Here is a 57,462-nt window from a genome sequence, read left to right as displayed (position 1 = left end):
CGGGGGCCGACCGGCAGGATTGGGGCCATCTGGACCGGCTGATGCGGCAACCGGTGGATCTGGATGCGTTGATCGCCCGCGTGCGCGACCCGGTGACAGCGGCAGAGGTCTATGGTGCCGCCTTCCTGGCCATTGATGTCGATACCCCGGCCGAACGCGCCTTTCTGGCCATGCTGGCTGCCCGGCTGGGTCTGGATGAATGGACGGCGCGGGATATCGAATCGCGGCTGATGGAATAGGGGGCGTCTGCGCCCCCCCTCACCCACGCGTCAGCAGCCTTTCCGCCAGTTCCAGATCGGCGGCCTTGTCCACATCCACGGCAGCCATGCCGAAGGGCATGTCCACCATGGCCGCCCTGGCCCCCGCCAGCTTGCCCAGCCGGGCCAGGGCGGCCGTGATGGTCAGGCGGCCCAGCAGGAAGCGCAGGATGGACCAGGGGCCCAGCAGGCGGATCATGCGCAGCGGGTTCTTGCGCTGCGCCTCCACCTGCCGCCACAGCCGGGCGATGCCGGCAGCATTGGGCGTGCGGAAGGCGAACATGTTGCAGCCGGAAAAGGCCCCGTCGGCAAAGCGCAGATATGTCCGCTGCGTATCCGGCACCGCCGCCATCACCGCCCGATCCCGGGCCAGGGCGGCACAGACATCGCTGCCGGCCGGCAGATGTGTCAGGAAATGCTCCACCCATTCCGGGCGCAGCAGCGCATGGTCTGCCGTGGTGACGAACAGCGGCGTGCCCAGCGCATCCAGGGCGGCGGCAACGCTGCGGCTGGGGCTGCCCTCTGCCGGCAACAGGCGCAGGCGGCCGCTGGCCAGCAGCAGCGCCAGTTCCGTATCGGCCTGCACCAGATCGGGCCGTTCGATCGCGACATGGATGGTGCCGATGCTGGGGCTGGCCAGCAGCGCCCGCACCACCCGCAGCAGCATGGGCACGCCGGCCACCGGCACGAACGCCTTGTGGCTGACCCCGCCCAGCTTGGCCACCGGGTCTTCCGGCCCGCGGGAGCCGGCCAGCACCAGGGTCGTCACACCGGAAAAATCACCCATCACAAATCCTTGCCGAACAGCCGGTAGGTCTTGTAACGGCTGGTACCCAGCGCCTCGATGATGCGGCGCATCGGCATGTTATCTTCCAGAATCCAGGACAGCTCGATCTGGCGATAGCCCAGCTTCAACGCCTCCCGCCGCATCCCGTCAATGATCAGGAAGGGCAGCACCGGGGCCAGCCCGGTGGCAAGACCGCGCTTCACCCCCATCAGGGGCACGCGCGCCGTCTTCACCCCCTTTACTTTCAGGCGCCAGAGCAGCTTAGCCCAGCCAAACGGCAGCAGCTTGCCGCCCAGATCGACAATCGCCTCATTCAGGTTGGGCAGGCAGACGCCGAAGGCCACCGGCTCCCCGTTCAACTCGGCAATCCAGACCAGACGCGGGTTGATGATCGGCTTCAGCGATTTCGCCATATGGGCGATTTCCGCCTCGTTCAGCGGCACAAAGCCCCAATTGCCGGCCCAGGCACCGTTGAACACGCTGGTGATGGCACGCAGGTCGGCATCATAGCGCTTCATATCCAACATGCGCACGCTCAACCCGGCCGGCAGCGGCCGGTCGATCAGCGCGCGCACCGAACGCGGCATGTCATGCTGGATATCATAGAGATAGGCGAAGACATCCTTCGCCTTGGCATAGCCCGCCTGCTCCACCAGCCCCGGCAGATAGTCCCGGTCATGGCCCATCATCAACATGGGCGGCGTGTCATGCCCGGCAACCAGCATCCCGGTTTCTTCATTGACCGACAGGTTGAAGGGGCCGACGACACGGGTGATGCCGTGGCCCTTCAACCATTCCTCCGCCGCATTCAGCAGGGTGCGCACCAGGGCCGGATCATTCTCCGCCGCCAGCAGGCCGAAATTGCCGGTGCCGTTGCGATGCAATTCCAACGCCGAACGATCCACCTGGGCGGAGATGCGGCCCACCAGCCGATCACCCTGCCAGGCCAGGAAGAACCGCACATCGGCATGGTCGAAGAAGGGGTTCAGCTTGGGCGACAGCGATTCCTTCCGCTCCAGCAGCAGCGGGGGAATCCAGTTGGGATCACCCTGATGCAACCGATAGGGCAGCTGGATGAACTGATCCATGCCGGCGGCGTCGGTCACCGGCTGGATGCGGAAGGCGGGGGCGTTCAAGATGCGGCCTTTGCGGTATTGTTGTCGCTGCCGGCCGGCGGGCGCGGCGGCCGGTCACGCGGGGGGGCACCGGTGGCTTCCATCACCCATGGGTACCGCGCCGCCTCTTCCAGATCATAGCCCAGGTTGAACACGGTCGGGCTGCGCGGCTTTTCCTTGGCATGGGCGTAATAGCTGCCGAACAGCATATCCGGGCCATAGGCGATGATGCCGTAATTGCCATCCTCGTTATGGAAATGGTGATAGAGGTGCAACTGCTTGATCCGCGCCACCCAGGCCCAGCGGGGCTTGTAGTTCAGGTGCTGGATGCAGTGAAAAAACTCGTAGATGCAGGTGGTGACCAGCCCGGTCGCCAAGGCCGCCGCCGCACCCGCCTTGCCATCAATGGCCCAGCCGAATGGCACCGTCACCAGGGCGATGGTGGGCAGGGTATTGGCCAGACTGCCGAACAGCACTTCCAGCTTATGCGGATCCTGGTGATGGTCGAAATGGATGCGTTTCCACAAAGGGGCGGACCATTTCATCCGGTAGAGCCAGCGCCCATGCAGGATGTAGCGATGAATGCCGTACCAGGCCATCGGATAGATCAGGGAGGCGACGAAGACCGTCGCCACCAGCCGCCAGCCGCTTTCAAACCAGATCAGCGCCAGCACAGCACTGATCAGCGCCAGCGCCGCATAGACCTGGATGGCTGGGTATGTCGAATAGGCGATCGCCAGATCGCGCAGATTCATTTTTCCAAGGTCGTAGCTGCGGCCACGCCAGGCATCGCCCCACATGCCTCGCATCCTTTCCAAAAAAGCACGGGCTGGCTGCCGGTGGCCCCAACCCCTTGTCAATGTTGCGTTAAACTATGCGCCACCTTTGCCGGCTTTCAAGTCCGGCAAGATGCCGCGTCTACCCTTCCACATGCACCATGATGGCCCCACCGATAGCTGTGAACAACAGCACCGGCGACCAGACGGCGATCCAGGGCGGCATGGCCCCGGCTTGGCCCATGGAACTGAGAATGCCCGACGACAGCAGGAAGGCCAGACCAATCACCACCCCCAGCGCCAGACTGCCCATCGCCCCGCCGCGCCGGCGCAGGCCATGGGCCACCGGTGCCGCCAGCAGCAGCATGACAAGGGAGCCCAGCGGCCCGGCATATGTCGCGTGCAGGCGGGTGGCGTAATAGGCCTGACTCTGGCTGCCAGCCCAGGCGCCATGCAGGATGCGCAGCAGCCGGTTGACGGAGATGCTCTGCGTCGGGGCCTTCAGCTCAATCAGATTGGCGGGCGTCAGCGGCGGCGTCCATTCCAGGGCCGGCAGCTGGTCCACCACCAGCGGGGTGCCGACACGGGTGCGGGACACGCCGGAAAGCTGCCATTTGCCATCCTGCCAGACGCCGCTTTTGGCCTGCAGGATCAGCGTGGCCTTACCACGACTATCGCGCTCCACATATTCCAGCCCTTTCAGGCTTTGCCCGTCATCGCCAATATCCTTCACCCCGACCACAGCATTGCCCAGCCGGAACCAGAGCGGTTCCGGCTTTGCCGCCTCATCCCCCTCCGGGTCTTGGGTGGAGGCCCACCAGGTGACGAAGGCGCGTTCCGAACGCGGGGCAATCTGGTCGGTCAGCAGGAAATGCAGCCCCGCCACCACCAGGGCCGCCGGCATCAGCGCCCCCATGATCTGATAGGGCGTCATGCCCACCGACCGCATGGCGACGAATTCATTGGTGGCGGCAAAGCTCCACAGCGTGGAGAGGGAGCCGATCAGCACCGCCAGCGGCACCACCCGTTCCACGATCATCGGCATCCGCAGCACCGTATAGCGGATCAGATCGCCCGCCCCGCCACCCCGCTGCAAAACGGTGCTGGCGGCATCCAGCAGATCCAGCAATTGCAGCAGGGCTGAGAGTGCGAACAGCACCGACAGCACGCGGACCAGGAAGGTGCGGGTCAGATAGCGTGTGATGGTATTGGTCATTTGCCCGCCCCCTTGCCGGCATTCCGGCGCGGCAACAGCCGCCGCAGCCAGCCCAGCACGGTATCGATGCCATCGAACAGGGCGGCGAACGGATTGACGCCCGGATGGATCTGCGCCTGCCGGAACAGCCAGGCGCACAAAGCGGCGAACAGCGCAAAAGGCAGCCAGATGGCCGGCACCGCCGGCACCCGGCCGACATCGGCCAGACTTTCACCCAACTGAATGGAATGATGATAGAGAATCAGGATGAAGGTGGCCAGCGCGATCCCCTGCCCGCGCCGGGCGCGCTTGGCCGCCATGCCCATCGGCACGGCCAGCAGCGGCAACAGCGGCAGCGACAGGGCGCGGGCGATGCGGGCATGGAATTCCGCCTCGATCTTGCTGCGCGGCAGGATGGAATGCGGATCATGCATTTCCCGCCACAGCTCCGGCAGGGTCAGTTCCCGCTCGCTGTCACCCCGGGCGCGGAACGGCGCCGTGATCAGCTGGAACGGGCGGTCCAGCGTCAGCACCCCGAAATCCAGCACCTGTTGACGGCCATCCGGCAGGGTGCGCACCTGCACCCCATCCTTCAGGGTCAGCAATACCCGCTCCCGATCCTCTGTCGCCGCTAAGGCACCGGAGGCGGCCGTTGTCACCCAGGTTTCGCCATTGTCACGGTTCTGGTGGACGAAGACCTGCCGTAACTGGCGGCCGGTTTTATCGACGATATCGGCGCTGATCGTCACCCCATCGCCGGCATCCACAAAGGTGGCTTCCGGCACGGTGGCATCCCAGGCGGCATTGACCACCATGTGATAAAGCGTGCTGTAGCCATAGCGGCCGTAGGGCTGCAGAAACCCGAACAGCAGGACGGAGAACACCATCAGCCCCGCCCCCAGCCACAGAAAGGCGCGCGCAATGCGCGGCACCGACAGGCCGGTGGATTGCAAGGCATCCAGCTCGTTATCTTCCCCCATGCGGGCGACGATGATGAAGATGGAGATGAAAAAGGCCGCCGGCAGCGCCAGCCCCAGATAATGCGGGATCAGGTTGGCCGCCATGCGGATGACCAGATCGAACGGCCCGCCATGGGTGGCCAGCAGATCAAACAGCCGCAGCAGCCGTTCCATCAGCAGGGCAATCAGCACCACCACCAGCGACGCCGCCAGCGGCTTCAGCGTCTGGCTGAGGATATAGCGGTCGATCACCCTGGTGCTGACAATGGCGGTGCGTTCGCCGCGCGTGAAACCTGTTTCCACCTTACACCACCTTGACCCTGCGCATGGCTTTGGCAGCCCGCAGCCATTCCAACGCCTGGAATGGCAGGGGAGATTTCACTGAACCGACAGGGAAGGCGTTCATCATGTTCATTATCGCGCGGCCGGGCCTGACTTTTCCAAAGCGCGCACCATAGAGCCAAATGCAGGGGGAGGCAAACCGGCAGCCGCCTCCGGTCACGCCCAGGGCAGCAATAATGTATAATCGGTGACCGGGCACATGGCGCCGGCCCCGTCATAGCCCCTTGTCTCCACCTGCACCCGCCAGCCGCCGCCGTCTGTGTCCACCGTCACAAGGTTCCATTGGGCGGCAGGATAACGGCCATGCCGGATGGCGGAGGCGGACGGCACGGTCAGGCTGGGGATCAGCCCGCTCGGCCCTTTCAGCATGGCAAGACTGGCGCGGTGGGCATGGCCATGCAGCAGCATTTCCGCCCCCGTGCGGGCCAGCAGGCGGCGCAAGGGCGCCGCATCGCTCAACCCCTTGCGCCGACGCACGACGCCAAGTGCCACCGGGTGATGCACCATCACCACCCGGAACAGCCGCTCCCGCCCCAGATCGGCCAGCATGTCGCCCAATGCCTCCACCTGCGCCGGCCCCAGCCGGCCGGTGGCCAGCAAGGGGGCCGTCGGCACACCGGAATTCAACCCGATGAAGGCCACCGGCCCGCGTCGGCGCAGGGCCGGGAACAGCCCGTCCGGCAGGGGTGCATCCGGGGCCAGCGGCCGGTCGCCTTGCATATAATCGCGCCACAGGCCCAGCCCCTGGGCAAAGGGTACGGACACCATCGCATCATGATTGCCGGGAATATAGCTGACCTGCTGCGGCGGGCCGACACGGGCCAGCCAGTCCCGCCCGCGCTGGAACTCCCCCGGCCAGGAGATATTGGCGATATCGCCGGTACAGGCGATATGGTCGGGGGCCGCCGCCTGGATATCCGCCACCAGACAATCCAGCACCGCCGGCTGATGCACATGGCGTTTCTTGCGCTGCCAGGAGAGATAGCTCAGCAGCTGCTTGGTGAAAAAGCCCCGCCCGCTGAGCCGGTTAGGCGCCAGCGGCAGGTGCGGATCGGAAAAATGGGCGAAGCGGAAGGCCGACATGGGCGGCACCCTACGACGTTCCAACCCCTGCGGCAAAGCCCCCATAGGCAAATGCGCCGCCAACCTGTATGAAGACGGCCAAAATCAGCATCGCATCACATGGTATTCCCTCCCGTGACCACTGACCGCACGCATACACCCGGCAAGTGCCGGATGCCGACCCTTTGCCAGAACCAGCGGAACGGCGATGGCCGTTTCCCGCTTTCTGCCTGACCGGAAAGGGCTTGCGCGCTCGTCATGTCTCGTCTGGGTTTAATCCGTAATCCGAAAAGCCAGCGCAACAAGCAGGGGGGCGGCGACACCCGCGCCCAGGCCGCAGCCTTGCTGGGATTCTACTTCGCCGAGCCGGCCACCCCGGCGGAGTTGCGCGACACGCTGGCCGATTTCGCCCATGACGGCGTCGATACGATCTGTGTCGATGGCGGGGACGGTACCGTGCGGGAGGTGCTGACCGCCCTGCCTGCCGCCTTCGGTGACCGGCCGCCCCGGCTGGCCATCATGGCGTCGGGCAAAACCAACCTGATTGCCGCTGATGTCGGCACACCGGGCCACGGCTTGAAGGCACTGGAACGGCTGGTGGGTGCCGCCCAGGCCAACCGGCTGGGTGAAAAACTGACCCGCCGGCCGATCCTGTCCATCATCTGGCCGGATAGCGAGCATGAACCGGTGCGCGGCATGTTCATGGGTGGCGGTGCCTTCACCCGTGGCACGGAACTGGCCAATTCGCACATCCACCGCGCCGGCTTCACCCAGGGGCCGGCGGTGGCGATCGCCATGGCCGGGGTGCTGGGCCGGGCGCTGATCGGCAATGACCAGCATGGCTGGCTGGCCGGGGAAGCGATGGGCATCACCATCGATGGGCATCCCGCGCCGGATGGTAACCGCTTCCTGTTCCTGGCCACCACCCTGGAACGGCTGATCCTGGGGCTTTGGCCGTTCTGGGACCATGGGGCGGCGCCGTTGCGCTATCTGGATATCGCGGCCAACCCGCCCCGCCTGCTGCGCGCCCTGCCGGCCCTGGTCAAGGGCAAGCCCCGCCCCTGGATGCTGGACAGCGGTGCCTATCGCAGCGGTGGCGCGGAGGTGCTTGACCTTGCCCTGCCCCGCCCCTTCATCATGGATGGGGAAACCTATCCGGCCGGCCGCATCCGGCTGTCGGCGGAAGATGTGGTGGATTTCGTGATCCCGTCATGACGGACCGGCTGCTGAACCTGATCGGGCAGGAAAGTGAAGGGCCACCCCCTGCCCCGGCGCAGGCCGTGGTGGCCGCCCTGTTGGCCCAAGGCGGCAACAATGTCGCCGCCATCCTGTTCTATGGCTCCAACCTGCGCAGCGGCGATGTGGAGGGGGTGCTGGATTTCTATGTGCTGGTGGACAGCCTGACCGTCTGGCACCGATCGCGCCCGCTGGCCCTGGCCACCCGCCTGTTGCCGCCCACGGTGGAATTCTGGGAGGTGCCCTGGCAGGGCCATGTGCTGCGGGCCAAGGTGGCCGTGCTGCGCGCTGACCAGTTCGCCAGCGCTACCCGGCCCGCCAGCCTGGACACCACCATCTGGGCCCGTTTTGCCCAACCGGTGATTCTGGCCCATGCGCGCGATGCCGCCGCCCGCCACGCCACCCTGTCGGCCCTGGCCGGTGCCGTGGCGACGGCCGCCCACTGGGCCGTGCGGCTGGGGCCGGAAAGCGGCACCGCGCGCCAGTTCTGGGAAGCTTTGTTCCGCGCCACCTATGCCGCCGAATTGCGGGTGGAGAAGGGCGAACGCGGCGTCAGCCTGGTGGAACATGCCGAAGCCCGCTATGCCGCCCTGCTGTCCCCGGCTCTGACCCTGGGCGGCATTGGCTTTCAGGTGGAAGGCGACGCGATCACCCCCAGCCTGAGCGCGGGGGAGCGGCAGAAGGGCCGCGCCGCCTGGGGCCGGCGGCGCTTTGCCGGCAAGCTGTTGAATATTGCCCGGCTGGTGAAGGCGGCCTTCACCTTCAAGGGCGGGGTCGATTACATCGTCTGGAAAATCCATCGCCATTCCGGCGTGCGGCTGGAACTGACGCCATGGCAGCGGCGCCACCCGATCCTATCCGCCCCGCTGATCCTCTATCGGTTGCGGCGACTGGGGGCCATCCGCTGATGCCGGGCAACCCGACGCTGGCCCACTATGAAGAATATGCGGCGCGGTACGATGCCAGCTTCGCCGATCATGATACCAGCGACGCCATCAGCCGGCTGCTGATGGCCCTGACCCAGCCAGCGCCCACAGTGCTGGAGCTTGGCTGCGGCAATGGCCGCGACCTGTTGGCACTGCAACAGGCCGGTGCTGTCGCGGAAGGGGTGGAGGGTACGGTTGCCATGGCCGACATCGCCGCCCAGCGCACCGGCCTTCCCATCCACAGCTTCGATCTGCTGTCCCCCCGCAACCCACCCTGGCAGGGGCGGCGGTTCCAGGCGCTCTACGCCCATCACGTGCTGTTCCACATCCCCAGCCCCGCCCTGCCCTTCCTGTTATGGCGGGGTCGTGACTGGTTGGTGCCGGAAGGACTGTTCTATTTCTGCGATGCCACCGGCGACGGGTTGGAAGGCACCATGCCCGACGGCCGCCATGTCGCCCTGCGCCGCCCGCAGACCCTGCACCGGCTGATGCGGGAGGCCGGATTCGCGCTGGTGGAGGAATGGCGCCGGCCGCTGGGCGCGCCCCGGCGACAACAGGGGTGGCTGGCCGGGATCTGGCAGAAAACAATGGAAGCGGCCTAGGGTCCGCACTGGAACAGTGTTTCCGGAACGGGCCAAACCATATGAACGCACGTTTTGACAGAACCACCCATCCGCTTCAGGTTCTGTTTCTACAATGTCAGCACCGCATAGCACAGGCCCCCAGCCACAGCGACAATCATCACCAGCTTAACCAAACGGGCCAGCCGTTTCCCCAAGGGGGCGGGATTGTCATTGGCGGCAGCCGGCGCCCGCCAGAGAAAGACGGGTGCTGCGAACATGGATTGGGCATTACGGGCGGCCCACAGGGGGCCGCCCGCTTTATGCTGACTATTCAGCCGCTCAGCCACGCTCGTTCAGCGGGACGAAATCCCGCGTCGTGTGACCGGTATAGAGCTGACGCGGACGACCGATCTTCTGGGTCGGATCCTCGATCATTTCCTTCCACTGGCTGATCCAGCCGACGGTGCGGGCCAGCGCGAACAGCACGGTGAACATGCTGGTCGGGAAGCCGATCGCCTTCAGGATGATGCCCGAATAGAAGTCCACGTTCGGGTACAGCTTCTTCTCGATGAAGTACTCGTCGGACAGGGCAATACGCTCCAGCTCCACGGCAATATCCAGCAGCGGATCGTCCTTGATGCCCAGTTCGGCTAGAACTTCCTTACAGGTCTGCTGCATCACCTTGGCGCGCGGGTCGTAGTTCTTATAAACCCGGTGGCCAAAGCCCATCAGACGGAAATTGTCGTTCTTGTCCTTGGCACGCTTGATGAATTCCGGAATGCGATCAACAGACTTGATCTCTTCCAGCATCTTCAGCACGGCCTCATTCGCACCACCATGGGCGGGGCCCCACAGGGAGGCGATACCGGCGGCGATGCAGGCGAACGGGTTTGCACCCGACGAACCAGCCAGACGGACGGTGGAGGTCGAGGCGTTCTGCTCGTGATCGGCGTGCAGGATGAAGATCTTGTCCATCGCCTTGGCGATGACCGGGTTGACCTTGTACTGCTCGCACGGAACCGCGAAGGTCATGTGCAGGAAGTTCTCGGCAAAGCCCAGATCGTTGCGCGGATAGACGAAGGGCTGACCGACCGAATATTTATAGGCCATGGCAGCAATGGTCGGCACCTTGGCGATCAGCCGGTGCGACGCGATGATGCGCTGGGTCGGGTCATTGATGTCGGTGCTGTCGTGATAGAAGGCCGACAGGGCGCCGACGACGCCGCACATGATGGCCATCGGGTGGGCATCGCGGCGGAAGCCACGGAAGAAGTTCGCCAACTGCTCATGCACCATGGTGTGGCGCGTGATGGTCTGTTCGAACTTGGCCTTCTGCTCAGGCTTCGGCAGCTCGCCATTCAGCAGCAGGTAGCAGACTTCCAGGAAGTCGCTCTTTTCCGCCAACTGCTCGATCGGGTAGCCCCGGTGCAGCAGCACACCTTCATCGCCATCGATGTAGGTGATCGCCGATTCGCAAGAGCCGGTGGAGGTGAAACCCGGATCGTAGGTGAAGCAGCCGGTGGCCGCATAGAGCTTGCGGATGTCGATAACATCCGGCCCCGTCGCGCCGTGCAGGATGGGCAAGGTCACTTGCTTGCCGTTCCGGTTGTCGATCAGGGTCACCGTATCGGCGGTTCCATCGCCCGCCGTCTGGGGAGTCTGGCTCATATCGGCACGTCCTCAAGGTGTTCTTGGGTGGGGCGGCTGCCCCGGGGTTCTTTTTAGGTGGCGGAGTGTAGTTGCGCAGCGCAGCAAGCGCAACGCAACTGCATCAAATTATCCACCCCTGGCGACATCTTCCAGCCGCACCAAGGTCTCGGCGCGACCAAGAATTTCCGCCACCTCGAAAATCGGCGGCGAAACGGTAGAACCGGTCAGGGCGGCACGCAGGGGCTGGGCCAGTTTGCCCAGCTTCAGACCGGTGCGCTCCGCATGGTCACGCACGATCTGTTCCAGTGCGGCACCGCTCCAATCGGGCGACGCGGCGAACGCTTCTGCCAGCGCCGCCAACTGCGACCGTGCCTCGGTCGTCAGCAGGGCCGCTGCCTTGTCATCCAGGGCAAGCGGCCGGTTGGCAAACAGATAGAGTGAACCTTCGGCCAATTCCAGTAGGGTTTTCACGCGCGGTTTGAAACCGGGCACGGAACGCAGCAGCCGCTCCTTCTCCGCGTCCGTCAAAGCCCGACCGATCTTGGCTTCGATGAAAGGGGTGGTCAGGGCCACCAAGCGCGCATCATCCGCCTCCCGGATATAATGCGCGTTCAGGTTCTCCATCTTGGCGAAGTCCAGCCGGGAGGGGGAGCGGCCGATCCCTTCCAGGGTGAACCATTCGATGGCCTGTTCGGTGGGGATGATTTCCGCATCGCCATGGCCCCAGCCCAGACGCAACAGGTAATTGCGCATGGTTTCCGGCAGGAAGCCCATGTCGCGGTAGGCCTCAATCCCCAACGCCCCATGGCGCTTGGAGAGCTTGGCGCCGTCCGGCCCGTGGATCAGCGGGATATGGGCAAATTCCGGGGCCGCCCAGCCCATGGCGTTATAGATCTGGAGTTGGCGGAAAGTGTTGGTCAGATGGTCGTCCCCACGCACGACATGGGTGACGCCCATGTCATGATCGTCCACCACCACGGCCAGCAGGTAAGTCGGCGTGCCGTCGGAGCGCAGCAGGATCAGGTCATCCAACTGGCTGTTCTGCACCCGCACTTCGCCCTGCACATGGTCATTCACCACCGTCTCCCCCTCACGCGGGGCCTTCAGGCGGATGGCGGGGGCGATGCCGGCGGGGGCTTCCGACGGGTCGCGGTCGCGCCAGCGACCGTCATAACGCGGCTGCTGGCCGGCGGCCTTCTGCGCCTCCCGCATCGCGTCCAGTTCTTCCGGCGTGCAGTAGCAGCGATAGGCGGTGCCGTTGGCCAGCATTTCCGCCACCACTTCGGCGTGACGGTCCTTGCGCTCGAACTGGCTGACCGCCTCGCCGTCCCATTCCAGGCCCAGCCATTTCAGCCCATCCAGGATGGCATCGACGGCCGCCTGGGTGGAGCGGGCGCGGTCGGTATCCTCGATCCGCAGCAGGAAGGTGCCCTGATGGTGCTTGGCAAAAAGCCAGTTGAACAGGGCCGTGCGGCCACCGCCAATATGCAGAAAACCGGTGGGGGATGGTGCGAAACGGGTGACAATTTTCATGATTAATACAATCTTCTGCGGGTAAACCAATCCGTTGCCGGCAGATGTAGCACAGCAGCGGGCCTTATGCACCGTGACGGTCATCACCAATGCGGCAAAGCACGCACATAAGAATAGCGGGGCCCCGGACCTGGACGGGAGAGGGCTTGGCACCCTGGGCGCTGGTCCGGCTTTTTGGGCGTGCGTTGCTGGCCGAACAGGGCCAGTGGCTGCTGTGGATACCGGTTACCCTGGCGCTGGGGATCGGTGCCTATTTCGCCTTGCCGCTGGAACCGCCCTTATGGTTGGCGGGTGTGCTGGCGGCGGCAACGTTGATAATCAGCTTGGCCATGATGCCGCGTTGGATCGTTGGGGGGCGGCTGGTTGCCCTGGTGCTGCTGGTGCCGGCATTGGGGATTTTGGCTGGCACCGTGCGGACGCAGATGATGGCGGCCCCCATGTTGGCGGCGACATATGGCCCCACGGTGATAACGGGCCGGGTGGTGGCGCTGCAAAAACAGGAACATAACCAGCGCCTGCATCTGGCAGACCCCTGGATTGCCGGGGTGCCATCCACTGACATGCCCCAACGCATCAGCGTGCTGTTGCGACCAGACGATCTGTTGCCCCCGCTGGGGGAAAAGCTGCGTATCTGGGGGCGGGCTTCCGGCCCTGGCGGGCCGATTGAGCCGGGCGCTTTCGACTTTCGCCGCTTCTCATATTTCCAGGGCATTGGCGGCAGCGCTGTGGCCTATGTCAAGGTCGAGCGGCAAGGGCAGGCAACCTCGGCGGGGGGCGAGGAATGGCACCTGCGGCTGGAGCGGTTGCGCCAATCCATCGCGGAGAAGGTGGGGGCGCGGCTAGACGGCGGTGCCGCTGGTCTGACCACGGCGCTGTTGAACGGCGATTCCAGCGGCATTCCCGATGATGATCTGGTGGCCATGCGGGTATCGGGGCTACAGCACCTGATCTCCATTTCCGGTCTGCATGTCGGGCTGGTGGCAGGGTTGGTGTTTCTGCTGGTGCGTGGGGGGCTGGCGCTGTGGCCTGCCGTGGCACTGCGCCACCCGATCAAGAAATATGCCGCTGTGATGGCCTTGGGCGCCGCCTTTTTCTACATGCTGATGGTGGGCTCGCCGGTGCCGACCCAGCGGTCGGTGCTGATGACCGGGATCATGTTGTTGGCGGTGCTGGCCGACCGCAACCCCTTTTCCCTGCGCGTCATCGCAGGGGCGGCGGTAGCGGTGCTGCTGGTGCAGCCTGAAAGCCTGACCGGCCCCAGCTTTCAAATGTCGTTCGCCGCCGTGGCTGCCCTGATCATGGTTTATGATGCCCTGACCCCTTGGCTCGCCAGGCGGCGGCGGGAAGGCGGCGGCGGCTGGCTGGGCAAGGGGCTGGCCTATGCTGGTGGCTTGATCCTCACATCCCTGGTGGCCAGTCTGGCGACGACGCCCTACGCCATCTATAATTTCCAGACGGTGGCGAATTACGGGCTGCTGTCCAACATGATCGCCGTGCCGCTCACCAGTTTCTGGGTAATGCCCTGGGGGCTGCTGGCCTGCCTGCTGATGCCGTTTGGGTTGGAAGGTTGGGCCATCAGTGCCATGGGCTGGGGCGTGGAGGGGATTTTATGGACGGCCCGTCTGGTGGCGGGCCTGCCCGGTGCAACGGTCACCCTGCCGGTCATGCCACTCTGGGGGCTGGTGGCCTTCACCCTGGGTGGGTTGTGGCTGGGCATCTGGCAGGGGCGGGTGCGCTGGTTGGGCCTATTCGGTATCTTGCTGATGCCGATCAGCTTTTTCTTCTACACCTCACCCGATATTCGGGTGGATGCGGATGCCGGGGTGATTGGCATCCGCACCGCCGATGGTGGGTTGCTGGTTTCCAGTCGCCAAAGGGCGCGGTTTGACAGTGATGAATGGGCCGTGCGCGACGGGCTGACCGACCCACCCCGGCGCTGGCCCAAGCGCGGCAGCCCGAAGGATGGCCTGACCTGTGCCGATAGCGTCTGTCTTTACCGCACTAAGGGGCAGGTTCTGGCGCTTATCAGCGATGGAGAGGGGGGTGTCACTTGCCCTTCGGTGGCACTTGATGCCGTGATCAGCCTGCGGCAGGGCTTGGCATGTCCTGCCCCCTTGATGATCGAACGGGATGTGATCCTGCAGCGTGGTGCCCATGCATTGTGGCTTTCCCCGTCCGGGATCACCGTTGAAACGACAAGGCCGCACCCGGGGGCGCGGCCTTGGCAGTGATCAACGACGTGCTGGCTCAATATCCTGGCGGACGCTTGGCCGTCTGCACCTTCTTGGGCAGGGTCAGCTCAGATTTCTGCTGGGCATAGGCGATGGCAATACGGGCACCGATGGCGGCATTGTTCAACAACAAGGCGCGGTTGGCGGTCAGGCTCGCACCGTCGGTCAATTCCTCCATCCGTTTCAGCAGGAAGGGGGTCAGCGCCTTGCCGCGCACACCCTGGGCGTCTGCCTCGCCGACCGCGCGCTGGATGGCGGCTTCCACGGCTTCCGCATCCAGGGCGGCGGCATCGGGGATCGGCACCCCCACCACCACGCCGCCACCCAGACCCAACAGCCATTTGGCGCGCAGCACGCGCGCCACCTCCTCCGGCGTGTCGCAGCGGCCATCCACCGGCAAAGGCAGGCTGGCGGTATAGAAGGCGGGGAACCGGTCGGTGCCATAGCCGATCACCGGCACGCCCTTGGTTTCCAGATATTCCAGCGTGCGCGGCAGGTCCAGAATGGCCTTGGCCCCGGCGCAGATAACGGCCACATCGGTGCCGGCCAGTTCTTCCAGATCGGCGGAGATATCCAGCGTGGTTTCCATGCCACGATGCACACCGCCAATGCCGCCGGTGGCGAACACGGCGATGCCGGCCAGATGGGCAGCGATCATGGTGGAGGCCACGGTGGTGGCGCCATCGGCATGTTGGGCCAATGCCAGGGGCAGGTCACGCCGGCTGACCTTGCGCACACCCGGCTGGGCCAACCGCTCCAGATCATCGTCGTTCAGGCCGACGCGGATGCGACCGTCCAACACGGCGATGGTGGCGGGGATCGCCCCTTCGGCCCTGACCGCAGCCTCGATGGCGCGGGCGGTCTCCACATTGGCCGGATAGGGTAGGCCATGGCTGATCACGGTCGATTCCAGCGCCACCACGGCCCGGCCCTGCTTCAACGCCTGGGCGACCTCGGGATGGATGGAAAGGAAGTCCTGCATCTGTCTCTCCTGCTTTGCGGCGGAGAATGCCCCCGCGCTGGGCGGCAAGCAAACGCGGAACGGAGGCTGCAAGGCTGCTTCCCGCTTGCCGCAACCCAGCTCTGCGGTTAGCACTGAAGCTTGATGCCGGCGGCAAGACCGGACCGGAAAAGCGGACAAGGAAGGCAGTATGGCAAACCAACCTATCGGACAGTCTTCGGGTGGCATTCTGGGCGTGATTGAGCGGGTGGGCAACCGCCTGCCGGACCCGGTCAGCCTGTTCCTGATCGCCATCATCATCCTGATCGCCCTGTCGGCCGCCATGGCCGGCATGGGCGTATTGGCCATCCATCCAGCGACGGGCAAGGAGGTGACGGCGGTCAGCCTGCTGTCGGCAGAAAATATCCGCCGGCTGTTCACCGACATGCCGACCATTTTCGCCAGCTTCCCGCCGCTGGCCATGGTGCTGCTGGTGATGATGGGGGTGGGTGTGGCGGAAAAGACCGGGCTGATCGGTGCCTCCCTGGGGGCACTGGTCCGGGCCATGCCGAAAAGCCTGCTGACCTTCACCGTGATTTTCGCCGGTGTGCAATCCAGCCTGGCCACCGATGCCGGCTATGTCGTGCTGATCCCGCTCGCCGGGCTGATGTTCCACAGCGTCGGGCGGCATCCGGTGGCCGGCATCGCGGCAGCCTTTGCCGGCGTGTCGGCGGGTTTCTCCTCCAACATTCTGATCACCGGGCTGGACCCGCTGCTGGCCGGCATCACCCAGGCGGCGGCCCGGCTGGTCGATCCGGCCTATGAGGTGCCGGTGACCGCCAACTGGTATCTGATGATGGCCTTCGTGCCACTGTTCAGCATCGTCGGCACTATCGTATTGGATCGGCTGGTGGAACCGCGCCTGCTGGCCACTGCCCCTGTGCCCGCCGGCCATGTGGTGACGGTGGAAACGGTGACGGAGGCACAACAGGCCGCGGAAAGGCGGGGCCTGCGCTTTGCCGGCGGGGCGCTGCTGCTGTGCATCCTGGCCATGCTGGCCGCCGTGCTGCCGGAAGGGGCCATCTTCCGTGATGCCAAGGGCACGGTGGAACCGTTCCTGAAAGGGCTGGTGGCGATGCTGTTCGCCATTTTCCTGATTGTCGGCATCGCCTATGGCATCGGCGCCCGCATCATCCGCAATGATAAGGATGTGGTGCGGATGATGGGCCAATCCATGGCCGACATGGGCGGCTATATCGTGCTGGCCTTCTGCTGTGCCGTCTTCATTGCCCTGTTCGGCTGGTCCAATCTGGGGGTGATTCTGGCCATCGAAGGGGCGGAGATGCTGAAATCCGCCGGCATTGTCGGCCTGCCGCTGATGCTGGCGCTGATCCTGGTGTCGGCCATGATCAATATCCTGATCGGCAGTGCGTCCGCCAAATGGGCCATTCTGGGGCCGGTTTTGGTGCCGATGCTGATGCTGGTCGGCGTCAGCCCGGAGGCCACACAGGCCGCCTATCGCGTGGGAGACAGTTTCACCAACCCGATCACGCCGCTGATGCCTTATTTCCCGCTGATCCTGATCATGTGTCAGCGCTATGTGCCGGGTTTTGGCATTGGTTCGCTGATCGCCACCATGTTGCCGCTGGCGCTGTGGATGGGCTTTGCCGCTATCACCCTGTTCTCTGGCTGGATGATCCTGGATTTGCCGTTGGGGCCAGGTTCCGCCATCCATATGCCAGCCGGTTGAACCGGGGCGGCTGGCGGAAATTGTGACAGAGCCTATATCAAGGACATGACCATGCCAGCCGCATCCCCGCCACCACCCGACAGTTGGGTGCGCCCCTGCCCGCCGGAACAGGGTGGGGGCCTGTGGGTGGAACCAGGCGGGTTCCATGTCGATCCCACCCGTGCCGTCACCCGCGCCGTCATCACCCATGGCCATTCCGACCATGCAAGGCCCGGCCATGCCCAAGTGCTGGCCACGGCACCCACGCTGGATATCATGCGCGCCCGGCTGGGGGCGAGTGCGGGCGGCAGCCTGCAAACCCTCCCCTATCACCAGCCGCTGCGCATCCAGGATGTCACCGTCACCCTGGTGCCGGCCGGCCATGTGCTGGGCAGTGCCCAGGTGGTGCTGGAATATCAGGGTAGCCGGGTGGTGGTCTCCGGTGATTACAAGCGTCGGCATGATCCCACCTGTGCCCCGTTTGAGCCGGTGGCTTGTGATGCCTTCATCACGGAGGCCACCTTTGGCCTGCCGGTCTTCCGCCACCCGCCGGCAGCGGCGGAGATTGCGCGGCTGCTCCATGCCGGGCAGGTGTTCCCGGAACGCTCGCTGGTGGTGGGTTGCTACGCCCTGGGCAAGTGTCAGCGGCTGATCGCCCATCTGCGGGAGGCGGGCTATGACAAGCCCCTCTATCTCCATGGTGCCCATCTGCCGCTTTGTGAGCTGTATCAGCGCCATGGCGTCGATCTGGGCGAGTTGCGCCCCGCCACGGTGACGGGGAAGGAAGAGATGCAGGGTGCCATCGTGCTGGCCCCGCCATCGGCCCTGATGGATAAATGGGCCCGCCGCCTGCCCGATCCCTTGATCGCCTATGCGTCGGGCTGGATGCGGGTACGGGCGCGCGCCCGTCAGCATGGGGTGGAAATGCCGCTGGTCATCTCCGACCATGCCGATTGGGATGAACTCTGCGAGACCCTGCAGGATGTGGCCGCCCCGGAAGTTTGGGTGACCCATGGCGCGGAGGAGGCGCTGGTGCATTGGGCCAATCTGAACGGCTTCCGCGCCCGGCCCCTGCATCTGATCGGTTTCGGCGATGAGGAGACGTGAACCATGGAACGGTTCGCCGCCCTGATCGATGCCTTGGCCTATCAGCCTGCCCGCAATGGCAAGCTGCGGTTGCTGGTGGATTATTTTGCCCAGACACCGGACCCAGATCGCGGCTATGGCTTGGCGGCGCTGACCGGTGGCTTGTCCTTTGCCGCCGCCAAGCCGGCCCTGGTGCGCGAACTGGTGGCGTCGCACACCGATGCCACCCTGTTCGCACTCTCCTATGATTTTGTTGGTGATCTCGCCGAAACTGTGGCCCTGATCTGGCCGCAGCGGCCCGGCAGCAACCAGCCGTCACCGTCCCTGACAGAAATCGTCGCGGCCCTGGCCGGGGCCAAGCGGGCAGACGTGCCGGGCCTGATCGAAGGTTGGCTGGATGGGCTGGACGCCACCGGGCGCTGGGCCCTGCTGAAACTGATCACCGGCGGAATGCGCATCGGCGTATCGGCCCGGCTGGCCAAGACGGCCCTGGCCGATTATGGCACGGCGCACGGTGTGGCCGTGGATGTAGATGCGATTGAGGAAATCTGGCACGGGCTGACGCCACCCTATCAGCCGCTGTTCGCCTGGCTGTCGGGCGGCGGCCCCAGGCCGGATGTGGCCGGCACCGGCGGTTTCCGCCCGATGATGCTGTCCCACCCGCTGGAAGAGGCGGATTTGGAGAGCCTTTCAGCCGCGGATTTCCGCGCTGAATGGAAATGGGATGGCATCCGCGTGCAGCTTGTGGCGCGCGGCCAGCCAGGGGCGGCGCGGATTTACAGCCGCACCGGCGACCAGATCGCCGCCGCCTTCCCCGATGTGGCGGCGCATATGGGCTTCACCGCCGTGCTGGATGGGGAATTGCTGGTGGCCCGCGATGGCCGCATCGCCCCCTTCAACGACCTGCAACAGCGCCTGAACCGCAAGCAGGTGACGGCGAAGCTGCTGAAGGATCATCCGGCCTGGGTGCGGCTGTACGATATCCTGTTTGACGGCGATGAAGACCTGCGCGGCCTTCCCTTCGATGAACGCCGCGCCCGGTTGGAAGGGTGGTTTGCCCGCACCAACCCAACCGGCATGGACCTGTCCCCCCTGCTGGATTTCAGCCATTGGGAGGAACTGGCGGCCCTGCGCCTGAATGCCCGCGACAGCGCGGTGGAAGATGGCGCCATCGAAGGGGTGATGCTGAAACGCCGTGACAGTACCTATGTCGCCGGTCGCCCCAAAGGCCCCTGGTTCAAATGGAAGCGCGGGCCGCTGGTGGCCGATTGCGTGCTGATGTACGCCCAGCGCGGCCATGGCAAACGCTCCAGCTTCTACAGCGATTACACTTTCGGTGCCTGGCGGGGCCAACCGGGGGACGGGGGCGAACTGGTGCCCGTCGGCAAAGCCTATTTCGGCTTCACGGATGAGGAATTGGCCCAGATCGACCGCTGGGTGCGCAACCATACCAGCAACCGTTTCGGCCCGGTGCGCGAAGTGTCACCGGGGCTGGTGTTCGAGGTTGCGTTTGACAGCGTTCACCCGTCTGCCCGGCACAAGAGCGGCATCGCCATGCGCTTTCCCCGCATCAGCCGCATCCGCTGGGACAAACCGGCGGCAGAAGCGGATCGGCTGGAGACATTGGAGCGGATGGTGATATCATGACCGCATGGCAGAAACCGGGGATGCCCATGTCAGGTTGGTGGGGGAAGGTGGCACATGTCGGGCTATCCGGGCTGGCAACCTGTATGGGGGGCCTTCTCGTCATCTCGTTCTGGCTGTCTGTCATGACACATGGGCGGGAGACGGTGGAACAAGCCATGGAGACGCCGCTTATCATTTCACAGCCTTACATGGTGGCTCCACCTTGTCCGGGCGTCTTTTTCTTTGATGAAACGCCCCCACCCCGTCCGAAAAAACGCACCCATAAATCCCGCTAAGTATTTCGGGCGGCTGTTCGGTCTTTTCCTCGACGCTTGCCTCCATCCCCCGTTCAGAAGTCAATATCGATGAAGCCCGCTAAATCCCGCGTCCTGATCTATCCCGCCCAGAAGGTGCAGCCGGCCAGCATGGCGCTGGCTATGACGGAACTGGAGAAAATTCCGCCGACATCGGTGCGTGGCGGGCGCGTTTGGGTACGGCTGGCCGGCCTTGTCGGGGTGGTGATCGGGGCGCTGATCATCCCCGGTTATATCGTCGCCATCTCGCTGGGCTATCAGCCGCTGGAGCCCCTGCAGGGCAAAATCTTCATGATCATGCCGCCGTCGGAAAAGCCGGCGATCCCCGGCGGCACACAGCCCTGACGATCATTTTTGAACGCCACGGTCGCGTATTTTCTGAAGTGCGGCCGCACTATGTTTAATTTTCTGGCGAATAAATAAAAACCCCGCCGGGCTTTGCTGCCCAGGCGGGGTTTTTCGTATCCCCTCCCCGCCCGTTGTCGGACGGGGAGAGGCATAACCGAACCGATCACGTATCCAGGAAGCTGCGCAGCTTGCGGGAACGCGACGGGTGTTTCAGCTTGCGCAGCGCCTTCGCCTCAATCTGGCGGATACGCTCGCGGGTCACGCTGAACTGCTGGCCCACTTCCTCCAGCGTATGGTCGGTGTTCATGCCGATGCCGAAGCGCATCCGCAGAACACGTTCCTCACGGGCGGTCAGGGTGGCCAGTATACGGGTGGTGGTCTCCCGCAGATTGGCCTGGATGGCGGCATCGAGGGGCAGAACGGCGTTCTTATCCTCGATGAAATCGCCCAGATGCGAATCTTCCTCATCGCCAATCGGCGTTTCCAGGGAGATCGGCTCCTTGGCGATCTTCAGCACCTTGCGGACCTTTTCCAGCGGCATCATCAACCGCTCGGCCAGTTCCTCCGGTGTCGGCTCCCGCCCGATCTCGTGCAGCATCTGACGGCTGGTGCGCACCAGCTTGTTGATCGTTTCGATCATGTGCACGGGAATACGGATGGTGCGGGCCTGATCAGCGATCGACCGGGTGATCGCCTGCCGGATCCACCATGTCGCATAGGTGGAGAACTTGTAACCGCGCCGGTATTCGAACTTATCCACCGCCTTCATCAGGCCGATATTGCCTTCCTGGATCAGATCCAGGAACTGCAGGCCACGGTTGGTATACTTCTTGGCGATGGAGATCACGAGACGGAGGTTGGCTTCCACCATCTCCTTCTTGGCGCGGCTGGCTTCCTTCTCGCCCTTCTGCACGGTGGAGACGATGCGGCGGAACTCACCGATCGGCAGCCGGGCCTGGCTGGAGACGTCACCGATATTTTCCCGAACGCGGGCAACCTCCTGCGAGGAGCGCTCGGCAAAACGGCCCCAGGCCTTGGAGATATTCTTGCAGCGATCCAGCCAGTTCGGGTCCAGTTCCGACCCGTAATAATGCTGCAGGAAGTCTTCACGCTTCACGCGGCAATCGGTGGCCAGACGCAGCAGACGGCCTTCAAAGCCCAGCAGCTTGCGGTTCAGGGCATAGAGCTGTTCGACAAGCTGTTCGATACGGCCATTGTTCAGGCGCACGGAATTGACCAGCTCGGTCAATTCGGCCTTCACCTTTTCGTACTTCTTGTCTACGCCCTTAACCTCTTCGCCGCGCTGCAAGGCCGCCAGACGCAGCTCCTGCATCTTGTGCAGACGCTCATAGGCCTCTTCGATCTTGCCGAAGGTTTCCAGCACCTTGGGCTTCAGCTCGGCTTCCATGGCGGAAAGGGAGACATTGCCCTCCTCCTCGCCATCAGCAGCAGGGCCGGCGCCCTCGCCTTCCCCCTCGGCACGCTCGCCTTCTTCTTCCTCGCGGTCAGCGGCGGGGCCATCCAGCGTCTCCGGCGGCAGTTCACCCGATTCCGGGTCAACGCCGTAAGAGGCATCCAGATCGATAATATCGCGCAGCAGCATCTTGCCGTCTTGCAACGACTGATGCCATTCGATGATGGCCTGAATGGTCAGCGGCGATTCGCAAATCGCCCCGATCATCATTTCCCGGCCGGCTTCGATGCGCTTTGCGATGGCGATTTCGCCTTCGCGTGACAGCAGCTCAACCGAACCCATTTCGCGCAGATACATGCGCACCGGGTCATCGGTGCGGCCAATATCATCATCGTCCAGGTTACCGGACTGGCGGCCTTCGCCGTCGCCGGCTTCGCCGCTGCTCTCTTCCTGTTCCTCTGCCTCGACGACATTGATGCCCATCTCGGACAGCAACGCCATCGTGTCTTCGATCTGCTCGGAAGACGAACTGTCCTGCGGCAGGGCCGCGTTCAGCTCGTCATAGGTGACGTAGCCACGCTCCTTGCCCCGCGCGATCATCTTCTTGACGGCAATTGCCATGCCGTCCATCAGAGGGCCGTTCGCTTCCTCTTCACGCTGCTCCGACACTTCCGCCGTCTGCGCCGCTTTAGTCGCCATTCGCTCGCTGCCCCCGTACCTTCAAGGCTGCCACCGGTAAACGCAAATGGACGACTCGGGCAAGTACCCGGTCATCCACCAATCTCTGTCCTGGCTATAAAATCAAAGAGTGACATACGACTGTGTCGGCCAAGACACAGTTTTGGCATGAGCAGGCAATGATGGCACCGACACCCACTGGCATGTGCCCTCATCCCCCATCCTGATCGGGATCATTGGTATGCCCCCGGCGGTTCAGCACTTCCTGTTGAAGCAATCGCAAGCGTGCCAGATCGGCCTCGCTGAAGGTTTCAGCGAAACGTCGCTCGGCTTCCCGCAGTTCCTGCTGAAGCAATGTCACCTCGGAGCCTAACCAAACCTCCTGCCAGCCACTCTTCGCCGCTTCGATGGACGCTCCTGGTTGCGCAAACTTCGGCGCGTCTGCACTCAGCAGACTATCCAGCGTCTCTTGAAAGCCGCGCAGAGACAGGTGGCGCTTCAAGCCCTCCGCGTCAAGTGCTGATTCGGCCGTCAGACATGCAACAAGTGCCTGACGGAGCATTTCCAGCGCCGGATCGCTGAAATCCGCCTGGCCCAACAGCTCCCCCACCTGTTCGAACAGGGCGGGATGATGCAGCACGGTGACCAGCAGCCAGCGTTCCCGCCGGCGCGGATCGGTCAGGATGGCGCCGCTGCGATGGCTTCTGTCCCACAAATGGCTGACGGGGATTTCACCCGGACGCTGGCGGCGCGGGCCACCGCCAGCGCCGAAGCCGCGCGAACCACCCTCGGCAAAGCCCGCCCCCCGGATGGCGGCGCGCAATTTATCGCGCAGGGCAGCGCGGTAATTATACTGCACCGACTTGTCGGCAATAGCGTCGGTCAACTGGTTGATGGTGCTTTCAATGGTCAGCCGACCTTCCGCCGTGCGCGGTTCATTGCCTTGGCGGGCATATTCCCAGATGAAATCCTCCAGCGACAGGGCCCGATCCAGCACCGCCTCAAACGCTGTTTTGCCGCCACCCCGGATCAGGCTGTCCGGGTCTTCCTTTTCCGGCATGAAGGCAATGCGGGCCGATACTTCCGGCGTCAGCACCGGCAGGATACGTTCGACCGCCCGTTGCGCCGCCCGCCGGCCGGCATTATCGCCATCAAAGCAGAGGATGGGCCGGCGACGTCCCTCCGGTGCCAGTTTCCACAGCTCCTGGATCTGGGTTTCCGTCAGGGCGGTACCCAGCGGTGCCACCGCCCCCTCAAACCCTGCCAGAACGCAGGAAATCACATCCATATAGCCTTCGGTGACGATCAGGGACTGACCATCGGCCGCCGCCTGCCGCGCCCGCGACATGCCATAGAGAATGTGCCCCTTATGGAAGAGCGGATTTTCGGCCGAATTGATATATTTCGGCCCGTCCCCTTCCAGCACGCGCCCACCAAAGGCCACCACCCGGCCCCGCCGGTCGGTGACGGGGAACATCACCCGGTTCCAGAAGAAATTGCGCACCGCCTTGCCGTTTTCGGGCCGTTTGAACAGCCCGACCTCGATCATGTCGGCCTCGCCATAGCCGGCCTCCGTCAGCACTGCATAAAGCCCCGCCCCGTCCTGCGGGGCATAACCCAAACGGAAGCGGGCGATGCCGTCGCCATCCAGCCCGCGCCGGCGCAGATAATCCAACGCCATGCGGCCGCCATGGCTGAACAATTGCTGCTCGTAATATTTGGCCGCCCGTTCCACCAGATCATAGAGCGATTTCTGCCGCTCGAACCGTTCACGCTCCTGCGGGGTGGCCTTGGGCACCGCCATGCCCACCTCACCCGCCAGATTCTCCACCGCCTCCATGAAAGAGAGGTTGTCATAGCGCATGACGAAACCGATCTGGTCGCCATGGGCACCACAGCCAAAACAGTGAAAAAAGCCCTTCTGGTCGTTGACGTAGAAGCTGGGCGACTTCTCATTATGGAAGGGACAGGGCGCCTTGAATTCCCGCCCGGCGCGGATCAGGCGCATACGTTTTTGCACCACCTCCGATACGGAAATGCGGGTACGTAACTCTTCCAAAAACTGCGGCGGCAGGGCCATGTGAAGGCGGACTTCCCATCAACGGGCAGACAGATCAGCCGTTGACCATACAACATGCACCAGCCGCCGCGCCATGTGGCAGCGGACTTATCCCCAGGTTGCTGAGTTATCCACAGCCCATCGCTTCAATGAAGCAGGATGGCGTAATCACCGATGACCTGGAAACCCAGCGCCAGATAGGCGCGCCGCGCCGGCTCGTTCTCCTTGCCGGTGAACAGCACCGCCAGCCGCGCGCCATCATCGCGGGCGGCCAACAGGGCACCGGCAACCACAGCACGGGCATAACCCCGGCCCCTTAAGTCGCGCGGGGTCCAGACCCCGCCGATCTGCACCGTATCCGGGATGCGGGCATTATGGGTGGCCATGGAGAGAATCGCCCCATCGGCCCCGGTCAGCACAAACACGTCGCCCGTTTGCACGCCGGCAGCGATATCGGCTTCTGCCTGCGCCCGCAGGGTGGCATCCGGCACTGCCTCCAGCGCCTCCACAGAATAATCCACCCGCCAGCCGGCCAGCAGGGGAATATCCTGCGCCGTCGCCCGTCGCCAGTCACAGGCACCGCTGCTCAACAGGGGTGGGACGACCAGCCGATCCAGCGACAGGTCGAACAGATCCTCCGCCCCGCCCCGCTGGAAGGATAGTTCGGAAAATGCTTCCGCCACAGCCCTTGCCGCCGCCAAGGGCCCAACCAAGCCGCAAAGCGGCCGATCACCATCCGCCATCAGATGGCGCGCCAGTTCCACCGCCAGCACAGGCGGCGCCTGGATCAGCATATTGCCGTTCCAGCAATGGGCGATGACGCCGACAATATCGCCCTCGGCCGTCAGGGCCGCCGCATAACGGCCGTGGAAGCGCCGCCCCTGATCCACCAGCCCGGCACGGCGCAGGTTGGAGCGCAGGAATAGTGACGTGGCCGGGTGGCCGGCCAGATAGGCATCCAGCCGCCCCTCATCCCCCGGTATCAGCCGAGCGATACGTGTCAAAGCGCCCTCTCTCAGCTCACCAGCTTTTCGCGCACGATGGCGCTGGCCTTGGTGAAATCCATCTGGCCGGCGAAACGGCCGCGCAGTTCGGCCATCACCTTGCCCATATCCTTCACGCCGGTGGCACCGATCTCCGCGATCAGGGCGGCAATGGCCTCCCGCGTCGCCGCCTCATCCAATTGCTGGGGCAGGAAATTCTCAATGACGGTGATTTCTTCGGCTTCCTGCTGGGCCAGCTCCTGACGGCCACCCTGCTCATACATGGTGATGCTTTCACGGCGCTGCTTCACCATGGTCTGCAGCATGGCCAGGATTTCGGCATCGTCCACACCATCCATCTGGCCACGGCCACGGGCGGCAATATCGCGGTCCTTCAGGGCGGCGATGATCAGACGCACCGTGGCAACGGTGCGCTGATCCTTGGCGCGCATCGCATCCTTCAGGGCCTCGTTCAGCGTCTGACGCAACATGACATACCTCGGGGTTGATCCAGAAAAACAGGGGCGAAGAGTAAACAACATAAGCTTCAAATGCCAGCCATTCGGAAACCCCAGTAAGAAACCCCTGTATGTTTGCCCCCTGCATGGTGACGCTTAGCAGGGGCGCGCACAGGTCGGGTTGACCGCTGTAACGCGATTGTCTATTTCAACGCCCGAACCGTTCCGGCCCCGGCCGGCGCGCGGTATCGGCGCGACCTGCCATAACCCAGAGGGTGCGAACCCAGCGGGTGACGGATGGGGCGCGACGCCCCGCGGGCAGGCCGCCCCGCTTTTCAGCGGGTGGCCAACCATTTTTGGGTGCCCGCCCCCGGGCATCGCCACTGATCATAAGGTACGCCGCCGATGACCGACACCCCGTCGATGGGTTCCCCCACCCACGCGCCCGCCCCGACCGGAGCCACTGGCGTTCTGGTTCTCGCAGACGGATCGGTGTTCTGGGGGCGCGGCATCGGCGCCGCCGGCCATCGCGTGGGTGAGGTATGCTTCAACACCTCCATGACCGGCTATCAGGAAATCCTGACCGATCCGTCCTATGCCGGCCAGATCATCACCTTCACTTTCCCCCATATCGGCAATGTCGGTACCAATCCTGAGGATATCGAGACGCTGACGCCGGTGGCGCGCGGCCTGATCCTGAAGGCCGATGTGACGGAGCCGTCCAACTGGCGCGCCACGCGCCATCTGAATGACTGGCTGCAATCGCATGATGTGGTCGGCATCAGCGGGATCGATACCCGCCGCCTGACCCGCCGCATCCGGGATGTTGGTGCCCCCAACGGCGTTATCGCCCATGCGCCCGATGGCAAGTTCGACCTGGAGGCGCTGCTGGCGCTGGCCAAGTCCTGGCCCGGCCTGGAAGGCATGGATCTGGCCAAGGATGTCAGCACCCGCCAGAGCTATGGCTGGGATGAAAGCATCTGGTCGCTGAAGGAAGGCTATGGCAAGCAGACCGAGCCGAAGCACCATGTCGTGGCGATCGATTTCGGTGCCAAGCGCAATATCCTGCGCTGTCTGGCGGCATCGGGCTGCAAGGTGACGGTGGTGCCGGGCGACACGCCCGCCGCCGATATCCTGGCACTGAACCCCGATGGCGTCTTCCTGTCCAACGGCCCCGGCGACCCGGCCGCCACTGGCACCTATGCCGTGCCGACCATCAAGGCCATCGTTGATAGCGGCAAGCCGGTGTTCGGCATTTGCCTGGGCCATCAGATGCTGTCCCTGGCCCTGGGTGGCCGGACGGAGAAGATGGAAAAGGGCCATCGCGGTGCCAACCATCCGGTGAAGGATCTGGCCTCGGGCGTGGTGGAAATCACCAGCCAGAACCATGGCTTCGTCGTGCTGCCGGAAAGCCTGCCGGACACTGTGGAAGTGACCCACGTGTCCCTGTTTGACGGCACCAATGAAGGCATCCGCCTGAAGGGTCGCCCGGTCTTCTCCGTGCAATATCACCCGGAAGCCAGCCCGGGGCCGGAGGATAGCCACTACCTGTTCAGCCGCTTCATCGATGCCATCGAAGGGCGGTATTGAGGTGAGCGATTTTACCAGGGCGCTCCGCCTAGGTGAACTGAACCGTCCGTCCGCCATGCCGGACGGGCTGGCCGCCCTGGTGGGGCAATGGCCCGTCATCCAGCGCTCCCCCGGTGGGGAGGCGCTGCTGGATGAACGTGGCCTGCTGCGGGTCAGCGACCGCTGGAACCTGCCCGATGGCAGCTTCCCCACCGACACGCCCATCGCCAGCCATGGCGGCTGGGCACTGGGCCGGCTGACTGGTGATGTCTGGCAGTTGGTGCAGCAGGAACCGGCCCTGCCGCGCGATCAGGCCCGCGCCCTGCTGCGCGAACGGACCGAACGGCTGCTGCATGGCCGCCGCTGGACCGGTGCCGACCTGGAAGCGATGGACAGTCTGGCCAAGCAAGCCCCCCTGCCGCTGGCCGAGTGGCTGGCCGGTCAGGAAGGCCGTGAACGCTCGCTGAAATCGCTGCTGAAGCTGGAACTGGTACGCCAGGCGGATGGCGACCACCCTGCCCTGCCTGCCGCTGTACGGGAACGCATCGCCGATGCCCCCATCCTGTGGCAGGATGAAGATGGGGCGGAGGTGGTGGCCGATGTGCTGGCGCATAGCGCCCGCCGTATGGAAATCGCCGCCAAGCGCAGCACGCGCAATGACCGCCAGCGCGGCGAGGATTTGCGGTCCAGTCTGGCGGAGGCTGTCCAGGCGTCCTTCCCGCTGATGCCCCATGATGTCGCATCGTCGGTGGCGGCCCGGCTGGCCCCGGTTGCGATCAAACTGGGCCGCCGCCCCGCGACGCAGGCCATTGTTGATTGCGTGGCGGAACTGCGCCTTGAACGTTGGCGTCAGGTCATTATTGGCGACCCCCGCGTCGCCGCCCGCCTGCAGGACATGCTGGTCAAGGGTGACAATAACCGAGCCCGCAAACGCTATCGTGATCAGCGGGCGCTGGAAAAGGTCGCCAAGGAAGTGGCCGAGTGGCGGGGCGAGCTGCCACCCGTCACCTCCCGCTGGCTGGATTAAGGTTCAGTGCCCTGCCGCCGGCAGGGCCAGCCCCTTCTCCGCCATCACTTGGCGCAGCAGGATGGGATCGTCGGTGATGATCCCATCCACCTTCCAGTCGATCAGTTGGCGCATGGCGGCGGCGTCATCGACCGTCCAAGGCAGCACCTGAAGGCCCAACGCCTTGGCCTGGGCCACCAGTTCCTTGCTCAGATTGCGGTAATAGGGCGACCAGACTTTACCGCCGGCCGCCTTCACCGCCGCCGGAACGCTGCCGCCATGGTCCGCCGGGGCGAAGCCGGCCGTCCAGGCCGCCGCCTTCGGCCCGGTCACGTTGCTTTCTTCCGGATCATCGATGGTCAGATAGGCGGTGGGGATGGCCGGTGCGATACGCTGCACCACCAGCAAGGTCCGCCAGTCGAAGCTCTGGATCGTCACGCGGTTTTCCATCCCGGCCTTGCGCACCGCCTCCACCAGCGTGTGGGCAAACTGTTCCGGGTCCACCGTGTCGGCCGGTGCGGTCGGGTCGATCTTGGTTTCAATGTTGAAGCGGACCTGATCGGCCCCCTTCGCCTTGACCAGATCGAACAGGCTGGCCAGGGTGGGAATGCGGGTACCGTCAATCGACTGCTGCCGGCTGAACCGCTTGGCATAATCGCTGTCTGGGCGGATGCGGCCCACATCATAGCGGCCGATTTCTGCCAGAGTCAGGCTGTGCCAGGAAGGCGTCGGCGCCGTCACCCATTGCCCATCGGCCCCACGGGCCAGATGGGTATCCACGTGCCGCTCATGGGCAATGATCAGGGTGCCGTCCTTGCTGATGCCGGTATCCAGTTCCAGCGTCGTCACACCAAGAGCAATGGCATTGGCAAAGGCCGGCAGGGTATTTTCCGGCCACAAGGCGCGTCCCCCGCGATGGGCTTCCAGATCAAAGGCCCCCGCCGCACCGGACAAGAGCAGGGAGGACAGGGCGACCAGCGCCAGACGCTTGAAAGACATCAATTTTCCACCATCAACCGGATCATCCGTCAGGGTGCTGACTGTAGCGACCGGCAAAAGGGGGTGGCATGAAGTTTACGTGAAAACTCAACCACCCGTCGCCCATTGGCGTGTCAACCCATAGGCCTGATAATCCTCCTCCACCTCCGGGTCGAGTTCGAGGGCGGCTTGCAGATCGGCCTCCGCCAGGGCCGCCTCTGCCGGGTCTTTGCGGGCCAACCACAAGCGCGCCAAGCCGCGCATATAGAGCGAGGGCGCCATATCAGGCTCTTTCGCCAGGGCCATGTTGAAAGCGGCAATCGCCTCTGCCGGGCGCCCCAGCCGCAGCAGCACAACGCCCCGGCTGTCCAGCGCTTCGGCGAATTCTGGGGCTTCGGCAAGCGCCGCGTCGCAATTTTCCAAGGCCTCTTGCAGCTCTATATTCCGTGTCACCCGCACCCAGCAAAGATGGTTGAGCAGGCTGGGCGAAGGCTGCTTTTCCGCCAGTTCAACCAACATGTCCCTCATATCGGCCGACCGTCCCGCCGCTTCGGACAAGTCACCCCGCAAGCGCATCAGCATATCGGCGTCCGGATAACTCTCCAACAGCGTATCGATTTCCGCGATGCCTTCATCATAGGCGCCATCCTGGATACGCATTGTCGCCCGCATGTCGATAGCGCGATCAAAACCCGGCATTTCAACCAGCACGGCGGCTAGGTCGTCATAGGCCCCCTTTCGCACCCGGTCATCAGGATGGTGACTGCGCGCCTGGGCGCGGCGCATATGGGCGGCGGGCGAGGGTTGAAGGGCGATGGCACGGTCATAATCTGCCAAGGCCGCGTCCAGCTCTTCCAGATGATAGAGCAGATTGGCCCGCGCCAGACGCACATTGGGGTCATCTGGCCACAGCCAGATCCGCAGATCCAGGAAGGACCGCTCCAGCCGGTCCAAAGGGCCCGGCACCTCTTCCGCCACCGCAGCCGGCACGCCCGCCAGAAAGATGCCTGAAATGACCAAAGCCAAGATGTGACGTCGCATGGTTCCTCCCGTCTCAGGATGCATCAGGGCAGGAGCAATGAAAAGCCCCCGCACCATCGGGTGCGGGGGCCAAACAGGAAAGCTTTGTATAAAGTCGGGCGGCAGCCGGACGAACGGCGGACCTCCCGAACCTGATCAGGCGCTGCGCACCTGGGCCAGAAACTGATCGACGGTCCGCCCCAACTCGCCCGACTGGCGGGCCATGTTGCGCGCAGCACCCAGCATGTCGGTCGCCGACGAACCGGTCTGGTGCGCCACTTCCTCCAGGCTTTCGATATTGCGCGTCACTTCCATCGTGCCCATGGAGGCCTGCTGGACATTGCGCGCAATTTCCTTGGTCGCCGCGTCCTGCTCTTCCACCGCACCGGCCACCATTTCGGAGATGTCGTTGATCTCGGCAATGGTACGGCTGATCACAACGATGGCGTCCACGGCCTCCTTGGTCGCGTCCTGCATCGTGGTGATCTGGCTGGCGATCTCTTCCGTGGCCTTGGCCGTCTGGTTGGCCAGGCTCTTCACTTCAGAGGCCACGACGGCGAAGCCCTTGCCGGCTTCACCGGCGCGCGCCGCCTCGATCGTGGCGTTCAGCGCCAGCAGATTGGTCTGGCTGGCAATGTCGGAAATCAGCTTCACTACGTCGCCAATGGACTGGGCGCGCTGTGCCAGCGATTGCACGGTGCCATTGGTCTTCTCGGCGGTCTTGGCGGCATCGCGGGCGATGCGGGCCGAGGTATTGACCTGATTGCTGATCTCCGCCAGCGAGCCGGCCAGCTCTTCAGTGGCGCTGGCCACCGACTGCACATTGGCGGACGCCTGCTGGGTGGCCGCAGCCACGGCGCTGGTCTGAGCGCGGCTTTCCTCAGCCGACGCAGACAACCCCTCGGCGGTGGACTGCACCTGACTGGAGGCGCCAGAGATTTCCGAGACCACGCCCTTGACGGAGCTTTCGAAGTCGGATGCCAGCTTCTCCATGGCCGCCTTCTTCTCGACGGCAGCCTGACGTTCCGCCTCCTCCTGGCGACGACGCAGATTGTCCATCTCCATCGCGTTGTCCTTGAAGACCTGCACCGACTGGGCCATGGCGCCGATCTCGTCACCGCGCTGGGTACCGGTGATCTGTACCGTCAGATCGCCAGACGCCAGTTTGGACATGGCACCCTGCATGGATTTCAGCGGCGTGCCGACGATCTTCTGCAGCAGTATCACCAGAATGCCGATCAGCACGGCCAGAACGACGAGAGCGATCAGGGTGTTGCCCATCACCGCGTCGGCAATGGAGGCCTGCAGATTGGCCCGGCTCCATGCCACGGTCAGCGTGCCCACCTGATCACGGTTGGCACCGGCGCGGACGGGGGCCTGCACAACCAGGAAATCGCCCAGATCCAGGATTTTCACATCCGTTACCGACTTGGCGATCTGCGCCTTCGCCGGTTCGAACGGAATCATCCCCGCCGGCAGCGGTTTGTCCTTGCTGGGATATTCGATCAGCGACTCACCATCGCTGTCGAGCACACGCACAAAGGCCAGGCTGGTGTTCTTGGCCGTGGCAAGGTCGGCATAGCTGTCGGCGATGGCGTCGGCATTCTTGAAACGGACGGCGGCAGACATCTGCGCGGCCATCATTTCCGTGACCTGGCTTTCCGAGCGCTTGGAAAGTTCCAGCATCGACGAACGCATGGCAGAAGCGCTGAGGGCGATCACGGCGCCAAGACCGATAATGATCGGTATGGCAATCGCAAACGTGATCTTCCGGCTGATCGACCAATTACTGAACAGCCCGCCAGACCCGGCCGGAGCGGGGCTACCGGCCGGCCGCATGGTCCGATTAAAATTGCTCATCTCGACTAACCTTTCCTGTCCTTCTCAGCAACGCAACCTGCTCCACTCAACCTTCCCTTGACGGATGGCACGGCGGACCATGGCATCCTCTTTACGCGCCCTATTATTGTTTGGGCACTGTCGGCTCCCACCGGGCAAACAAAACCAGGATTGCATAAACTTTTATATTAATCCCACCATCCCAAAGTGGGATTGGCGCTTGCCCTGGCACCATCCTTTCGAATAGGTATAAACGAGCTTGTTGGGAAAATGTAGGCGTATCTACTGAATTCGATGCGGAATAGCATTAACGTTCGATTATCCAGCATGTGTTAAGCTTAACCCCTGCGGAAGTTGCCTTCTGGAGGACGCTCTTAACCATTGTTGGTAGTGCGCTGCAGCATTCCGCCTGTACCCGTCAAGTATCGCACTTGCTTCATGACGGTCTTAGGTTAGTACTTTGCAACAAGAAGAGGGGCTGCAAGATATGAAAAAAGCGACTGCGCTGGCAGTGACAATCGCGAGCTTCATGATATCGGGCGTCGCCCATGCCGAGTGCACGTTGAACGATCCGCCGACCGTTCCTGATGGCGCCTCTGCCGCTGAATCCGACATGGTCGCCGCCCAGAAGGCAGTGAAGGCGTATGTCGCCGAAACGCAGGAATTTCTGGCCTGCCTGGAGTTCGAGGGCAAAGGCAAGAGCAGTGGCGACTGGACAAAGCGTTACAACGATGCGTCCGCGCGCATGGAAAAGCTTGCCGCAGACTTCAACAAACAGTTGCGTGCTTACAAATCAAAATAAACCCAGTGTTGAATGGGACTGACTTATCCCGCTTCTGGAGGCCAGCCTGATCCCGGATCAGTGACCCGGGATCAGGGCTTGGTATTCTGCGGCAGGTCGGGGGCAGGCAGATTGGTCAGGGGGCGGTCGTTGGGGGCCGTGTTGCTGTGCCCACCATCTTCCAGCGGCTCCACCGTCACCTTGGGAATCGGTGGCGGTCTGGTGATCGGAGGCATGGCCACCTTGCCGTTGAGATCATTGGCCTTCTTCACCCTCTTGCCATTTACGCTGCGGGGTTCCGCTGCCGCCAGGGTGCTGGCCCGTGAAACCAGATTCGGCAGGGTGGCCTCATCCCAATCCGGCGTCGGGGCGCCTAGGCGCAGAATCACCAGCTCCCTCGCCTTTGAGAGGTAGAGCCGGCTGCCATCCTCCCCCGCCATGAAAACCGTATCCCCGTCGGTGAAGGGTGCCTTGGCGGCCACCGGTCCCTTCGGATCAAAGGGCCAGCCAAGGCGCAGGCGCCAGCCATCATTGCGGGAATGGCCATTCGGTCGCAGCATCAGATCCAGCCACGGCCTGGGCACCAGGGTATCGGCTCCAACCCGCCCATCCTCCAGCAGCAGCAGGCCGGGACGCAGCCAATCGCGGGCCGTCGCCTTCATGCAGCATTGCAGATAGGCGGCACCGGTCCTGCTGCCCGCTTCCAGGCTGGCATCCCGGGCACCCAATGGCTGCCAAAGCGCGGTGGCGAGATAATCCGCCACCGGCTGATGGCGCGCACGGGACAGCACCAGACCCAGCAATTGTGCCTCATAGCCGTTGGGGGCGAAGCGGGTGCCCGGCTCTGCGACCAGTTCAGCGGAAAGCGTCCAGGCAGCCGCATCGGCGCCGGGCGGAACCGCCGGCGGCGTCAGCCCGCTGCTGCCTTCCAGCAGATGGCGCACCGTGATGCGGCCACGGGCGTCGCCGGCCCATTCAGGCAGGTAGCGGCTGATCGGATCATCAATCCCGGCCAGAGTGCCATCCTGAAGGGCAATGCCCGTCAGCAGGGCCAGGATACCCGGCAGCAACCCCGCCGCGTCCAGCCGGTCACCCGGCTGCAGGGCGGGATCATAATATTCCAGCTGCAAGGCCCCCGCCTGCCAAACCAGCAGGGCCTGGCTGTGGCTGCGACGGGCGAAATCCGTCAACGCCTTCACCCCCTCCTCCGACAGGGTCAAGGCGTCCGGATCGGCCACCGGCAGCAGCCCGCCGGGACCGCCCTTCAGCACCGCCGCCATGATCGGCGGCGGTGGGGGGGGTGGCGGCACAGCCACCACGGGGGCCGAAACCCGTTCCCCGCCTGGCACCAGCCAGAGCGCCGCGCCGATGGCGGTCAGGGCAATGGCGGTGGAAGCAAGGATGATACGCCGCATGGGAACCCCGTCGGGTGTGGAAGCGTCAGCTTAACGACGGTGGGTGTAGAGCGGGTATTCCCGCGCATCCACCACTTCCCAGGCGCCATCGGGCTGGCGGCAGAGGAAACCCGTGGTGTGCTGATACATGTCGTCCAGAATCACCACGGAATGGAATTCACGGCAGGGCCGGTTCTGCGCATCATAACCATCGCGCAGCACCTTCACAGCACCGCGCTTGCCGGTCAGCGGGTTAGCCCAGCCCACCACTTGATCCACCGGCTTGGTGCCCATCTCACGCAGCGCCCCCTGGACGGCCGCCAGATCGCCGGCATCCATGATGATGCTGGTGGGCTTGGCCGGCGCAGCTGGCGGCGGCGGCGGAGACGCCGCCTCGGGTGGGGCGGGTGGGGTTTTGCTGGCACAGCCGGCCACCGCCAAAACCATCAGGAAACCTGCAAGACGCCGCATCATGCCTGCCACTTCGATCCACAAGAATAGGGAGCCGCCTGTTTGCCAACCAGCGCCCGGCAAAGCAAGACTGTTAAATGGGTTGGCCCCGCAATCTATGCGGCAAATGGTGGCCAAAGCATGACGGCCCCTGCGGATAGAAGCCGCCGGGCGGACGCCTAAATCGGGCTACCCAGAACGCGCCGGGGCGCGATGGTGTGCTTCTTCAGCCGGGCCCCCGTCGCAGGGTCGACCTCCTCCAGTTCGACCTCGTAGCCCCAGAGATCGGCCAGATGCTGCAGCACGGCCTTGGTCGACGCCTCGTCCAGCAGCACCTGATTCAACACCCGGTGCTCCAGAATCAAACGGCGGTCGCCCACCAGATCGACATCGACGATCTGAATATCGGCCTCCGCCCAGGCAATGTCATATTGGCGCGCCAGCGCGTGGCGCACGGCGCGATATCCCCGCTCGTCATGGATGGCGGCCACCTTCATTTCCGGGTCGCGCGCATCATCGGCCACATGGAACAGGCGGAATTTGCGGATCAGCGCCGGGGAGAGATATTGCAGGATGAAGCTTTCATCCCGGTAATTGGCCCAGGCATCGCGCAACGCCCCCATCGGGTCGCCCCGGCCGGCCAGATCGGGGAACCATTCCCGGTCCTCTGCCGTGGGGTTGCTGGCGATACGCTCTATATCCTGCATCATGGCGAATCCCAGCGCATAGGGATTGATGCCGCTATAGCGCCGATCATCGAAGTCCGGCTGGAACACCACATTGGTGTGGCTGTGCATCGCCTCCATCCAGGCGCCATCGGTCAATTGCCCGCGCTCATGCAGGGTTTGCAGGATGCGGTAATGGCAATAGGTGGCGCAGCCCTCGTTCATCACCTTGGTCTGGCGCTGGGGATAGAAATATTGCGCCACATGGCGGACGATGCGCAGCAGCTCCCGCTGCCAGCCATCCAAACGCGGCGCCTTCTTCTCCAGGAAATAGAGGATATTCTCCTCCGGCAGTTCCAGCATGGCGCGGCGGCGGTCGCGGTCCGACAGCGGGCTGGCCCCGCCCGCCTTCCCCGGTACGGTGCGCCAGAGGTCGTTGAAAGTGCGCTCCCGGTGTTCCTCCCGCTCCCGCGCGCGGCGTTCCTCATTGCGCAGGTCGGGCGTGCGGCGGCGGGGATAGCGGTGGACGCCATGGTTCATCAGCGCATGGGCGGCATCCAGCACCCGTTCCACCGCCGTATGGCCGAACCGTTCCTCGCACTTGCCGATATATTCCTTGGCAAAGGACAGATAATCCAGAATGCCGTCCGCATCGGTCCATTGCTTGAACAGGTAATTATTCTTGAAGAAATGATTATGGCCGAAGGCGGCGTGGGCAATCACCAGCGTCTGCATCGTCATGGTGTTTTCTTCCATGATATAGCTGATGCAGGGGTTGGAATTGATGACAATCTCATAGGCCAACCCGCGCTGGCCGCTGCGATACATGGCCTCGTCACGGGCGAAATGTTTGCCGAAGGACCAATGTTTATAGAAAAGTGGCATCCCGATGCTGGAATAGGCATCCAGCATCTGTTCCGACGTAATCACCTCAATCTGGTTGGTATAAGTATCCAGCCCCAGATCCTGCACCGCCACCTGCTCGATGGCATCATAGACCCGGCGGACCTTGTCATAATCCCAGTCCGCCCCCTGATAGAGCGGTTCGCCGCTGGCGGCAGCGCCGCCGCCCAGCACATTGCCCAGTGATGTGATGATGCTCATGCGCCGGCCTCCGCCTGTTGCGCCACCCCGTCCTTGGCAAACAGCTCCCGGAAGACAGGGTAGATTTCCCGCCGCTGCGTCACCCGGCGCATGGCCAGCACCGGTTCGGCGACTGATTTATAGGTGCGCCAGAGATCGGTTTCCCGCGCCCCGCCACCATAGGCCAGACCGGGCGACATGCCATCCTGCCCCACCTCGATATAGGCGTAATATTGGCAGATCGGTAGAATGACCTCCTTCATCAACTGTGCCGTCTTGCCATTATCGGACAGGGCATTGTCGCCATCGCTGGCTTGCGCGGCATAGATGTTCCATTCCGATGGCGGAAAGCGCGCATCGACCACCCGCTGCATTTCTTCAAGCGCCGTGGACACCACAGTGCCGCCGGTTTCGGGGCTGTAGAAGAAGGTCTCCTCATCCACCTCCTGCGCCTTATGGGTATGGCGGATGAACACCACCTCCACATGCTTGTAACGGCGCGTCAGGAACAGATAGAGCAGCATATAGAAGCGCTTAGCCAAATCCTTCATATGCTCCGTCATGGAGCCGGAGACATCCATCAGGCAGAACATCACTGCCTGGGCGGCTGGGCGCGGGGTGGCGTCGAACCGGTTGTAGCGCACATCCACCGGGTCGATATAGGGGATGCGCTGGGTGCGGCGCAGCAGCAAGGTCAACTCCTCCCGCGCCTCCGCCAGCCGGGCCCGGTCATGGCCCGTGCGTTCCAGATCGTCGATCTCGGCCCGCAGCGCCTTGATCTCCTCCCCCGTCGGGCGGTTCAGCGCGATGCGGCGGGCCAGCGAATTGCGCATGGTGCGCACAAGGTTGAGATTGGTCGGCGAGCCGGAAACGGAATAGCCGGCCCGGTGCCAATCCAGGCTGTCGGTCACGGCCAACTTGCGCTTGGCCAGATCGGGCAGTTCCAGATCTTCCAGGAACAAATCGATGAATTCCTCGCGGCTCAGCACAAAGCGGAATTCATCCTGGCCGTCGCCATCATCAGCCCCTTCATTGCCCTGCCCGCCCCCGCCGCCCTGCGGCGGGCGCTTGATCTTATCGCCGGTCATGAACTCCTTATTGCCGGGCACCACGTAATTCCGCGCGCCACCGGTGGACGAGCGCTGGATGGTCGGTTCCTTGATACCGTCGGGGGAGATGCTGATGTCCCCGCCCATATCGATATCCTTGATGCCCCGCTTGGCGGAGGCATCGCGCACGGCCCGCATCACCTGTTCCTTGGCCCGGCGCAGAAAGCGCTGACGGTTGGCCAGGGACTTGCCGGAAGGGTTCAGGCGTCGATCAACAATGGTGAACAAGGTTGCACCGTCCTTTCACTGGCGCATCCCGTGCTTCCAGAAAGCCAGAAGCGGCGGGAGCCTTTCCCGTTCCTCAACCGCCGGCCGGGATTAGGGCCGGCGGTGGGGATTTCGTCTGAGGGAACGGTCTTAGCCAGCCTGCTTAACCCGCATGTACCATTCAACCAACCGGCGAACCTGGCGTTCGGTATAGCCGCGCGCCATCATCCGGTTGACGAATTCGCTGTGCTTCTTCTCCGTGTCGCTGTCTTTCTTCGACCCGAAGCTGATCACCGGCAGCAATTCTTCCACCTGACTGAACATGCGCTTCTCAATGACATCGCGCAACTTCTCATAGCTGGTCCAGGAAGGATTACGCCCGCCATTATTGGCCCGCATCCGCAGGGCAAATTTCATCACCTCGTTGCGAAAATCCTTGGGATTGGCGATGCCGGCGGGCTTTTCGATCTTGGTCAGTTCCTGGTTCAGCAGGTCGCGGTTCATCAGCTGACCGGTATCGGGATCCTTGAAATCCTGATCCTCAATCCAGGCATCGGCATAATCGACGTAACGGTCGAACAGGTTCTGGCCGTAATCGTGATAGCTTTCCAGATAGGCTTTCTGGATTTCGTTGCCGATGAATTCGGCGTAGCGCGGGGCCAGTTCCGCCTTGATGAACTCGATATATTTCTTCTCCGTCTCATCGGGGAACTGCTCCCGTTTGATGGATTGTTCCAGGATATACATCAAGTGGACTGGATCAGCCCCCACCTCTGTATTGTCGTAGTTGAAGGTGCTGGCCAACACCTTGAAGGCAAACCGGGTGGAAATGCCGTTCATGCCTTCATCCACCCCGGCAGCATCCTTATATTCCTGCAGGGTCTTGGCCTTGGGGTCCGTCTCTTTCAGGCTCTCACCATCATAGACGCGCATTTTGCTGAACAGGTTGGAATTGCCATGGTCGCGCAGACGTGACAGCACGGTGAAACGCGCCAGCATTTCCAGCGTTGCCGGCGCGCAGGGGGTCGCCGACAGTTCCGACGTCTTGATCAGCTTTTCATAGATGCGCTGTTCTTCGGTCACACGCAGGCAATAGGGCACCTTGATCACGCAGATACGGTCGATGAACGCCTCATTATTCTTGTTGTTCTTGAAGCTCTGCCATTCCGCCTCATTGCTGTGGGCCATGATGACGCCCTGAAAGGGCAGCGCACCGATATTTTCCGTGCCGATATAATTGCCTTCCTGAGTCGCCGTCAGCAGCGGGTGCAGCATCTTGATCGGTGCCTTGAACATCTCGACAAATTCCAGCATTCCCTGGTTGGCCCGGTTCAGGCCGCCGGAATAGCTGTAGGCGTCGGGATCGTTCTGGCTGTAAAGCTCCAGCTTGCGGATATCGACCTTGCCGACCAGGCTGCTGATATCCTGGTTATTTTCGTCGCCCGGCTCCGTCTTGGCGATGCCGGTCTGGCGCAGGCGCGACGGGCGCAGCTTCACCACGCGGAAGCGGCGGATATCACCGTCAAATTCGTCCAGCCGCTTCAGCGCCCAGGGGCTCATCAGCCCGTTCAGGCGGCGGCGGGGTATGCCGAACCGTTCTTCCAGCACCGGTCCCATCTTGGCGGGGTCGAACAGGCCCAAGGGGCTTTCAAAGACCGGGCTGATCTGGTCGCCGGCCTTCAGCACATAGATGGGCTGCTCCTCCATCAGCGCCTTCAGCCGTTCGGCCAGCGAGGATTTGCCACCGCCGACCGGGCCCAGCAGATAGAGGATCTGCTTGCGTTCCTCCAACCCCTGGGCCGCATGGCGGAAGAAGCCGACGATACGCTCAATCGTCTCCTCCATGCCAAAGAACTCGGTGAAGGCCGGATAGACTTTGATCGTTCGGTTCATGAAAATGCGGGCTAGCCGCGCATCCTTGGCCGTATCGATCACCTCCGGTTCGCCGATGGCGGCCAGTAAGCGTTCCGCAGCGCTGGCATAGCGCAGCGGTTCGTCGCGGCAACCCTCCATAAACTCGGACAGCGACATCTCGATATCGCGGCGGCTCTCATAGGTGCTGGCGTAGCTGGCGAACAGGTCCGTGACCAAGCTCATGAGCACTCTCCTTCATCGGCAACCGGTCCGGCCATCGGGTATGAGGCCGGGTATTGCTGGACCGGTGGCGGTTCCAACAGGGGGCGAAGCGGGGGCTGGCAGCGGCGGCGCCCGGGCAAACGCGGACGACCCTTATGGCAATTCGTGGAAGGGAGGTGGATGGCGGCACGCCACCCGTTCGTGCCGCCCGTCAAGCCCGCAATCGCCATTCCGGCGGAAATCCGCCGGCCCGGTACGACAGCCCTGGCCCTCTGGAAGCACATCACCGCATGTCCCTTCGTCACGCTGTGAAAACTTCTGTACCTGACTCAGATTGTTGACTGCCCCTATCGAAGCAAGGGGCAGCAGGCTTTATTAAGGATAATCTTCAGCAACCGGAAAGCAGGCGGCCGAACACATGGCCGTCATCACGCTTGTTCCCTAACCAAACCATCATCCCGGTGCCCATGGTGGCACACCTGCGGAATGGTTCAATACTTCCGGCACCGGTTCGATTCTCGTCAAACCCGGCCGGCACGCTGGGCAGCCCCAGACAAGGGGCGGTTCCACCCATGCATGATGAAAGAATGGCCCCAAGCCGGGCAAAAGGTAAAGGGATGATACCCCATACTGATGATCGCCTTTCGGGAAACCGCTCTTCATCAATCCTTAACAGCCAGCGTTAACCAGCCAATTGTTCAAATCAAGGCAGGCAGGGCGATCGCCCTCTTCCCGATCAGGGTGATATGGCTGCGAATCGACCCCAACGGACGGCCCACCCCCTTTACCCCCTTACAAGAGAAAGCGGCCTTGCGTTCTTCGCCGTTGCAACATACAGGCGGAAGGATTGTTCTGTCGATGAAGGGTGCCATGCTTGCCGATCAACAGCTTCGCTTCCCCGGTTCTCTGACCAGCGGTTTTCGCGGGTGCAAGGGAAAGTGGCGGCCGTGGGTCGACCCGGCAGCCCTTCGGTAAAAACACGCTTGTACGGTGGATGGAATGAGCAGCGCGGAATTTGAGAAGAGCTTCGATACGGCCTGCCGCGAGCATGGCCTGGACCCGGCAAACACAAACATGTTTACGCTGGAATGCGTACGCCAGGGCCTGGACCCGAACAAGGCCCGGGCCTTCGATCTGGACAAGAACCCCACGCCGCTGTGGGCCAGCTTCCGCAAGCTGAAGACCGCCAGCTGAAGCGCGATTTTCTGGCAAACGCCCCGCTGGGGCGGTGACCTTGGAAAGGGTCGCCTGAAAAGGCGGCCCCTTTTCACATTTTGATCTCTACCAAAAGTATTTCCTATACAACCGGCTATATTTTTGGCGTCATGGTTTTGGTTCATTATCGTTCGCCGCCCATACGCCTGCCCTCTGTGCATCGTGATTTCGTCTGAAATCACCTGTCGCGCGGGATGGACGGGTTAATGGCGCTCAACATTTCGGCAATATCCGGAACTGGCAAGGATGCGTGGCACTTTGGCCAAATCACTGGCAGCACGGCAGGCGGCACGGGCTGTGCTGGCCGCCTGCCTGATCGGCCTGTCGCTGTCAATATTGGAAGTGGCCTGGGCCACCTGGCGCGAACGCGGCAAAGCAGCGGAACTGTCCAGCCAGATGCTGGATCTGCTGGAAGGCGGTGCCGCCACGGCGGCCTGGAATGTGGATGAAGGGCTGGCCGAACAGATTGGCCTTTCTGCCCTGTCCATCGGCGCCATTGACGGGCTGGAAATCCTGCTGACACCGGAACAGCCGCTGTGGCAGCGCTTTCGCCACAAAGGGGCGGAACAGGACGGCATCAATCCGATGGGCCGGCTGGTTTTTGACGATCTGCGGGTCAGCGACCGGTTGCTGTACCGCCCGCAAGCCGATGGCCATAGCAGGCCGCCCATTGGCGTGCTGCGTATCCATTTCGACATGAGCCGGTTGTCCGCCGATTATATCGCCTTCGTAACGTCTACCCTGCTGAGCGGACTGTTGCGCAACCTGTTGCTGGGGCTGGCCCTGACCCTGGTCTTTCACCGTTTCCTGACCCGCCCCCTGCTGGCGCTGGAACAGCATATTGCCGCGTTGGACAGTGGGGGCCGTGGCTATAAACGCCTGCCGCTGCCGCCCGGGCATGAGCAGGACGAGTTGGGACGGCTGACACAGCGGATCAATGAGACCTTGGAAAGACTGGACAATTCCCAGGACCAGTTGCGCCAGCTGGCAACGCGCGACCCGCTGACAGGCCTGCCCAACCGGGCATTGCTGCAAGAACGGCTGGACCATGCCCTGTCACGCGCCCGGCGGGGTGCTGGCGGCATTGCCGTGCTTTTCCTGGATCTGGACCGGTTCAAGACCATCAATGACAGTCTGGGCCACGAGGCTGGCGATAAATTGCTGCGGGCCGCCGCCCAACGGCTGTCCCACATGCTGCGGGGGTCCGACACGGTCGGCCGCCTGGGCGGGGACGAATTTCTGGTGATCGTGGAAGAGGTGCGGGAACCGAAAGAGGCGATCCAGGTGGCCGACCGTATCCTGATGGCGATCGCCAAACCGCTGGAAATTGACAGCGAGCAACTTCAGATCAGCGCCTCCATCGGCATCGGCATCTGGCCCGGCGACGGGGAGGATGCTGCCTGCCTCCTGCGCTCCGCTGACATTGCCATGTATGCTGCCAAAGCCGCCGGCGGCGCTGGCTGGCGGATGTTCTCCGCCGAAATGTCGGAGAAGGCGATCAACCGGTTGCAGACTGAAGCCCGTTTGCGGGCCGCTGAACTGCGGGAAGAATTCGTGCTGTTCTATCAGCCGAAGGTGAGTCCGCATGATCTGTCGCTGCTGGGGGCAGAAGCTTTGTTACGCTGGCGTACCGAAAGAGGTTTCATCTCGCCAGCTGAGTTCATTCCGGTGGCGGAAGAAACCGGCTTGATCATTCCGATTGGGGAATGGGTGCTGCGTGAGGCCTGCCGTCAGGCCTCACAGTGGCGCCAGCGCCATGGCGATCTGAATATGGCGGTGAATGTCAGCCCACGTCAGTTGGCCGACAGCGGCTTTGCCGACAAGGTGCGCACCGCCCTTGCCCTCAGCGGCCTGCCCCCTGCCCTGCTGACGCTTGAGATCACCGAAACAGCGGCGATGAATCAGGCCAGCGGTGATTTCGTCACCCTGCACAGGTTGCGGGAGATCGGGGTTGGCATCGCCATGGATGATTTCGGCACCGGCTATTCCTCCCTCTCCTATCTGCGCCGTATCCCGCTGACAGAATTGAAGATCGACCGCACTTTGATGGCCACCGTTCCGGGCGATGCCGCCATCGCCGCCACCATTCTGGAACTGGGGCTGCGGCTGGGGCTGGAAATTGTGGCGGAGGGGGTGGAAACCGAAGAACAGCGGGCCTGGTTGAGTGCCATGAACTGCCAGACCCTGCAGGGTTTTCTGGTCTCCCCGCCTGTGCCCGCCAGTACTTTCGAACCCCGTTTCCTGGCGGACCGGGTGAAAGCCGTCGGATAGCGGGGAGGTCACCCCGATACGGCACTGACCGGCCGGATGCCCAGGGCGGTGGTCAGCACCATCTCCTCCGCCCGGTCCAGATCGACCGGCAACAGGCTGCGTTCCCCCGCCCCCCAGGCTTTCAGCAAGGCCGCCCGCATGGTACCGGGCAAGGCACCGTCAGTGACGGGCGGTGTCAGCCAATGGCCATCCAGGCGAACGAACAGGTTGGCGGCACTGGCCTCCGCCACCTGTCCCCGGCTGTTCAACAAAATAGCATCATCGGCCCCACGCGCCTGCGCCTCATTCCGGGCGACGATGCTGTCCAGGTAGTTCAACGTTTTCAGACGCGACAGGGGCGAATGTTCATTGCGGCAGGTTCGGGTGGCGATGATCAGCCGTGCCGGCGGCAAATCACCCGGCAAGGGCCCCACCGTCAGCAGCAGGGTGGGGGCCAAGGTTGCCGAGCGCGGCAGGCCACGCGGGGCCGGGCCTGCGGTCAATGTCAGGCGCACCGCCGCATCAGGCAGACCGTTGGCCCCGGCAATGCCCGCCACCGCATCGGCCAGCACATTGTCGGCCAGTGGCACGCTGAGCCCCAGAAAATCCGCTCCCGACCGCAATCGCTGAAAATGCGCCTCCAGCCGCAGCGGGGCACCTGCCTTCACGGCGATTGTTTCAAACAGCCCGTCCCCCAGGGTCAGCCCCCGGTCACTGGCCAACAGAGCCGGCTTGTCCGCCGGCAGAAATTCGCCGTTCAGCCAGATGCTGCTCATGCCGCCTCCCCCGCATTCCTGTTCCCCAGCGCGGCCAGCCCGCTGGCGGGCGGCCAGACCATGCCGGGATCAAGGGCGGTCAGCAGGGCACGCGCCTTGGTCAGGCTTTCCTGATATTCCGCTTCCGGGTCGCTATCGGCCACAATGCCGCCGCCGGCCTGCACCTGGATCAGATCGCCCGCCACGGCAGCCGTGCGGATGATGATGGAACTATCCATCGCCCCATCCCAGCCAATCCAGGCAACCGAGCCGCAATAGGCACCGCGCCGCGCCGGCTCCAGCTCATGAATGATCTCCATGGCGCGGATTTTCGGCGCTCCGGTGATGGAACCACCGGGAAAGGCAGCCCGCAACAGGTCAATCGGCCCCAGGCCCGGCCGCAGCTGAGCCGTCACCACAGAGGTCAGGTGATGGACAGTGCGATAGCTTTCCAGCCCCCACAGGCTGGGCACGGCGACACTGCCGATTTCCGCTACGCGCGACAGGTCATTGCGCAGCAGATCGACAATCATCAGGTTTTCCGCCCGGTCCTTTTCACTGGCCATCAGTTCAGCGGCCAATGCCGCATCCTGTACCGGGTCGGCATGGCGCGGGCGGGTGCCCTTGATGGGCCGCGTCTCCATGCGGCCCCCGGCATCCAGCGCCAGGAACCGTTCCGGCGACCCGGACGCCACGGCCCGGCCCCGGCCCAGATTAAGGAAGGCCGAAAACGGGGCCGCCGTACGCGGCCGCAGCGCACAATAGGCATCCCAGGCACCGGCCCCCGGTACCAGACGCCCCAGGAAGCGCTGGGTCATGTTCGCCTGATAGATGTCACCCGCGGCGATATAATCCAGAATCCGGGCAATGGCGGCGCGATAGGTGGCCGGGGCGAATTCCGCCTGCCAGCCGGGAGGTTGCAGGATCGGCCCCGGCAGCGGCGTCACGGCAGGGGCCGCCAGCAGCCGGTCGCGCAGCCCTTCCGCCAGCGCACGGGCCATGGCAGGCCGGCGCGCGGCATCCGTTTCCCGCTCCCCGCCCGAAACCACCCAGGCCTGCCCGCTCTGGTGATCAAACAGGGCCACCGTATCATAAAGCCCGAAGGCCATATCCGGCAGGTCCAGGCCCCGGCTGCGTGGCACTGGCAGCCGTTCCAGCCAGCCCCCCAACTCGTACCCCAGCAGGCCGACGGCACCGCCCTGGAAAGGCGGCAGACCAGCCACAGCACGGCGTTGAAACGGGTGCAGCAGCTCTTCCAGCGCGGTGAAAGGGTCCGCCGTCAATGCCTGCCCATCACAGTGCACCAGCCGTCCCGTCGCCTCCAGCCAGGCGAAGGGATCGGCGGCGATCACGCTGTGACGCGCCCGCCCCTGGTCCGCCGCACCGCCATCCAGCAGCATGGCCCCATCCTGCCCCGCCAGGGCGGCGAAAGCGGCGGCCGGGTCAAGCGGCGGCAGGGGCAGGATGGTGGGCGAGGTCGCGGCATTCATGGGCGGACGATAATCGGCCGCGCCCTGGCGGACAATAAAGATCCGGGAATGATGCTTGTGGCTGCCCGGTTGCGTAACCAATTGGTTTCATCGCTGGCGGCGAACGACGCGCCCGTCTACTCTGTTACGCAGGGCGCAGTTTCATTCCCGTTTTTCCCCAAGCCATTGGATGAGGTTCATGCGTATCATCGTCCGCGTTTTCGCCATTCTGGGTCTGCTGGGTGTGCTGGTTACCGGCCTGCTCATCGGGCTCGCTATCCATTTCTCCAACCGCGCGCCCACCCTGCCCGGCAATATCGTGCTGGAACTGGACCTGGAAAAGCCGCTGGCGGAGGCCCCGCCTAACGATCCGGTCTCAGGCCTGATCGGGGAACGCCGCGCCACCTTGAGCCAGGTGATTATGGCACTCAACAATGCCGCCAAGGATGGAAGGGTGAAGGGCATCATTGCCCGCACCGGCAGCCCGGCCTTCCCCTTCGCCCAGTCGCAGGAATTGCGCGACGCCATCGCCGCCTTCCGCAAGACCGGGCGTTTCGCCATCGTCCATGCCGAAAGCTTCGGTGAAACGGGCAATGGGATGCAGCCTTATTATCTGGCCAGCGCCTTTGAGCAGATCTGGCTGCAGCCCATGGGCGATCTGGGCATCACCGGGATGCAGGCGGAACTGACCTTCTTCCGCGGCACGCTGGACAAGCTGCAGGTGCAGCCGGAATTCCGTAAACGCGAGGAATATAAGACCTTCGCCGAGCAATATACAGAGACCGAACCCTCGGCCGCCAACCGCGAATCCACCGATGCGCTGGTGGGTGACCTTTACGAACAATGGGTGGCAGGCGTGGCCGCTGATCGCGGGCTGGCGCTGGATGCCGTGCGTCAGGCGGTGGACAATGCCCCCCTGCTGGACAAGGCCGCCCTGGAGGCCAAGCTGGTCGACCGGCTGGCCTATTGGGATGAGGCGGTGGCCTGGGCCCTGCTGAAGGCCAGCGGCCAGGTGCCGCCCCCGGCCGACCAGCCGCTGAAGGCCCCCAAGGGCGACGGCGTGGCCCAACTGGTGTCGGTGCTGGATTATGCCAAGATTGCCGGCGCGGCCAACAAGGTCAAGCTGCCCACTGACAATAACCCCATGGTGGCAGTGATCGTGGGTGAAGGCGCTATCATGCGCGGGGAGTCCAATGTCGACCCGCTGTCCGGATCGCAAAGCTTTGGCGCCACCACCATCGCCGCCGCCTTTGACGAGGCGATTGAGAATGAGCAGGTGAAGGCAATCCTGTTCCGCGTCAACAGCCCCGGCGGCAGCGCCGTGGCGTCCGAAGTGGTGCGCCGCAAGGTGCTGCAGGCCAAGGCCGCCGGTAAGCCGGTCATTGTCTCCATGGGGGCCGTTGCTGCGTCCGGGGGCTATTGGGTGTCGATGGGGGCGGACAAGATCGTCGCCCAGCCGGCCACCATCACCGGCTCCATCGGCGTGGTTGCCGGCAAGATGGTGACCAAGGGCCTGACTGACATGGTAGGCGTCAGCTTTGCCCCGTTCAGCCGCGGGGCCAATGCCGGCATGTGGTCGTCCAATGCGCCTTTCAGCCCGGAACAAGATGCCAAGCTGAACAGCTTCCTGGATGCCACATATGGCGCCTTCACCAGCGGTGTGGCTGAAGGGCGCAAGCTGCCGCTGGAAAAGGTGCGGGAAATTGCCAAAGGCCGCGTCTATACCGGACGGCAGGCCAAGGAACTGGGGCTGGTGGATGCACTGGGCGGCTATCAGGTGGCGATCAAGCTGGTGCGCGAGGCGCTGGGCGTGAGCGAGGATCAGCGCCTGTTCCTGATCAATTACCCGGCCCAGCGCAGCCCATGGGAAATGGTGATGAAGCTGATGTCGGGTGAGATCAGCGTGGGCGACCTGCGTGCCGCCGTCAGCGCCCGCATGGCCGCCGATGCGCTGGCCGATGTGCGGCCCGTGCTGTCCCCCCTGCTGCCCATCCTGCGCAGCGGGGAAGAGAACACCATCATGATGCCAGCCATGGCGACGCAGGGGCTGTAAATACTCACGCGCGTTGATCAGAACCTATAGGTTCTGATCAACGTCCTCAAACGCCGGCGCCAACATCCGTTGGATTGGCTTCACACGGCATTTGCCGCACGGGAGCAGTCACCACTGAACCAAGCTGCAATGGGTTGAACTCATTGCAGCTTGGTATAACTCCCCTGATCACGGCACAGGAAAAAGGGCGGCCCCGGCGACGGGTTCGCCCTTTTTAACAGCTTCAATCGTTAACTGCCTTGTTGGGCCATCTGCTCATCCCTGCGACGCTGCTTTTCCTGTTGGGCATTATAGATGCCGGCAGCAATGATCCCTATGGCCACAATCGCCACCACAATGGTGGCCAGCGCATTGACCTTGGGGCTGAGGCCCAGGCGTACGCTGGAAAACACGATCTGCGGCAAGGTGGTGGAACCGGGGCCGGAGACGAAGCTGGTAATCACCAGATCATCCAGAGACAGGGTGAAAGCCAGCAACCAGCCGGAAACAATGGCCGGTGCGATCAGCGGCAGGGTGATGACGAAAAACACCTTGGCCGGCCGGGCGCCCAAATCCATGGCCGCTTCCTCCAGGCTGGCATCCATCGACACCAGCCGCGACTGCACCACCACCGTGACAAAAGACATGGTGAAGGTGATATGGGCCAGGATGATGGTCAGCATCCCGCGGCCTTCCGGCCAACCGAACATCTGCTCCATGCTGACAAACAGCAGCAGCATAGCCAAACCCATGATCACTTCCGGCATTACCAACGGCGCCGACACCATGCCGGAGAAAAAGGCGCGTCCCTTGAACATGCCGAACCGCGCCAGCATCATCCCGGCCATTGTACCCAACACCACGGCGAAGCTGGCGGAAATGAAGGCAACCCGTATGGACAGCCAAGCCGCCGACAGCAATTGATCGTCCCGCAGTAATTCCCCATACCAGCGGAAAGAAAACTCGCTCCACACCGAAACGGATCGGTTGTCATTGAACGACAGCACGATCAGCAGGGCTATCGGGATGTAAAGAAACAGCAGACCCGTCAGCAGGCCAGCCCGCAAGAACCAGGATTTCGGCATTATGGATGCCCCCCCTGTTTGCCCTGCACATTCTGGAACAGCATGATCGGGACCACAAGAAACAGCAGCAACGCCACCGCGACAGCAGAGGCCAGCGGCCAGTCACGGTTATTGAAAAATTCTGTCCACAAGGTGCGGCCGATCATCAGCGTATCCGGCCCCCCCAGCAACTCGGGAATAACGAACTCACCCATCGCCGGAATGAAAACCAGCAAAGCACCGGCAATCATGCCGGGCACAGATAAAGGCAGCGTAATGGTCAGGAAGGCTTTCCAAGGCGGACAGCCAAGATCTGCCGCTGCCTCCAACAGGGTATTGTCAAGCCGCTCGAGTGTCGAATAGAGCGGCAGGATCATGAAAGGCAGATAGGAATAGGTAATACCGATGTAAGTCGCCGTCGGCGTGTATAGAATCTGCAAAGGCTGATCGATAATGCCCAACCACATCAGCACATTGTTAAGCACACCATTATTGGACAGAATGCCGATCCAGGCATAAACGCGGATCAGGAAACTGGTCCAGAAGGGCAGGATGATCAACATCAACAGCGGTGCCCGCCATTTCGGATCAGCCTTAGCGATGGCATAGGCGACCGGATAGCCCAATACCAGACAGCAGAGAGTGGAAATAAAAGCGATCTTCACGCTGTTCAGGTAGGCGATGATGTAGAGATCATCCGTAACCATGCTGTGGAAATTATAGAAGGTTACGGTGATCTGGTATTTCAGCTCTTCCGTCATCTCCACCAAAGCGGTGAAAGGCGGGATCGCCATCTGGCTTTCAGCCAGAGCGATCTTCAGCACAATAAGAAACGGAATCAGGAAGAACAGCAGCAGCCAAGCGTAGGGTACCGCCATCACCAACGCCCGGCCGGACAGGCCAAAGCGCTGCAAAAGGCCCAGGAAACCGGTATGCCGCATTTCGCTCTGGGTGATCTCCGCCATGCGAGGGCCCTCCGCTCAGCTGGTCAGCACACTGCCGGCGAAGGGTCGCCAGCTAAGATAAACCCGGTCTTCCCATGTGATGGGCATTTCCGTGCGACGCGTCACCATAGGAGCCGTTACCCGCACGCGTTTGCCGGTGTCCAATTCGATCTCATAGATGGAGACATCGCCCAGATAGGCGATTTCCTTCACTGTCCCCATCGCCTGATTGCGCCCGCCCTCGGTGGCTGGTCCCTCCTTGGTGATGGCTATCTTCTCCGGCCGCACGGCGACCCAGCACTCCGTACCCGGCGCAACGTGACCCGGATGACTGACATAAAGGTCGCAATCGGCCTCATCAGAGCGGATCAGCGAATGATCCGGCTCCGATTCCATGATACGGCCATGGAACATATTGACCGAACCGATGAACTCCGCCGTGAAGCGGCTGTTGGGATACTCATAGATTTCCGTCGGCGTGCCGATCTGGGCAATGTAACCCCTATTCATCACCGCGATGCGGGACGACATCGTCATCGCCTCTTCCTGGTCATGGGTAACCACGATGAAGGTGATGCCCACCTTTTCCTGGATGTTCACCAGTTCGAACTGAGTCTGCTCACGCAGTTTCTTGTCCAGGGCACCCAGCGGCTCGTCCAGCAGCAGCAGCTTGGGCCGCTTCACCAGCGCGCGGGCCAGAGCCACGCGCTGGCGCTGGCCGCCGGACAGCTGGTGTGGCTTGCGTTTACCAAACTGGGAAAGTTGAACAAGGTTCAACGCATCAGCCACCCGCTCCTTGATCTCCGCCTTGCCCACCTTATCCTGATGCAGACCGAAGGCGATGTTGCTTTCGACCGTCATATGGGGAAACAGCGCGTAGGATTGGAACATCATGTTCACTGGCCGCTCATAAGGCGGCACGTTGGACATATCGATTCCATCAATGAAAATCTTGCCTTCGGTCGGGCGTTCGAACCCCGCAAGCATACGCAGCAATGTCGTCTTGCCTGACCCCGACCCCCCCAGCAAGGAGAAGAACTCCCCCCGATAGATCGAGAGGGACACGTCATCCACAGCGGTGAAGTCACCGAATTTTTTTGTGACTTTCTCAATGCGGACATAAGGCTTCTCATCCGGATCCCGCCAAGGTTCCAACCTCGTCTGAGTCCGTGAGGGCTGCGCAGTGGCCATGTTTTGACTCTGTCCCTGTTCGGTTAACGGGGAAGGAAATGGACTGAGGAATTAAGGCTTGCCGAAGCAGGAACGAGTTTACACAGGTTGCGTTGCGAAACCATAGCGCCGCTACATGCTTCAGCAAAATTTGTGCATTGCCTTACAGGAAGCACGCCCCTTCCCGCTATCAGGAAGAGGGCGTTAACTTACTGAAATAACTCGACGCAAACGCCGTACCATGACGTCGATCATATTCAATCAAAAGGCGCAGCGATAAATCAAACGATTGGTAACAATTATGGACAATGGAAGCAGCCGCCAACAAATGGCGATCCGTATAATCATCCAACTTAGTAAAATCACGAACAAAAATACCATCAGCCCAAACCTGCTGACTCATTCCACTATAAACCAACCCATCAACAACCATGGGCTGCAAAACCCGACTATTGATTGGGAAAAATCGGTGAAAAATGAACCCTTGGGAACGCAAAAACATTTCAACTTCGCTGAACAGCGGCTGCCCTTTGTACAATGGCAGGAACTCAACTTCCGTCTGAATCACGCTGACCGTCCGTAGACGCTCCACCGCGTTACGCAGCACCATGAGTTCACCACCCTGGATATCGATCTTGATCATATCGATCCCTTCAGTGATGGCGATATCATCAAGCCGAACGGTTTCCACCTCCTCCTCGGCCAGCACCTCCCCCCATGCGGGGAAACCATGAAACAGCCCCAGAATGGCAGGATCTGGTGCAAGCAAGGAGGTCATGCCTGGAGCGCGGCAAATCCGCAATGTGTGACGGTCACCATCCCCAACCGCGTTGGGAAGATAGGTCTCGTAAGGCCCCTTAAGTTCGTTCAAGGTGCTCAGTGCTGCGGGGTTGGGCTCAAAACCAACGACCTCCGCCTCCCCCTTTTGCAACATGCTCATATAAGGGGGACGACCGTCGATCGGATTGGCACCGATATCAACAACCTTAATCCGAAGGTCGATGCCAGCCAGTTCATTAAAAGTGCCTGTCGCCTGCATTGTCTTCCTCCGGACAAGGTGTCGCAAGCTTCCTGGGTGCCAGAGCCTGAAAACCAAAGCAAGCACAACTGAAAAATATAACTAATTCGGCAGGAGGCGATCATCATGACGCCTCCTGTCAAAAGGTCCGGTTACAGGTCAACACACAGAATTCGACGGATAATGCGTGTTGACCTGAAAAGATCAGGCGTCAAGCAAACCTAAGCATCTGCCTTAGAACGGAATTTCATCATCCAGATCAGCAGCCGGGCTGGGCCGGTTGCTGCCGCCACCGCCACCGGTTCGCGGTGCGGCACCACCCCGATTGCCACCGCCATAGCCGCCACCGCCACCGCCACCGCCGCGATCCTCGTAACCACCACCGCCGCCGCCGCCGAAGTCGCCGCCACGGTCCTCATAACCGCCGCCACCGGCAGCAGCCCCCATACCGCCACCTTCACGGCCATCCAGCAGGGTCAGTTCGCCGCGGAACTGGCGCAGAACCACTTCCGTCGTGTAACGCTCCTGCCCCTGCTGGTCCTGCCATTTGCGGGTTTCCAGCTGGCCTTCGACATAAACCTTGCTGCCCTTGCGCAGGTAACGCTCGGCAATGCCGGTCAGGTTCTCATTGAAAATGACGACGCTGTGCCACTGGGTGCGTTCCTGTCGTTCGCCGGTGGCACGGTCCTTCCAGGTTTCCGACGTGGCGATGCGCAGGGTACAGACCTTGCCGCCATTCTGCAGGGAACGGACCTCCGGATCTTTACCGAGATTGCCGATCAGGATGACCTTGTTGACGCTGCCCGCCATGTGTCGCTCTTTCGCAAAAAAATAGGATCAGGCCCCGCATGAGCAGGGCCGTTCGTGCCGCACACTATAAGACCAGCCCGGTTCATTGCCACTGGATTAAATACCGAAAACGGCGAACAATACAAGAACATTGCATTGCGATGCGGAAGGGTGCATCCTGACCATCATCGTATGCCAACCGCCAGCGCGGAGGTTTCACCATGGCCGGCACGCCCCCTTCCCCCGCCTTTCCAGAGGTGGAAAGCGCCTTGCTTGTCGCCGCCTTGGCCCTGCCGGAGGCGGCGGAGGATTTTCCCTGGGGCGAACGGGTCATCAAGGTACGGGGTAAGATTTTCCTGTTTCTGAACCAGCAGGAAGGGGCATTGCGTCTGTCGATGAAACTGCCCTTTTCCCGCGATTTCGCGCTGGAGATGGCGGAAACCCGCCCCACCGGCTATGGGCTGGGCAAGGCCGGCTGGGTCACCTTCATTTATGGGGAGGGCACGGCACCGGATGCCGCCCACCTGATCCACTGGATGCATGAAAGTTACCGCGCCGTGGCGCCGAAGAAGCTGGCGGCCCAACTCAGCGTCACTGCCTAGCTGCATCGCAGCGGCTGCACCTTGGCAAGCCGGCCAACTTCCTTATCTTCTCCGCCTGACCTTGATCGTTGCCCGGTACGCCACGGGCCTGGAGCCAGACTGACCGCCATGAACAAATATATCTCCGTCCGTGGTGCCCGCGAGCATAACCTGAAGAATGTCGACGTGGATTTGCCGCGCGACAGTCTGGTTGTCATCACCGGCCTGTCCGGTTCCGGCAAATCCTCGCTGGCCTTCGACACGATCTATGCCGAAGGCCAGCGGCGTTATGTGGAAAGCCTGTCAGCCTATGCGCGCCAGTTCCTGGAGCTGATGCAGAAGCCGGATGTCGACAGCATCGAAGGCCTGTCGCCCGCCATCTCCATCGAACAGAAGACCACCAGCCGCAATCCCCGCTCCACAGTCGGCACGGTGACGGAGATCTATGATTACATGCGTCTGCTTTATGCGCGCATCGGCATCCCCTATTCCCCGGTCACCGGCCTGCCCATCGAAAGCCAGACGGTCAGCCAGATGGTGGACCGTATCCTGACCATGCCGGAGGGCACACGGCTTTACCTGCTGGCCCCCATCGCGCGCGGCAAGAAGGGGGAGTTCAAGAAGGAGCTGGCGGAGCTGCGCAAGCGCGGTTTCCAGCGCGTCAAGATCGATGGCGAGCTGATGGAGATCGAGGATGTGCCCGCGCTGGACAAGAAACTGAAGCACGATATCGAGGTGGTGGTCGATCGGTTGAAGGTGCAGACCGATCTCGGCAACCGCTTGGCCGATTCCATTGAAACCGGGCTGGAACTGTCCGACGGGCTGATCTTTGCCGAAAACGCGGATAACGGCGAACGCACGGTGTTTTCCGCCAAGTTCGCCTGCCCGGTCAGCGGATTCACCATCGAGGAGGTGGAGCCGCGCCTGTTCAGCTTCAACAACCCGTTCGGTGCCTGCCCTGCCTGCGATGGATTGGGGTCGAAACATTATTTCGACCCGATGCTGGTGGTGCCGGATGAACGGTTGAGCCTACGGGAAGGCGCCATCGCCCCCTGGGCCAATTCCACCTCGCAATATTACCTGCAGACCCTGGAAAGCATCTGCCGCCATTTCGACAGCACTGTCGACCTTCCCTGGGAGAAGTTGCCCAAGGAGGTCCGCGACACGGTGCTGTTCGGGTCGGGCAAAGCCCCGATCACCATGCGCTATGATGATGGGATGCGGGCCTATGAGACCAAGAAGCCGTTCGAGGGCGTGGTCAATAATCTGGAACGCCGCTGGAAGGAAACGGAAAGCGCCCTGGTTCGGGAAGAACTGGGCAAGTACCAGTCCTCCCAACCCTGCGAGGTTTGCAGTGGTGCGCGCCTGAAACCGGAAGCGCTGGCCGTGAAAGTGCGCGGCCTGAACATCGCCGAAATCACCCGCCTGTCCATCCGCAAGGCAGGCGATTGGTTCGGCGAACTGGATGCGCATCTGACACAGAAGGAACGCGATATTGCCACCCGCATCCTGAAGGAAATCAACGAGCGGCTGGGCTTCCTCAATAATGTCGGGCTGGAATATCTGGCGCTCGACCGCGCGTCCGGCACCCTGTCAGGCGGGGAGAGCCAGCGAATCCGGCTGGCCTCACAGATCGGTTCCGGGCTGACCGGTGTGCTTTATGTGCTGGACGAACCTTCCATCGGCCTGCACCAGCGCGATAATGACCGGCTGCTGGCCACGCTGAAGCGCCTGCGCGATATCGGCAATACCGTCATCGTCGTCGAGCATGACGAGGATGCCATCCGGGAGGCCGATTATCTGGTGGATATGGGGCCGGGGGCCGGTGTGCATGGCGGCACCATCATTGCCCAGGGCAGCCCGGCGGAGGTGATGCAGCATCCGACCAGCTTGACCGCGCAATATCTTTCCGGCCGCCGCCAGATTGAGGTGCCGGCGCTACGCCGCCCCGGTCATCCGGGCCAGTTCCTGGAGGTGGTGGGCTGCCGTACCAACAATCTGCGCGATGTCACCGCCCGCATCCCGCTCGGCACCTTCACCTGTGTCACCGGCGTCTCGGGCGGTGGCAAATCTACGCTTGTCATTGAAACGCTCTACAAGGCGCTGGCCAAGAAATTGATGGGCGCCCGGGAGCATCCGGGCGAACATGATGCCATCCATGGGTTGGAAAATGTCGACAAGGTGATCGATATCGATCAGTCGCCCATCGGCCGCACCCCGCGATCCAACCCGGCAACCTATACCGGCTGCTTTACCCCCATCCGTGACTGGTATGCCGGCTTGCCGGAATCAAAGGCGCGCGGCTATGGGCCAGGGCGCTTCAGCTTCAACGTCAAGGGCGGGCGGTGTGAGGCGTGTCAGGGCGATGGCGTCATCAAGATCGAGATGCACTTCCTGCCCGATGTCTATGTCACCTGCGATGTCTGTCACGGCAAGCGCTATAACCGCGAAACGCTGGAGGTACTCTTCAAGGGCAAAAGCATCGCCGATACATTGGACATGACAGTGGAGGAAGGGGCGGAATTCTTCCGCGCCGTACCGTCGATCCGCGACAAGCTGGAAACGCTGGACCGGGTGGGTCTGGGCTATGTGAAGATCGGCCAGCCCGCCACCACCCTGTCCGGGGGGGAGGCGCAGCGCGTGAAGCTGGCAAAGGAACTGGCCCGCCGCTCCACCGGTCGCACCATCTATATCCTGGATGAGCCGACCACAGGCCTGCATTTCGAGGATGTGCGCAAACTGCTGGAGGTGCTGCACACGCTGGTGGACCAGGGCAATACGGTCCTGGTGATCGAACATAATCTGGAGGTCATCAAGACCGCCGACTGGATCATCGATATGGGGCCGGAAGGGGGCTCTGGCGGCGGCCAGGTGGTGGCCGCCGGTACACCGGAACAGGTGGCCCAGTCAGGCACCAGCCATACCGGCCATTATCTGGCCCCCTATGTGAAGGCCAAGGCCCCGGCTGCCAAAACGCCGGCGACCAAGGGGCGCAAGAAGGCGGCAGTATAAAGCCTGCGTGTGTCGCCACCGCAAAGAAAAACCCCCGCGCCGTTGCTGACGCGGGGGTTTTCTTTAAACTGCTAACCTTCGGGGCCGAGAGCCGACCACCTAGGGACAGAGCCTATATCAGGTGCCCTTGGTGGTCAGCTTGGAGAGCGTGGTCTGCAGCTCTTCAATGCTTTCCTTGACGCGCTTGGACAGCACTTCAGCCGCTTCGGTGTTGGACTTGGCCACCAGTTCCGACAGTTCCTTCATATTGGCAATCGCCTTTTCGAAAGAGCCCTTCACCAGTTCTGCCTGCTTGGCCACCTTGTCTTCCGGGGTGCCGGCAGAGACCAGTTCCTTCATCAGGACCGAGGCTTCCTCGAACGACTGGCGCAGAATTTCGGCCTGCCGACGGGCAACCGTCTGATAGCCTTCAACCGCCAGCTGGTTGGCGGCAACCACCGCTTCCACATTGCGGCGCTGGGTAGCCAGCAGACCTTCAAAATCCGGCGACAGCAGCTTCACGTCGCTGAAACCCTTCTGGAAATCGGCGAAGCCCTTCTGGAAGTCGGCAAAGCCCTTCTGCATGTCCGTGAAACGGGAGGCATCGAAGAACTTGGACGGATCGAAGAACTTGGACGGATCGAAATCCAGGAACGGATTCTTGATCGGGCTGGCCATATGTCGAGTCCCCCAGGGGCTGTTCATCCATGGCACGGATTGGTGCCATTGGTGGTTATAAA

At 62.8% G+C, this 57,462-nt stretch carries 49 protein-coding genes (1 of these 49 running past the window's edge); 19 read left to right on the top strand and 30 right to left on the bottom strand.

The window, feature by feature from the left end; translation table 11 throughout:
* On the top strand, positions 1-239 hold the 3' portion of the coding sequence (locus GE253_RS07540) for a tellurite resistance TerB family protein (protein WP_173012550.1). It extends 421 nt beyond the left edge of the window; only the last 239 of its 660 coding nucleotides appear in the window; the start codon falls outside the window, past its left edge; its stop codon occupies positions 237-239.
* A 19-nt stretch (positions 240-258) separates the two neighbouring features.
* Here GE253_RS07540 and GE253_RS07535 read toward each other — a convergent pair whose 3' ends face one another.
* From GE253_RS07535 to GE253_RS07510, 6 genes are all read right to left on the bottom strand, one after another.
* Positions 259-1,044 (bottom strand): NTP transferase domain-containing protein, encoded by a 786-nt coding sequence (locus tag GE253_RS07535; RefSeq protein WP_153203534.1) that lies wholly within the window; start codon positions 1,042-1,044, stop codon positions 259-261.
* On the bottom strand, positions 1,044-2,180 hold the full coding sequence (locus tag GE253_RS07530; protein WP_247878542.1) for a dATP pyrophosphohydrolase: 1,137 nt from the start codon (positions 2,178-2,180) through the stop codon (positions 1,044-1,046). The genes GE253_RS07535 and GE253_RS07530 overlap by 1 nt, the downstream gene beginning before the upstream one ends.
* Entirely contained in the window at positions 2,177-2,959 is a 783-nt protein-coding gene (locus tag GE253_RS07525; RefSeq protein WP_247878541.1) for a sterol desaturase family protein, read from the bottom strand. Before GE253_RS07525 ends, GE253_RS07530 begins: the two co-directional genes overlap by 4 nt.
* Positions 2,960-3,077: 118 nt before the next feature.
* Positions 3,078-4,151 (bottom strand): LPS export ABC transporter permease LptG, encoded by a 1,074-nt coding sequence (lptG, locus tag GE253_RS07520; protein WP_153203532.1) that lies wholly within the window; start codon positions 4,149-4,151, stop codon positions 3,078-3,080.
* Entirely contained in the window at positions 4,148-5,392 is a 1,245-nt protein-coding gene (locus GE253_RS07515; RefSeq protein WP_173012549.1) for an LptF/LptG family permease, read from the bottom strand. The genes lptG and GE253_RS07515 overlap by 4 nt, the downstream gene beginning before the upstream one ends.
* A gap of 195 nt (positions 5,393-5,587) precedes the next feature.
* Positions 5,588-6,514 carry a metallophosphoesterase gene (locus GE253_RS07510; protein WP_173012548.1) on the bottom strand — a complete coding sequence of 309 codons (927 nt, stop codon included), beginning with the start codon at positions 6,512-6,514 and terminating at the stop codon, positions 5,588-5,590.
* 237 nt (positions 6,515-6,751) lie between these two features.
* Here GE253_RS07510 and GE253_RS07505 point away from each other — a divergent pair, with 237 nt between their 5' ends.
* The 3 genes from GE253_RS07505 to GE253_RS07495 are packed head-to-tail and all read left to right on the top strand — an operon-like array spanning position 6,752 to position 9,257.
* Positions 6,752-7,708 (top strand): acylglycerol kinase family protein, encoded by a 957-nt coding sequence (locus tag GE253_RS07505; protein ID WP_153203529.1) that lies wholly within the window; start codon positions 6,752-6,754, stop codon positions 7,706-7,708.
* Positions 7,705-8,637, top strand: coding sequence for a hypothetical protein (locus tag GE253_RS07500; RefSeq protein WP_211101384.1), 933 nt, complete (start codon positions 7,705-7,707; stop codon positions 8,635-8,637). Before GE253_RS07505 ends, GE253_RS07500 begins: the two co-directional genes overlap by 4 nt.
* On the top strand, positions 8,637-9,257 hold the full coding sequence (locus GE253_RS07495) for a class I SAM-dependent methyltransferase (RefSeq protein WP_173012547.1): 621 nt from the start codon (positions 8,637-8,639) through the stop codon (positions 9,255-9,257). Before GE253_RS07500 ends, GE253_RS07495 begins: the two co-directional genes overlap by 1 nt.
* Before the next feature lie 89 nt (positions 9,258-9,346).
* Here GE253_RS07495 and GE253_RS07490 read toward each other — a convergent pair whose 3' ends face one another.
* The 3 genes from GE253_RS07490 to gltX form a co-directional block, all read right to left on the bottom strand.
* Positions 9,347-9,496, bottom strand: a complete 150-nt coding sequence (locus GE253_RS07490) for a hypothetical protein (protein ID WP_153203527.1) — start codon at positions 9,494-9,496, stop codon at positions 9,347-9,349.
* 61 nt (positions 9,497-9,557) lie between these two features.
* Positions 9,558-10,886 (bottom strand): citrate synthase, encoded by a 1,329-nt coding sequence (gene gltA, locus GE253_RS07485; protein WP_153203526.1) that lies wholly within the window; start codon positions 10,884-10,886, stop codon positions 9,558-9,560.
* A gap of 108 nt (positions 10,887-10,994) precedes the next feature.
* Positions 10,995-12,401, bottom strand: coding sequence for a glutamate--tRNA ligase (gene gltX / locus GE253_RS07480; protein ID WP_153203525.1), 1,407 nt, complete (start codon positions 12,399-12,401; stop codon positions 10,995-10,997).
* Between the two features lie 146 nt (positions 12,402-12,547).
* On the opposite strand from gltX, the gene GE253_RS07475 reads away from it, so the two are divergent.
* A complete protein-coding gene (locus GE253_RS07475; RefSeq protein ID WP_173012546.1) occupies positions 12,548-14,632 on the top strand; it encodes a ComEC/Rec2 family competence protein in 2,085 nt (694 codons plus the stop codon).
* 16 nt (positions 14,633-14,648) lie between these two features.
* Here GE253_RS07475 and GE253_RS07470 read toward each other — a convergent pair whose 3' ends face one another.
* Positions 14,649-15,614, bottom strand: a complete 966-nt coding sequence (locus GE253_RS07470; protein WP_153203523.1) for a pseudouridine-5'-phosphate glycosidase — start codon at positions 15,612-15,614, stop codon at positions 14,649-14,651.
* A gap of 169 nt (positions 15,615-15,783) precedes the next feature.
* Between GE253_RS07470 and GE253_RS07465 the strand changes: the two genes are divergently transcribed.
* The 4 genes from GE253_RS07465 (at position 15,784) to GE253_RS07450 (ending at position 20,672) form a co-directional block, all read left to right on the top strand.
* Positions 15,784-17,322 (top strand): AbgT family transporter, encoded by a 1,539-nt coding sequence (locus tag GE253_RS07465; protein WP_153203522.1) that lies wholly within the window; start codon positions 15,784-15,786, stop codon positions 17,320-17,322.
* A 51-nt stretch (positions 17,323-17,373) separates the two neighbouring features.
* Positions 17,374-18,408, top strand: coding sequence for a ligase-associated DNA damage response exonuclease (locus GE253_RS07460; protein ID WP_247878540.1), 1,035 nt, complete (start codon positions 17,374-17,376; stop codon positions 18,406-18,408).
* Positions 18,409-18,411: 3 nt separating this feature from the next.
* Entirely contained in the window at positions 18,412-20,034 is a 1,623-nt protein-coding gene (locus GE253_RS07455; RefSeq protein WP_153203520.1) for a cisplatin damage response ATP-dependent DNA ligase, read from the top strand.
* Positions 20,035-20,378: 344 nt separating this feature from the next.
* Positions 20,379-20,672 (top strand): hypothetical protein, encoded by a 294-nt coding sequence (locus GE253_RS07450; RefSeq protein ID WP_153203519.1) that lies wholly within the window; start codon positions 20,379-20,381, stop codon positions 20,670-20,672.
* Positions 20,673-20,838: 166 nt separating this feature from the next.
* Here GE253_RS07450 and rpoD read toward each other — a convergent pair whose 3' ends face one another.
* The 4 genes from rpoD to GE253_RS07430 all read right to left on the bottom strand — a co-directional run bounded on the left by rpoD (position 20,839) and on the right by GE253_RS07430 (position 26,300).
* Positions 20,839-22,788 (bottom strand): RNA polymerase sigma factor RpoD, encoded by a 1,950-nt coding sequence (rpoD, locus tag GE253_RS07445; RefSeq protein ID WP_153203518.1) that lies wholly within the window; start codon positions 22,786-22,788, stop codon positions 20,839-20,841.
* Between the two features lie 190 nt (positions 22,789-22,978).
* Positions 22,979-24,847, bottom strand: coding sequence for a DNA primase (gene dnaG / locus GE253_RS07440; protein WP_153203517.1), 1,869 nt, complete (start codon positions 24,845-24,847; stop codon positions 22,979-22,981).
* A 125-nt stretch (positions 24,848-24,972) separates the two neighbouring features.
* Positions 24,973-25,830, bottom strand: a complete 858-nt coding sequence (locus GE253_RS07435) for a GNAT family N-acetyltransferase (protein ID WP_153203516.1) — start codon at positions 25,828-25,830, stop codon at positions 24,973-24,975.
* Positions 25,831-25,841: 11 nt separating this feature from the next.
* Positions 25,842-26,300: a GatB/YqeY domain-containing protein gene (locus GE253_RS07430; protein ID WP_153203515.1), complete on the bottom strand. Its 459-nt coding sequence runs from the start codon at positions 26,298-26,300 to the stop codon at positions 25,842-25,844.
* Between the two features lie 372 nt (positions 26,301-26,672).
* Between GE253_RS07430 and carA the strand changes: the two genes are divergently transcribed.
* Together carA and GE253_RS07420 are read left to right on the top strand one after the other, a co-directional pair.
* Positions 26,673-27,857, top strand: coding sequence for a glutamine-hydrolyzing carbamoyl-phosphate synthase small subunit (carA, locus tag GE253_RS07425; protein WP_247878539.1), 1,185 nt, complete (start codon positions 26,673-26,675; stop codon positions 27,855-27,857).
* A gap of 1 nt (position 27,858) precedes the next feature.
* Positions 27,859-28,863, top strand: a complete 1,005-nt coding sequence (locus GE253_RS07420; RefSeq protein ID WP_153203514.1) for a hypothetical protein — start codon at positions 27,859-27,861, stop codon at positions 28,861-28,863.
* Positions 28,864-28,866: 3 nt separating this feature from the next.
* On the opposite strand, the gene GE253_RS07415 is transcribed toward GE253_RS07420, so the two are convergent.
* The 3 genes from GE253_RS07415 to GE253_RS07405 form a co-directional block, all read right to left on the bottom strand.
* On the bottom strand, positions 28,867-29,841 hold the full coding sequence (locus GE253_RS07415; RefSeq protein WP_153203513.1) for a glycerophosphodiester phosphodiesterase: 975 nt from the start codon (positions 29,839-29,841) through the stop codon (positions 28,867-28,869).
* An 87-nt stretch (positions 29,842-29,928) separates the two neighbouring features.
* Positions 29,929-30,861: a tetratricopeptide repeat protein gene (locus tag GE253_RS07410; RefSeq protein ID WP_173012545.1), complete on the bottom strand. Its 933-nt coding sequence runs from the start codon at positions 30,859-30,861 to the stop codon at positions 29,929-29,931.
* A gap of 135 nt (positions 30,862-30,996) precedes the next feature.
* On the bottom strand, positions 30,997-32,700 hold the full coding sequence (locus tag GE253_RS07405) for a methyl-accepting chemotaxis protein (protein WP_153203511.1): 1,704 nt from the start codon (positions 32,698-32,700) through the stop codon (positions 30,997-30,999).
* A 439-nt stretch (positions 32,701-33,139) separates the two neighbouring features.
* Here GE253_RS07405 and GE253_RS07400 point away from each other — a divergent pair, with 439 nt between their 5' ends.
* Positions 33,140-33,481, top strand: coding sequence for a hypothetical protein (locus GE253_RS07400; protein WP_173012544.1), 342 nt, complete (start codon positions 33,140-33,142; stop codon positions 33,479-33,481).
* Positions 33,482-33,552: 71 nt separating this feature from the next.
* On the opposite strand, the gene GE253_RS07395 is transcribed toward GE253_RS07400, so the two are convergent.
* The 5 genes from GE253_RS07395 to GE253_RS07375 form a co-directional block, all read right to left on the bottom strand.
* Positions 33,553-34,875: a serine hydrolase gene (locus tag GE253_RS07395; protein ID WP_153203509.1), complete on the bottom strand. Its 1,323-nt coding sequence runs from the start codon at positions 34,873-34,875 to the stop codon at positions 33,553-33,555.
* Positions 34,876-34,905: 30 nt separating this feature from the next.
* The gene (locus GE253_RS07390; RefSeq protein WP_153203508.1) at positions 34,906-35,328 is read right to left on the bottom strand and encodes an RT0821/Lpp0805 family surface protein; all 423 of its coding nucleotides are present in this window, start codon (positions 35,326-35,328) and stop codon (positions 34,906-34,908) included.
* Between the two features lie 155 nt (positions 35,329-35,483).
* On the bottom strand, positions 35,484-37,073 hold the full coding sequence (locus tag GE253_RS07385; RefSeq protein WP_153203507.1) for a SpoVR family protein: 1,590 nt from the start codon (positions 37,071-37,073) through the stop codon (positions 35,484-35,486).
* Positions 37,070-38,389 (bottom strand): YeaH/YhbH family protein, encoded by a 1,320-nt coding sequence (locus tag GE253_RS07380; RefSeq protein ID WP_153203506.1) that lies wholly within the window; start codon positions 38,387-38,389, stop codon positions 37,070-37,072. The genes GE253_RS07385 and GE253_RS07380 overlap by 4 nt, the downstream gene beginning before the upstream one ends.
* Positions 38,390-38,518: 129 nt before the next feature.
* Positions 38,519-40,465, bottom strand: coding sequence for a PrkA family serine protein kinase (locus tag GE253_RS07375; protein ID WP_153203505.1), 1,947 nt, complete (start codon positions 40,463-40,465; stop codon positions 38,519-38,521).
* A gap of 159 nt (positions 40,466-40,624) precedes the next feature.
* On the opposite strand from GE253_RS07375, the gene GE253_RS26490 reads away from it, so the two are divergent.
* The 4 genes from GE253_RS26490 (at position 40,625) to GE253_RS07360 (ending at position 43,930) form a co-directional block, all read left to right on the top strand.
* Positions 40,625-40,756, top strand: a complete 132-nt coding sequence (locus GE253_RS26490) for a hypothetical protein (RefSeq protein ID WP_282183195.1) — start codon at positions 40,625-40,627, stop codon at positions 40,754-40,756.
* Between the two features lie 321 nt (positions 40,757-41,077).
* Positions 41,078-41,419: a hypothetical protein gene (locus GE253_RS07370; protein ID WP_153203504.1), complete on the top strand. Its 342-nt coding sequence runs from the start codon at positions 41,078-41,080 to the stop codon at positions 41,417-41,419.
* A gap of 24 nt (positions 41,420-41,443) precedes the next feature.
* Positions 41,444-41,638, top strand: a complete 195-nt coding sequence (locus GE253_RS07365) for a hypothetical protein (RefSeq protein ID WP_153203503.1) — start codon at positions 41,444-41,446, stop codon at positions 41,636-41,638.
* Between the two features lie 267 nt (positions 41,639-41,905).
* Complete coding sequence (locus GE253_RS07360) at positions 41,906-43,930, top strand: EAL domain-containing protein (RefSeq protein WP_153203502.1); 2,025 nt, start codon at positions 41,906-41,908, stop codon at positions 43,928-43,930.
* A gap of 8 nt (positions 43,931-43,938) precedes the next feature.
* Here the strand turns inward: GE253_RS07360 and GE253_RS07355 are convergent, their stop codons facing one another.
* Together GE253_RS07355 and pabB are read right to left on the bottom strand one after the other, a co-directional pair.
* Entirely contained in the window at positions 43,939-44,685 is a 747-nt protein-coding gene (locus GE253_RS07355; RefSeq protein ID WP_153203501.1) for an aminotransferase class IV, read from the bottom strand.
* A complete protein-coding gene (gene pabB, locus GE253_RS07350; protein ID WP_153203500.1) occupies positions 44,682-46,154 on the bottom strand; it encodes an aminodeoxychorismate synthase component I in 1,473 nt (490 codons plus the stop codon). Before pabB ends, GE253_RS07355 begins: the two co-directional genes overlap by 4 nt.
* Before the next feature lie 178 nt (positions 46,155-46,332).
* Between pabB and sppA the strand changes: the two genes are divergently transcribed.
* Positions 46,333-48,186, top strand: coding sequence for a signal peptide peptidase SppA (sppA, locus tag GE253_RS07345; RefSeq protein ID WP_173012543.1), 1,854 nt, complete (start codon positions 46,333-46,335; stop codon positions 48,184-48,186).
* Between the two features lie 230 nt (positions 48,187-48,416).
* On the opposite strand, the gene GE253_RS07340 is transcribed toward sppA, so the two are convergent.
* The 5 genes from GE253_RS07340 to ssb form a co-directional block, all read right to left on the bottom strand.
* Positions 48,417-49,250, bottom strand: a complete 834-nt coding sequence (locus GE253_RS07340; RefSeq protein WP_153203498.1) for an ABC transporter permease subunit — start codon at positions 49,248-49,250, stop codon at positions 48,417-48,419.
* Complete coding sequence (locus tag GE253_RS07335; protein ID WP_153203497.1) at positions 49,250-50,194, bottom strand: ABC transporter permease subunit; 945 nt, start codon at positions 50,192-50,194, stop codon at positions 49,250-49,252. The genes GE253_RS07340 and GE253_RS07335 overlap by 1 nt, the downstream gene beginning before the upstream one ends.
* A 15-nt stretch (positions 50,195-50,209) precedes the next feature.
* Positions 50,210-51,364 (bottom strand): polyamine ABC transporter ATP-binding protein, encoded by a 1,155-nt coding sequence (gene potA, locus GE253_RS07330; RefSeq protein ID WP_153203496.1) that lies wholly within the window; start codon positions 51,362-51,364, stop codon positions 50,210-50,212.
* A 169-nt stretch (positions 51,365-51,533) separates the two neighbouring features.
* On the bottom strand, positions 51,534-52,382 hold the full coding sequence (locus GE253_RS07325; protein WP_153203495.1) for an FkbM family methyltransferase: 849 nt from the start codon (positions 52,380-52,382) through the stop codon (positions 51,534-51,536).
* 213 nt (positions 52,383-52,595) lie between these two features.
* Positions 52,596-53,171 carry a single-stranded DNA-binding protein gene (gene ssb, locus GE253_RS07320; RefSeq protein ID WP_153203494.1) on the bottom strand — a complete coding sequence of 192 codons (576 nt, stop codon included), beginning with the start codon at positions 53,169-53,171 and terminating at the stop codon, positions 52,596-52,598.
* 200 nt (positions 53,172-53,371) lie between these two features.
* On the opposite strand from ssb, the gene GE253_RS07315 reads away from it, so the two are divergent.
* A complete protein-coding gene (locus GE253_RS07315; RefSeq protein WP_153203493.1) occupies positions 53,372-53,752 on the top strand; it encodes an MmcQ/YjbR family DNA-binding protein in 381 nt (126 codons plus the stop codon).
* A 108-nt stretch (positions 53,753-53,860) separates the two neighbouring features.
* Positions 53,861-56,743: an excinuclease ABC subunit UvrA gene (gene uvrA / locus GE253_RS07310; RefSeq protein ID WP_153203492.1), complete on the top strand. Its 2,883-nt coding sequence runs from the start codon at positions 53,861-53,863 to the stop codon at positions 56,741-56,743.
* Positions 56,744-56,860: 117 nt separating this feature from the next.
* Here uvrA and GE253_RS07305 read toward each other — a convergent pair whose 3' ends face one another.
* On the bottom strand, positions 56,861-57,400 hold the full coding sequence (locus tag GE253_RS07305; RefSeq protein ID WP_153203491.1) for a phasin family protein: 540 nt from the start codon (positions 57,398-57,400) through the stop codon (positions 56,861-56,863).
* Positions 57,401-57,462: the final 62 nt, after the last annotated feature.

Origin of the sequence: Niveispirillum sp. SYP-B3756 (assembly GCF_009495745.1) — a bacterium.
Classification (GTDB): domain Bacteria; phylum Pseudomonadota; class Alphaproteobacteria; order Azospirillales; family Azospirillaceae; genus Niveispirillum.
The sequence above is the reverse complement of the archived record's forward strand: the minus strand, read 5'-3'. Positions and strand labels throughout refer to the sequence as shown.

Bases quoted from the DNA above. Each gene is read 5' to 3' on its own strand.
- GE253_RS07535 (WP_153203534.1), bottom strand. From the start codon at position 1,044: ATGGGTGATTTTTCCGGTGTGACGACCCTGGTGCTGGCCGGCTCCCGC.
- GE253_RS07525 (WP_247878541.1), bottom strand. From the start codon at position 2,959: ATGTGGGGCGATGCCTGGCGTGGCCGCAGCTACGACCTTGGAAAAATG.
- lptG (WP_153203532.1), bottom strand. From the start codon at position 4,151: ATGACCAATACCATCACACGCTATCTGACCCGCACCTTCCTGGTCCGC.
- GE253_RS07510 (WP_173012548.1), bottom strand. From the start codon at position 6,514: ATGTCGGCCTTCCGCTTCGCCCATTTTTCCGATCCGCACCTGCCGCTG.
- GE253_RS07505 (WP_153203529.1), top strand. From the start codon at position 6,752: ATGTCTCGTCTGGGTTTAATCCGTAATCCGAAAAGCCAGCGCAACAAG.
- GE253_RS07500 (WP_211101384.1), top strand. From the start codon at position 7,705: ATGACGGACCGGCTGCTGAACCTGATCGGGCAGGAAAGTGAAGGGCCA.
- GE253_RS07495 (WP_173012547.1), top strand. From the start codon at position 8,637: ATGCCGGGCAACCCGACGCTGGCCCACTATGAAGAATATGCGGCGCGG.
- GE253_RS07490 (WP_153203527.1), bottom strand. From the start codon at position 9,496: ATGTTCGCAGCACCCGTCTTTCTCTGGCGGGCGCCGGCTGCCGCCAAT.
- gltA (WP_153203526.1), bottom strand. From the start codon at position 10,886: ATGAGCCAGACTCCCCAGACGGCGGGCGATGGAACCGCCGATACGGTG.
- gltX (WP_153203525.1), bottom strand. From the start codon at position 12,401: ATGAAAATTGTCACCCGTTTCGCACCATCCCCCACCGGTTTTCTGCAT.
- GE253_RS07470 (WP_153203523.1), bottom strand. From the start codon at position 15,614: ATGCAGGACTTCCTTTCCATCCATCCCGAGGTCGCCCAGGCGTTGAAG.
- GE253_RS07465 (WP_153203522.1), top strand. From the start codon at position 15,784: ATGGCAAACCAACCTATCGGACAGTCTTCGGGTGGCATTCTGGGCGTG.
- GE253_RS07460 (WP_247878540.1), top strand. From the start codon at position 17,374: ATGCCAGCCGCATCCCCGCCACCACCCGACAGTTGGGTGCGCCCCTGC.
- GE253_RS07455 (WP_153203520.1), top strand. From the start codon at position 18,412: ATGGAACGGTTCGCCGCCCTGATCGATGCCTTGGCCTATCAGCCTGCC.
- GE253_RS07450 (WP_153203519.1), top strand. From the start codon at position 20,379: ATGAAGCCCGCTAAATCCCGCGTCCTGATCTATCCCGCCCAGAAGGTG.
- rpoD (WP_153203518.1), bottom strand. From the start codon at position 22,788: ATGGCGACTAAAGCGGCGCAGACGGCGGAAGTGTCGGAGCAGCGTGAA.
- dnaG (WP_153203517.1), bottom strand. From the start codon at position 24,847: ATGGCCCTGCCGCCGCAGTTTTTGGAAGAGTTACGTACCCGCATTTCC.
- GE253_RS07430 (WP_153203515.1), bottom strand. From the start codon at position 26,300: ATGTTGCGTCAGACGCTGAACGAGGCCCTGAAGGATGCGATGCGCGCC.
- carA (WP_247878539.1), top strand. From the start codon at position 26,673: ATGACCGACACCCCGTCGATGGGTTCCCCCACCCACGCGCCCGCCCCG.
- GE253_RS07415 (WP_153203513.1), bottom strand. From the start codon at position 29,841: ATGTCTTTCAAGCGTCTGGCGCTGGTCGCCCTGTCCTCCCTGCTCTTG.
- GE253_RS07410 (WP_173012545.1), bottom strand. From the start codon at position 30,861: ATGCGACGTCACATCTTGGCTTTGGTCATTTCAGGCATCTTTCTGGCG.
- GE253_RS07405 (WP_153203511.1), bottom strand. From the start codon at position 32,700: ATGAGCAATTTTAATCGGACCATGCGGCCGGCCGGTAGCCCCGCTCCG.
- GE253_RS07395 (WP_153203509.1), bottom strand. From the start codon at position 34,875: ATGCGGCGTATCATCCTTGCTTCCACCGCCATTGCCCTGACCGCCATC.
- GE253_RS07390 (WP_153203508.1), bottom strand. From the start codon at position 35,328: ATGATGCGGCGTCTTGCAGGTTTCCTGATGGTTTTGGCGGTGGCCGGC.
- GE253_RS07385 (WP_153203507.1), bottom strand. From the start codon at position 37,073: ATGAGCATCATCACATCACTGGGCAATGTGCTGGGCGGCGGCGCTGCC.
- GE253_RS07375 (WP_153203505.1), bottom strand. From the start codon at position 40,465: ATGAGCTTGGTCACGGACCTGTTCGCCAGCTACGCCAGCACCTATGAG.
- GE253_RS26490 (WP_282183195.1), top strand. From the start codon at position 40,625: ATGGCGGCACGCCACCCGTTCGTGCCGCCCGTCAAGCCCGCAATCGCC.
- GE253_RS07370 (WP_153203504.1), top strand. From the start codon at position 41,078: ATGATCGCCTTTCGGGAAACCGCTCTTCATCAATCCTTAACAGCCAGC.
- GE253_RS07365 (WP_153203503.1), top strand. From the start codon at position 41,444: ATGAGCAGCGCGGAATTTGAGAAGAGCTTCGATACGGCCTGCCGCGAG.
- GE253_RS07360 (WP_153203502.1), top strand. From the start codon at position 41,906: ATGCGTGGCACTTTGGCCAAATCACTGGCAGCACGGCAGGCGGCACGG.
- GE253_RS07355 (WP_153203501.1), bottom strand. From the start codon at position 44,685: ATGAGCAGCATCTGGCTGAACGGCGAATTTCTGCCGGCGGACAAGCCG.
- pabB (WP_153203500.1), bottom strand. From the start codon at position 46,154: ATGAATGCCGCGACCTCGCCCACCATCCTGCCCCTGCCGCCGCTTGAC.
- sppA (WP_173012543.1), top strand. From the start codon at position 46,333: ATGCGTATCATCGTCCGCGTTTTCGCCATTCTGGGTCTGCTGGGTGTG.
- GE253_RS07340 (WP_153203498.1), bottom strand. From the start codon at position 49,250: ATGCCGAAATCCTGGTTCTTGCGGGCTGGCCTGCTGACGGGTCTGCTG.
- GE253_RS07335 (WP_153203497.1), bottom strand. From the start codon at position 50,194: ATGGCGGAGATCACCCAGAGCGAAATGCGGCATACCGGTTTCCTGGGC.
- potA (WP_153203496.1), bottom strand. From the start codon at position 51,364: ATGGCCACTGCGCAGCCCTCACGGACTCAGACGAGGTTGGAACCTTGG.
- GE253_RS07325 (WP_153203495.1), bottom strand. From the start codon at position 52,382: ATGCAGGCGACAGGCACTTTTAATGAACTGGCTGGCATCGACCTTCGG.
- ssb (WP_153203494.1), bottom strand. From the start codon at position 53,171: ATGGCGGGCAGCGTCAACAAGGTCATCCTGATCGGCAATCTCGGTAAA.
- GE253_RS07315 (WP_153203493.1), top strand. From the start codon at position 53,372: ATGGCCGGCACGCCCCCTTCCCCCGCCTTTCCAGAGGTGGAAAGCGCC.
- uvrA (WP_153203492.1), top strand. From the start codon at position 53,861: ATGAACAAATATATCTCCGTCCGTGGTGCCCGCGAGCATAACCTGAAG.
- GE253_RS07305 (WP_153203491.1), bottom strand. From the start codon at position 57,400: ATGGCCAGCCCGATCAAGAATCCGTTCCTGGATTTCGATCCGTCCAAG.